At 27.0% G+C, this 57671-nt stretch carries 45 protein-coding genes (2 of these 45 cut by a window edge); 1 reads left to right on the forward strand and 44 read right to left on the reverse strand.

The genetic code is table 11. From position 1 onward, the window contains the following. The 12 genes from NSA50_RS12705 to NSA50_RS12760 form a co-directional block, all read right to left on the reverse strand. On the reverse strand, positions 1 to 2101 hold the 5' portion of the coding sequence (locus NSA50_RS12705) for a heparinase II/III domain-containing protein (protein ID WP_142418705.1). Its footprint begins 83 nt before the window's first position; the window shows 2101 of its 2184 coding nt (coding positions 1-2101); it begins with the start codon at positions 2099 to 2101; the stop codon falls past the left edge of the window. A 67-nt stretch (positions 2102 to 2168) separates the two neighbouring features. After that, positions 2169 to 3611 carry an oligosaccharide flippase family protein gene (locus tag NSA50_RS12710; RefSeq protein ID WP_142418704.1) on the reverse strand — a complete coding sequence of 481 codons (1443 nt, stop codon included), beginning with the start codon at positions 3609 to 3611 and terminating at the stop codon, positions 2169 to 2171. Then, on the reverse strand, positions 3604 to 4677 hold the full coding sequence (locus NSA50_RS12715; protein ID WP_142418703.1) for a glycosyltransferase: 1074 nt from the start codon (positions 4675 to 4677) through the stop codon (positions 3604 to 3606). Before NSA50_RS12715 ends, NSA50_RS12710 begins: the two co-directional genes overlap by 8 nt. 60 nt (positions 4678 to 4737) lie before the next feature. Continuing rightward, a complete protein-coding gene (locus NSA50_RS12720; protein WP_195959467.1) occupies positions 4738 to 6162 on the reverse strand; it encodes a hypothetical protein in 1425 nt (474 codons plus the stop codon). A gap of 50 nt (positions 6163 to 6212) precedes the next feature. Continuing rightward, complete coding sequence (locus NSA50_RS12725) at positions 6213 to 7367, reverse strand: glycosyltransferase (protein ID WP_257445573.1); 1155 nt, start codon at positions 7365 to 7367, stop codon at positions 6213 to 6215. Between the two features lies 1 nt (position 7368). After that, on the reverse strand, positions 7369 to 8181 hold the full coding sequence (locus NSA50_RS12730) for a glycosyltransferase family 2 protein (protein ID WP_142418700.1): 813 nt from the start codon (positions 8179 to 8181) through the stop codon (positions 7369 to 7371). A gap of 10 nt (positions 8182 to 8191) precedes the next feature. After that, positions 8192 to 9430 carry a glycosyltransferase family 4 protein gene (locus NSA50_RS12735; RefSeq protein WP_142418699.1) on the reverse strand — a complete coding sequence of 413 codons (1239 nt, stop codon included), beginning with the start codon at positions 9428 to 9430 and terminating at the stop codon, positions 8192 to 8194. A 29-nt stretch (positions 9431 to 9459) separates the two neighbouring features. Further along, positions 9460 to 10689, reverse strand: coding sequence for a nucleotide sugar dehydrogenase (locus NSA50_RS12740; RefSeq protein WP_195954319.1), 1230 nt, complete (start codon positions 10687 to 10689; stop codon positions 9460 to 9462). A 31-nt stretch (positions 10690 to 10720) separates the two neighbouring features. Then, on the reverse strand, positions 10721 to 11881 hold the full coding sequence (gene wecB / locus NSA50_RS12745; RefSeq protein WP_142418697.1) for a non-hydrolyzing UDP-N-acetylglucosamine 2-epimerase: 1161 nt from the start codon (positions 11879 to 11881) through the stop codon (positions 10721 to 10723). Positions 11882 to 11970: 89 nt separating this feature from the next. Further along, positions 11971 to 12975, reverse strand: a complete 1005-nt coding sequence (gene galE / locus NSA50_RS12750) for a UDP-glucose 4-epimerase GalE (RefSeq protein WP_257445578.1) — start codon at positions 12973 to 12975, stop codon at positions 11971 to 11973. A gap of 41 nt (positions 12976 to 13016) precedes the next feature. Beyond that, complete coding sequence (locus tag NSA50_RS12755; RefSeq protein ID WP_306813939.1) at positions 13017 to 13673, reverse strand: sugar transferase; 657 nt, start codon at positions 13671 to 13673, stop codon at positions 13017 to 13019. A gap of 408 nt (positions 13674 to 14081) precedes the next feature. Further along, positions 14082 to 16388 (reverse strand): cell wall-binding repeat-containing protein, encoded by a 2307-nt coding sequence (locus NSA50_RS12760; protein WP_257445579.1) that lies wholly within the window; start codon positions 16386 to 16388, stop codon positions 14082 to 14084. A 163-nt stretch (positions 16389 to 16551) separates the two neighbouring features. Here NSA50_RS12760 and NSA50_RS12765 point away from each other — a divergent pair, with 163 nt between their 5' ends. Beyond that, the gene (locus tag NSA50_RS12765; RefSeq protein WP_257445581.1) at positions 16552 to 17508 is read left to right on the forward strand and encodes an LCP family protein; all 957 of its coding nucleotides are present in this window, start codon (positions 16552 to 16554) and stop codon (positions 17506 to 17508) included. Positions 17509 to 17642: 134 nt separating this feature from the next. Here the strand turns inward: NSA50_RS12765 and NSA50_RS12770 are convergent, their stop codons facing one another. From NSA50_RS12770 to NSA50_RS12925, 32 genes are all read right to left on the reverse strand, one after another. Continuing rightward, positions 17643 to 19364, reverse strand: a complete 1722-nt coding sequence (locus NSA50_RS12770) for an alginate O-acetyltransferase (RefSeq protein WP_257445583.1) — start codon at positions 19362 to 19364, stop codon at positions 17643 to 17645. Between the two features lie 128 nt (positions 19365 to 19492). Beyond that, positions 19493 to 20896 carry an MBOAT family O-acyltransferase gene (locus NSA50_RS12775; protein ID WP_257445585.1) on the reverse strand — a complete coding sequence of 468 codons (1404 nt, stop codon included), beginning with the start codon at positions 20894 to 20896 and terminating at the stop codon, positions 19493 to 19495. A 305-nt stretch (positions 20897 to 21201) separates the two neighbouring features. Further along, positions 21202 to 22500 carry an amidase gene (locus NSA50_RS12780; protein ID WP_257445587.1) on the reverse strand — a complete coding sequence of 433 codons (1299 nt, stop codon included), beginning with the start codon at positions 22498 to 22500 and terminating at the stop codon, positions 21202 to 21204. Positions 22501 to 23050: 550 nt separating this feature from the next. Beyond that, positions 23051 to 24259: a phosphopentomutase gene (locus NSA50_RS12785; protein ID WP_257445589.1), complete on the reverse strand. Its 1209-nt coding sequence runs from the start codon at positions 24257 to 24259 to the stop codon at positions 23051 to 23053. 599 nt (positions 24260 to 24858) lie between these two features. Next, the gene (locus NSA50_RS12790; RefSeq protein ID WP_257445591.1) at positions 24859 to 26022 is read right to left on the reverse strand and encodes a YhfX family PLP-dependent enzyme; all 1164 of its coding nucleotides are present in this window, start codon (positions 26020 to 26022) and stop codon (positions 24859 to 24861) included. A 12-nt stretch (positions 26023 to 26034) separates the two neighbouring features. Next, the gene (locus NSA50_RS12795) at positions 26035 to 27144 is read right to left on the reverse strand and encodes an aminotransferase class V-fold PLP-dependent enzyme (protein WP_195429067.1); all 1110 of its coding nucleotides are present in this window, start codon (positions 27142 to 27144) and stop codon (positions 26035 to 26037) included. A gap of 11 nt (positions 27145 to 27155) precedes the next feature. Beyond that, positions 27156 to 28031 carry a phosphotriesterase family protein gene (locus tag NSA50_RS12800; RefSeq protein WP_257445594.1) on the reverse strand — a complete coding sequence of 292 codons (876 nt, stop codon included), beginning with the start codon at positions 28029 to 28031 and terminating at the stop codon, positions 27156 to 27158. A gap of 409 nt (positions 28032 to 28440) precedes the next feature. Beyond that, positions 28441 to 29727 (reverse strand): YhfT family protein, encoded by a 1287-nt coding sequence (locus NSA50_RS12805; RefSeq protein ID WP_257445596.1) that lies wholly within the window; start codon positions 29725 to 29727, stop codon positions 28441 to 28443. Between the two features lie 306 nt (positions 29728 to 30033). After that, complete coding sequence (locus NSA50_RS12810) at positions 30034 to 30390, reverse strand: DUF2620 domain-containing protein (RefSeq protein ID WP_195263742.1); 357 nt, start codon at positions 30388 to 30390, stop codon at positions 30034 to 30036. 376 nt (positions 30391 to 30766) lie between these two features. Further along, entirely contained in the window at positions 30767 to 31111 is a 345-nt protein-coding gene (locus NSA50_RS12815) for a PRD domain-containing protein (RefSeq protein ID WP_195263741.1), read from the reverse strand. Between the two features lie 50 nt (positions 31112 to 31161). Further along, entirely contained in the window at positions 31162 to 32088 is a 927-nt protein-coding gene (gene yhfZ, locus NSA50_RS12820) for a GntR family transcriptional regulator YhfZ (protein WP_257445598.1), read from the reverse strand. A 243-nt stretch (positions 32089 to 32331) separates the two neighbouring features. Next, complete coding sequence (locus NSA50_RS12825; RefSeq protein ID WP_257445600.1) at positions 32332 to 32712, reverse strand: nucleotidyltransferase substrate binding protein; 381 nt, start codon at positions 32710 to 32712, stop codon at positions 32332 to 32334. After that, a complete protein-coding gene (locus NSA50_RS12830) occupies positions 32699 to 33016 on the reverse strand; it encodes a nucleotidyltransferase domain-containing protein (protein ID WP_257445603.1) in 318 nt (105 codons plus the stop codon). Before NSA50_RS12830 ends, NSA50_RS12825 begins: the two co-directional genes overlap by 14 nt. A 354-nt stretch (positions 33017 to 33370) precedes the next feature. Continuing rightward, positions 33371 to 34360, reverse strand: coding sequence for a galactofuranose ABC transporter, permease protein YjfF (gene yjfF, locus NSA50_RS12835; RefSeq protein WP_374940973.1), 990 nt, complete (start codon positions 34358 to 34360; stop codon positions 33371 to 33373). Beyond that, on the reverse strand, positions 34317 to 35402 hold the full coding sequence (locus NSA50_RS12840) for an ABC transporter permease (protein WP_195263736.1): 1086 nt from the start codon (positions 35400 to 35402) through the stop codon (positions 34317 to 34319). The genes yjfF and NSA50_RS12840 overlap by 44 nt, the downstream gene beginning before the upstream one ends. Position 35403: 1 nt before the next feature. Further along, positions 35404 to 36912, reverse strand: a complete 1509-nt coding sequence (locus NSA50_RS12845) for a sugar ABC transporter ATP-binding protein (RefSeq protein ID WP_257445675.1) — start codon at positions 36910 to 36912, stop codon at positions 35404 to 35406. Between the two features lie 96 nt (positions 36913 to 37008). Further along, on the reverse strand, positions 37009 to 37998 hold the full coding sequence (locus NSA50_RS12850; RefSeq protein ID WP_195263734.1) for an ABC transporter substrate-binding protein: 990 nt from the start codon (positions 37996 to 37998) through the stop codon (positions 37009 to 37011). A gap of 347 nt (positions 37999 to 38345) precedes the next feature. After that, the gene (locus NSA50_RS12855; RefSeq protein WP_257445606.1) at positions 38346 to 40229 is read right to left on the reverse strand and encodes a substrate-binding domain-containing protein; all 1884 of its coding nucleotides are present in this window, start codon (positions 40227 to 40229) and stop codon (positions 38346 to 38348) included. Beyond that, positions 40219 to 41427, reverse strand: a complete 1209-nt coding sequence (locus tag NSA50_RS12860; RefSeq protein ID WP_257445608.1) for a response regulator — start codon at positions 41425 to 41427, stop codon at positions 40219 to 40221. Before NSA50_RS12860 ends, NSA50_RS12855 begins: the two co-directional genes overlap by 11 nt. Positions 41428 to 41441: 14 nt before the next feature. Further along, complete coding sequence (locus NSA50_RS12865; protein WP_257445610.1) at positions 41442 to 43223, reverse strand: sensor histidine kinase; 1782 nt, start codon at positions 43221 to 43223, stop codon at positions 41442 to 41444. Between the two features lie 221 nt (positions 43224 to 43444). Next, positions 43445 to 44602 (reverse strand): hypothetical protein, encoded by a 1158-nt coding sequence (locus NSA50_RS12870; protein WP_257445612.1) that lies wholly within the window; start codon positions 44600 to 44602, stop codon positions 43445 to 43447. 149 nt (positions 44603 to 44751) lie between these two features. Continuing rightward, positions 44752 to 45834 (reverse strand): glycosyltransferase, encoded by a 1083-nt coding sequence (locus NSA50_RS12875; protein ID WP_257445613.1) that lies wholly within the window; start codon positions 45832 to 45834, stop codon positions 44752 to 44754. Between the two features lie 68 nt (positions 45835 to 45902). Continuing rightward, positions 45903 to 46388, reverse strand: a complete 486-nt coding sequence (gene pssE, locus NSA50_RS12880) for a PssE/Cps14G family polysaccharide biosynthesis glycosyltransferase (protein WP_257445615.1) — start codon at positions 46386 to 46388, stop codon at positions 45903 to 45905. A gap of 36 nt (positions 46389 to 46424) precedes the next feature. After that, positions 46425 to 47882, reverse strand: a complete 1458-nt coding sequence (locus NSA50_RS12885; protein WP_257445617.1) for an oligosaccharide flippase family protein — start codon at positions 47880 to 47882, stop codon at positions 46425 to 46427. Positions 47883 to 48103: 221 nt separating this feature from the next. After that, positions 48104 to 49084: a glycosyltransferase gene (locus NSA50_RS12890; protein WP_257445619.1), complete on the reverse strand. Its 981-nt coding sequence runs from the start codon at positions 49082 to 49084 to the stop codon at positions 48104 to 48106. Positions 49085 to 49104: 20 nt separating this feature from the next. Further along, complete coding sequence (locus NSA50_RS12895; protein ID WP_257445621.1) at positions 49105 to 49806, reverse strand: glycosyltransferase family 32 protein; 702 nt, start codon at positions 49804 to 49806, stop codon at positions 49105 to 49107. Positions 49807 to 50065: 259 nt separating this feature from the next. Continuing rightward, a complete protein-coding gene (locus NSA50_RS12900; protein WP_257445623.1) occupies positions 50066 to 50911 on the reverse strand; it encodes an ATP-grasp fold amidoligase family protein in 846 nt (281 codons plus the stop codon). Next, the gene (pssD, locus tag NSA50_RS12905; RefSeq protein ID WP_257445625.1) at positions 50908 to 51366 is read right to left on the reverse strand and encodes a PssD/Cps14F family polysaccharide biosynthesis glycosyltransferase; all 459 of its coding nucleotides are present in this window, start codon (positions 51364 to 51366) and stop codon (positions 50908 to 50910) included. Before pssD ends, NSA50_RS12900 begins: the two co-directional genes overlap by 4 nt. A 46-nt stretch (positions 51367 to 51412) precedes the next feature. Further along, positions 51413 to 52735: a UDP-glucose dehydrogenase family protein gene (locus tag NSA50_RS12910; RefSeq protein ID WP_257445627.1), complete on the reverse strand. Its 1323-nt coding sequence runs from the start codon at positions 52733 to 52735 to the stop codon at positions 51413 to 51415. 13 nt (positions 52736 to 52748) lie between these two features. Continuing rightward, positions 52749 to 53360, reverse strand: a complete 612-nt coding sequence (locus tag NSA50_RS12915) for a sugar transferase (RefSeq protein WP_257445629.1) — start codon at positions 53358 to 53360, stop codon at positions 52749 to 52751. A gap of 64 nt (positions 53361 to 53424) precedes the next feature. Next, the gene (locus tag NSA50_RS12920) at positions 53425 to 54066 is read right to left on the reverse strand and encodes a YveK family protein (protein ID WP_257445631.1); all 642 of its coding nucleotides are present in this window, start codon (positions 54064 to 54066) and stop codon (positions 53425 to 53427) included. Positions 54067 to 54396: 330 nt separating this feature from the next. After that, a protein-coding gene (locus NSA50_RS12925; RefSeq protein WP_257445633.1) for a glycoside hydrolase family 2 TIM barrel-domain containing protein crosses the window boundary here: on the reverse strand, positions 54397 to 57671 show its 3' portion. 1192 nt of this gene lie beyond the right edge of the window; only the last 3275 of its 4467 coding nucleotides appear in the window; its start codon lies off the right edge, out of view; it ends in the stop codon at positions 54397 to 54399.

Raw genomic sequence — 57671 nt, forward strand, 5'->3', positions numbered from 1 at the left:
ACTTCTTATTACATTTATCAGAAATAATAATTCTATCTTCCAAAATATTAATTTTTCTCAAAACTATTATATTTCTATAATGTAAACTAACAGTCAAAGAATAATTCCCTATGTCTACTATACTACATTTAGTTTCATCCCTTAATGAAAATAAATTGTTAAATTTACATTGCTCCTCATTATCTACTAAAATATTATTATGGAATCTATTACTTCTAAAAATATTTCTTTTTTCTGGAAAAGCAGTATATAAATATGTACCTGGATCAGTTAAAATATCTATATTATTAATGACTAATTCAATACTTAATTTATCATTATGAGCATGACCACCATTTCCATTTTGTCCATTTTCTCCAAAATACATGGATAAATATATATCTTCAGATTTAAATATAACTAATCCAAAATTTTGATAAATATAGCTTTTAATTTTCTTTAAGTCTATCTTATCTAACTTATAGTCATTATAATAAAATGAATGCGTCTTCTCATACTTTAAATCTAAAAACTTTTTATTAGAAATCTCTATATCTTTATTTATGTTAAGTGAATGCAATAACTTTTTTTTATTACTTAACGTGTTTATAATTATATTCTCTAAGAAAAATTCTTTATTGTATTTATCAAACTCTTCATTTAAAAATAATCCACTAAATAAAGATATAAACGGCTTGTTATTCAATATATCTTCATCAAAATACATATCTTTTTCATAAATCCCATTATATTCTTTTAAGTTAGCATACATTTCTTTTATTTCATTTAATTTATACATATTTCCTACTGGAGTTAATTTAATAAATCTACCACTATCATTATCACCTATTTGAAGAATTCTACCATTTTGTTTAACTATATCACTCATAAATAATCCGATTTTAAAAAGCCTATCCAAATATAAATCTGGAAAGAAATCATTACTTTTTAAATTATACTTTTGTTTTGAAAAATTATTTAACCTTTTTATAATATGAGATTCATAATCCTTAAAGGCATTTTTCTTCTCAGTATTTAATACTCCATATAATAATGCTGTAGAGAAAATCATTATTTCACCACTTAGCCTATGATATGCTGTAGATCCCTCAAAATTCCCTCCATCTTCTAAAAATTGATAATCCATTTCATTTATTAATTCTTGTGTAGCAAATACTAGCCATGCATCAGTTTCTTTACTTCTATCTAAATATGCTGAAACAAATAGAAGACCTGCAATGTTTGCTAAATAATGATTTGCTCTATTTCCATAATCCCATTCTAAATTATTTATTATAAACTTTCCATGATCATATATACTTCTTGTAAATATTTTTTTAAATTCATCATTTAAAATATTATTTTTATCTATGCTTAGAATAATATCATATGCTAATAACCAATTGCTTACTCTAATAGCTACATCCATGGTACATGCCCAATTAACACCCATCCTCACTGGATTTGTTGCAATAAAATCTAATATTTGATTTTTAAATTCTAATATTAATCTTTCTCGCAAATCTATAAAGTTAACTGCTCCAATAGACATTTGAACTAAATGTTGCATTCTTGAAAGCTCCCAAGGTACTTTAATATCTGCACCTCTATCTTTTCCAATTTCTTGATCTTTGTACCATTTTCTCGAATCATATCTATATCCACTTTTAAAATCAAGTTGCCAGTCAATAAAAATATAGTCATCATCTATATTTTTCAGAATGCTTTTCGAATATTTCACATAAGGCTTTAAAATAATTTGCTTTAACCAATCACTATCATTAAAGTCAAGATTCAAATTCATGCGATATTTTTTACCTTCTACTCCTTGACATTTAGTATCATAGCTAACTTTGACAAGACCACTTCCTAGTAGATCAAATTCATGTTCTATAAAGTTTAAACATATTTCTCTCAAGTTATCGCATTTAATGTTCATATTAAAAATCTCTTCATTAATATATAACTTATTAATTAATACTTCTTTATTTCTAACTCTACTATCTTTCATCTTATCTATATTTCTATGAAAAAAATTACTTAATTCTCTATAAAGTTTATTAGTACCTCTAATGAATATTTCTTTAAAAGTAAAACTATTAAATTTGTCTACTATATACATTTTGACACCTTATATTTTCTTAATTTATTTTTAAATATTTTGATATTATTATCTAATTTCAATAATTTTAGCATTTTCTCTTTATAATTAACTTAATATCATCATAAGAAATTATTTTCATAACAGTAATAATTATAATATACAAAGCTAACATAATAATTCCTACAATACCATTCATTATAATATTATTGAATAAATTCGAAAGAGCTAGATATATAATATATATGCTTAAAGCTATACCGTCTATTATATAAGCAATCTTATAATTATACTTTACTTTATGAAACCTCTTTGAAATAATTGTATTAATTATATTTATTATCCAATATGAAATCAACGTTGCAACAGCAGCCCCATACATTCCGAACTTTGGTATAAATAAAATATTTAATACTATGTTTACTCCCCCACCTATTAACATAATAAAACTAGTTATATAAGTTTTATTTTTCAATTGAATTCCTAAAGAAAAAAATTCATTCTCTCCATATAAGAAATATGAATATAGTATCAATGGAACTAAATTAACTGCTATAAGATACTCATCAGATGATAATATTTTTATTAATATCTTACTATAAAATGATATACCTAAAATAATTAGGCATCCAATAACATGATAAGCTCTGAACATATTATTAAATTTTTCTTCAGAATTTTTCTCTTTCCATACTTGGAACTTAAATGTTGTAAATATAGACTTAAATGGATTTACAAAAATAGGATCTATTAGTGTTCCTATTTTATATCCCATAGAATAAATTCCTGTTTGCCCGAATCCCTTATAACCAGATAAAAAATACCTATCGGCTAAATCTAATATTGCTCCTGATAAATTGCATGGTATAAGGCCAAAACTAAACTTAAACATATTTTTAAACATACCTTTATCAAATTCAAATTTAAACCTACGTATTTGACTTAATATTAGATATATCAGTATAACTAAAGTTCCAAATATGTATCCTTTATACACTCCTATAATTCCCTCTTTTTTAACAACTACAAATACTATTACAAATACCATATTTAAAATCATCATTATTAACTCTATTATTACCATCTTCTGAGCTTCATAATTTAAGCTATAATCACACATTAATAAAGTAACAAATTGCGAAATTATTGATCTTAAAAATAATAATATTAATATCTCATAAGAATTACTAAAGTTAAATATAAATCCTGAAATATATTTACCGCCAAAAATAATGAAAACTAAATTAACTCCTGTAGCAATTAATGCAACTGTTATTGCTGTATTTCTAAGCCTATTTCGCTTATCATCTTCATATTCTCTATAGAATCTAATATATCCCGAATATATACTTAGAATTAGAAATGTACTTATAAAATTCATAGCAGTATCTACTAGAGATAACTGTCCAAATCCGCTTGTCCCCAATTCTCTTGTATAAATTGGTATCATTATAAACGAGACAGCCTTTGATAACAATTGACCAATTGTATATATAATTCCTACCTTCAAAAACTTTCCACTATTACTCATAGTAATATTCCCTATCCTTCAGTAATTTTTTATATAAATTTATAATTTTCACATCATTTTCTTCTTTCATTTTATAATCTTTTGAATTTTCATCTTGATTTTTTATAACTCTAATAAATTCTTCATATAAGCTTTTTATATTTCTATTTTCAAATATAAAAACATCTTTAGGTCTTATAACTGCATCACTTGCTAGACAAGGTATATTAAAATACAACGCCTCTCTAATAGAAACAGCATCCCCATCTGTATTGGTTGGTCTAATAAAAATATCGCTTCTTCTTAATATAGGATAAAACTCTGTATTTTCTACTTCGTACAGTAATATTCTTTCAGATAATTCATTATTAATGATGCTATTCTTTAAACCTTCATAATACTTTTTTTCTTTTTCAGTTTGCCTATCTTTTGCTAAAACACAAAATATTAAATTAATATTAGGATAATCGTACTTTATTAAACTCATCAATTCAATCAATATGTCTAACCCATAAAGATCTTCATTATTATTAAATGTTATTGCTCCATTTGCAGAAATTAAAAATTTACTTCTTTTCATAAAACTATACACATATTCAGGAATCTTATTTTCTTCATTTTCTTCTATAGTTGGATTTATATATGCAGGTATATGAAAAATAGGTTTTTTTACTCCCATTACTTTTAGATATTCACAATCATCTTTTTTAACACATATAATTGTATCAAAACTATTTAAAATATATTTCATAAAATATATTCTTTTCGCAAATAAATCTCTACTATTTCCATGAAGTGTTATAATGTTTATTTTTTTTCTTCCTACTGTATTATTTAATATGTAAACAAACTGCTTTCCCAAAATTCCACTTATATTATAATGTAGCACTCTAATATCTTTATTTTTTAAAATTTCTTTAAATAAAAATTTTATTTTTATTTGCTTAACTCCGTTACATGTAGAATCACTAAAAGTATTCCACACATAATTCTCTATTTTCAAATTATCTAATTTTAATTTTAGCCTTTTTATATAAATTGAAATACCTCCATAAGGTGGTGGATACGGTCCTATTTGTATAATCATTTATTTTCCTTTCTATATTTACTTCTTCATTATCTTTATTAGTAAATATGTTTTAATTACTTACTTAAGAATAAATAAAACGCATATTACAATATATATAGGATATAAAATTTTAAACCATTTATATAGTTTATTATATCCCTCTAAATTTTGCATTAATCCTAAAAATACAATAATTTGACTCCAGAACCAAGCAATATATAATCTCGGTATTATAGATGAGAATGTAAATACTACTATTCCGCTAGTTAATAGTGATAAAACTAATGTCATAACCACATATCTATAGTAATTAAAATTAACGCTATTTTTCTTTAAAAAAATAGCTATTAAACTTGGTAATGCAATTGCAATAATAAAAATATTTGATGTAGAATTCATAAAATTCCCTATATATCCTGAAAAATCAAAATTTCCTCTACCACCAAAAAATAAATGATAAAATAACCAAAATACAAATTTAAAAGGAGTTTCTAATTTTGACTCATCAAATCTAGGCAGCTCACTTCCAGCATTCATAATTAAATCTATTCCTAGAAATCCATATCCCATTTTTAAACATATAAAGCCTACTATTAATATTATTATACCTAGACTTAATATTATTTTTTTTAACCCTTTAATATCCTTATAACTTTTTATTTTTCCCCAATAGAAATAAACTACTAATGCTATGCTTAAAGCTATACCAATATAAACTCTCATATAAGTAAGCATAGCAATTATTAATATAAATTTAATTAATAACTTTCTAGTTAAAGAACACTCATACTCTATGATAATATATGTTGCATATAATATTAAAAATAACATTAAATTATCTCTCAATAACGACATATTTACCAATAAATACCCAGGGAAAATATTCATAATTAATACACTTAGTCTTGAATATTTTAAATTTAATATTCTTAAAGAGATTTTATATAGAAAAAATATACTTGCTATAGAGAACTGTAATTTTATTAATATCATGAAATTTAAACTATCGCCAAAAATTATCCTTAATATAGCATTCCAAATAACAAAAAAATTATAAAACCCATAGAAATACGCAGTTTTACTTGAATTTCCGGATATCCAATTTATGAATTCATTTTTCCATATATAAATCATACCTTCTGATCCATAATAGTAATTGCTAGTATCATTATAAACAAATTCACCTATTTTACCTGTTATTAACCCATCATCAAACCCTAGTTTAATTGAAGAAAAATATCCCCAGTATATTAATATAATATTTAATAGTAATATTAAATATGATAATACTTTAAATCTTTTATCATCAATTTTAAATTTATTAATAAGAATTAATATCAGTACGCAATTTAATATGATACCAATAATATTTTGTATTAAATCACTTCTTAATATAATCGCTGCTACTAATAAAATACTATATATAGATAGTAAGTTCTTATTGTTATTTATAATATTATTTAATTTCGTTTTTTGTTTTAAATGTAGTATCATATTATCCATCGTTAAGTATCTTATATCCTTTCTTAATAATATCATTCAAATTTGATTTATTATTTATCTTTTGATAATGAATCAATTAAATTAATTATAAAATCATATCTTGCATCCCATGAATTCTTTGATGCAAAGTTTATATAATCATTCTTATTAGATTTATTTGATTTAATAATATTTTTTATTTCATTAATAAAATCTTCTCCGTCTTTAGCAACATATGCAGGAGAATTTAACCTTCTAACTTCTTTCATATTTGTAGAAACTACTGGAATTCCACATGCTAAATATTCGAATAATTTAATTGGATTTATTCTATCTGTAAAATCATTGTTTATAAAAGGTATTATCGCTACATCTGCATTTTTAATATATTTAGTAATTTCAGAATATGGCTTAGCTCCTAATACTTTCACATTAACATTTTCTTTAATCTTAGATAAATCTTTTTGCTCCTTACCTATTATATAAATATTTATATTAACCTCTTTAGCTAATCTATCAATTAGATCTGTATCAAACCACTCTCCAATAGCCCCTACATAAATGGCTTTTTTGCTATGATCATTTAAATATTCTTCTGGAATGGAATCATCTCCATTCATAAAATGACTTAATTCACATCCATTAGGTAATAATATTGCTTCTTTTCCTCTGGCTTCTACTTTTTTCATTAAATTTTTTGCTGTTACGCAAATTATATCAGCTTTATCAATAAGTGAATTTTCTATATCTACTATACTATCTGGAAACACCCCAAATTCAGTAAAATCATCTGGTATTCTAAAAACTAATGTTTTATACTTTATTATATTAGTCAACCAATATTGCTTAGGGTTAGAAATCCAAAGAATGTCTACTTCTAAAAACCCAATCTTATTAAACCATGTATCTATATCTTTCGAAATATATTTTTGATTATTTAAAACAATATTTTTTGATTTACAAAAAGGATATTTTCCATACAACCTATTACTTTTTACAGCAAAACCATAAATATTTTCTTCAAACTTATGTCTTTTAGGTGTAGATATTCTTACTCTTTCTTGATAGACATCTTTATGTTTAAAGTACATAAGCTTATTATATAAACAAGACATCCATAATACTTCATAACCATTCCTTGAAAAGCATCTCGCATAATGATAGTTTCCTAACTTATTACATGGATCATTATATTCCATAAAATCTGCAAAAATAATTTTCTTCATATTATTTTTTACCTACCTTCATTAATATCCTTCTTATAAACTTCATAATAGAAAAAACACATAAAAATATCAGTTTAAATATAGAGATTTTATTTTTCTCTGATATTCTATTTTCTTTATATAAAGTCAAAAAATTTCTTAACTCATATTTTTCTGTTAATAGTAAATTTGCTGATAAGCCTGAGCTACTTATCTCAGGCTTATATAATATAACTAAAGGTTCTAAAATCTTTGCGCCTTTATTATCTCTTAATATCTTTAGATATAACAATGTATCTTCGGCATATTTTTGATCTTCATTAAAATAATAATTTCCTTTTTCAATTACATCTTTACGGATTATTACTGATGGAGTACAAAATTGATTTTTTACTAATTTTGAATTAAAAGTTATTTCTTTTACTCCACCCTTCATATCACCTTTTACTAAAGTATTACTATTTCCACATACATAATGTCCACTTCCAAGAATGGCTATCTCCTGATTATTATCCATAATTTCAACTTGTTTTTCTAACTTAAACTTTTCCCAACTATCATCAGAATCTAAAAAAGCTATATACTCCCCAGTTGAATTATCTATTCCTATATTTCTTGCAATAGATGGTCCTAAATTTTTTTGCCTTATATTTTTCATTCTAATTTTATTATTTCTTTTAAATTCTTCTACAATATTATAACTATTATCTTTTGAACCATCATCTATAGTAATTATCTCAAAATCACTATAAGTTTGTTCAACAACAGATTTTAATGCCCTTTTAATAGTATTCTCGCTATTATAATAAGGAATTATTACACTCACTTTACACATATATATCCCTCTAATTATTTGTATAGTTATTATATATTTTTATTGTTTCATCAGCTATACTATCCCAACTATAATTATTCCTAGCAAATACCCCTGCATTCTTTCCGATAAACTCAAAATCTGATATATTATTAATTATATACATTAATTTAGAAGATAATTCCTTTTCATTAGAATGAGGAATCATAAATCCATTTTCTCCATCATTTATAATTTGAGGAAATCCCCCAACATCAGTAGCGATAATTATCTTATTACATGCCATTGCTTCCAAAGCCGATAAACTTACCGCTTCCATTATTGAAGGTAAAACTACAATATCTGAGCAATTTATTAAATCTGCCATTTCATCCGCCTTTACATTTCCTAGAAGATTTATATAACTATGTAAATTTTCAAAATTTATAATATCATCTATTTCCTTTTTATATTCTGGATAATCATTATAATCATTACCAACAAAAATAAAACTAACATTTTTCATCTCTGCCTTTTTAAGTAATGCTATAGCTTTGATTAAATAAATAACTCCTTTAGTTGGAGCCCACCTTCTCGGACATAGTACTGATATTTTATCTTTATCAATATTATATTTAATCTTTATTTTATCAATTTCCCATTTATCTTTTTCCTTAAAAACATCAAGATCTACACCATTTGGTATAAATTTAAATGTATTAGGATGTCTTATGTCATTAAAACTTGCTAATTCATCACTTGGAGCTATAATATAGCTAAATTGTTTTGTCAAAAATTTTATTATTATTTTGTTAAATGGTATTTTTCTTAAAAATAAATATTCACCTGTATGATTTGTAAAAATAATCTTATACTTTTTAGATATTTTCTTAGATAGCTTCATACTTGATATGAAATCATGCTGGTGAAATATAAAATTTTTAATATTATTTTTTTCTATATCTACTTCAATATATTTGTAAATATCTTCAGCAAAGTTATTATACATATATTTCCTTAAGTATCCATAAATAAAACTTAATTTGCCTCCATTGCTTTTTAGCTTAAGGTTATGATACTTTTTCTTATCTTTTTCATTCCCTACTCCAATATTATGTATTTCTATTCCATCTAAAATTTCTATATTTGACTTTTCCCCTAACACAGGATGTATTATCTTTACATCAAAACCTTTTTTTACTAAATTTTTACTTATAAAATAGATATGATTTTCTACTCCTCCTATTGAGGGAAAAAACATGCTAGAAATCATATATACAGTTTTTTTCAACTAATTACCTCCCCTCAATAATACTATATTTATATTTTATAAATAATTTTCCCAAAATTGATTATATTTTTAGTATCATATATTATTTTATCTTTTAATAATTCTTGCTTTTCAATTATTTCACTATGCGATACTAAAACCACTATAAGTTCAGTTTCATTAATAAACTCATTTAAGCTTGAACATTGATTATTAAATTTTTTTTCTTTTATTAATGGATCATACATCTTTATATTATCAATATTATACTTTTCACATATATCTAATAACTGTAACGTAGGACTTTCTCTCATATCATCGACATTTTCCTTATAAGTAATACCATATAGCCCCACTTTTGAATAGTCTTTAATTTTATTTACCTTCATTATTTCATGTATTCTTTCAAAAACATATTGTGGCATTCCATCATTTACTTCTCTTGCCCCTAAAACAACATTTACTATATCTGGATAATCACCGACTAAAAACCATGGATCAACAGATATACAATGACCTCCTACTCCTGGTCCTGGTTGAAGTATATTTACTCTTGGATGTTTATTAGCAATTCTAATTAACTCATATACATCCATCCCTTCTCTATTACACATTTTTGCTAATTCATTTGCAAATGCTATATTTATGTCTCTAAAAGTATTTTCTACTACTTTGCTCATTTCAGCAGTTTTGATATCTGTTAATACAATTTCTCCATTACAAAATGATTCATACCAAGATTTCACTTCATTTGCAATCTCATACGAATCTGCTCCAATAGTTCTTGAATTATTTTTTAATTCAGATATCATTTTCCCTGGTATTATTCTCTCTGGAGCATGAACTATATGTATATCCTCTCCAATAATGAATCCTTTTTCCTCTATTATAGGTCTAATAAAACTATCTATAGTTCCAGGAGATATTGTTGATTCTATAACAAGTATTGTTCCCTCTTCACATACCTCTAAAACTTTTTTAGTAGCTGCAACAACATATCTAGCATCAATTTTCTTGTTATCTTTTATATATGGAGTTGGAACTGTTATAATATATTTATCTGTATGTTCATACTCTGTACTAAATTTCACATTATTTTTTAACGCTTCTTTGAAAACGCCTTCTAATCCTTCTTCATCAAATGTAAGTTCACCATTATTTAAAGTGTCTACCAAGTTTTCATTTAAATCAGTTCCTACAACTCTCATTCCACTTGCTGCAAATATAAGTGTAGTAGGTAAACCTATATATCCCAATCCTATTATGTTTAAAGCTTTCATAATTATCCTCCTTAATAAAACTATAGTATACCTATTTATTATTTACTATAAATTGCTCTACATTATTATTAGCCTTTCCGAAATAATTCTCTATTATCTTTACTATTCTTTGTGAAGCTAAACCATCGCCATATGGATTAATAGACTTACTCATTGATTCATAATAATCCTTATTTCTTATCAATTCATTAGCCTCATTTATAATAACATGCTTATTAGTTCCAACAAGCTTAACTGTTCCTGCTTCTACTGCTTCTGGTCTTTCAGTTACTTCTCTTAACACTAATACCGGTTTCCCTAAATGAGGAGCTTCTTCCTGTAGTCCCCCTGAATCAGTCATCACCATAAAACACTTATTCATTAAATTATGAGTATCTTTAGTATCTAGTGGTGGTAATAAATATACTCCTTTAACTCCATCTAGATGACTTTCAACTACACTTTTCACTATAGGGTTTAAGTGTACTAAATATACTACTTCTACATCTGTATTTTTTTCTACTATTTTCTTTAAAGCTAAACAAATATTTTCTATTCCTTCTCCCCAATTTTCTCTTCTATGTGCAGTAACCATGATAACTTTTTTTTCTGTAAAATTTATGTTATTTAATGTATTAAAATTAAATTTATAATTTTCTTCAACCGTATGTTTCATTGCATCTATAACTGTATTTCCAGTTATTATTATTTCATCTTCTTTTATACCCTCTTTTAATAAATTTCTCTTTGACATTTCAGTAGGCGAAAAATGCAAGTCAGCTATTGCTCCAGTAAGCTTTCTATTCATTTCTTCTGGAAACGGGAAATATTTATCAAACGTCCTAAGTCCAGCTTCTACATGTCCTACTTTTATTTTCTTATAAAAAGCCGCTAAAGCTCCAGCAAAAGTTGTTGTTGTATCACCATGCACTAAAATCATATCAGGTTTAGCTTCTTCAAATATGCCTTCTAACCCCTCTAAAACTCTATTAGTTATTCCAGTTAAACTTTGCTTGTCTTTCATTATATTCATATCATATTTAACATTTATATCAAATAAGTCTAATACCTGATCCAACATCTCTCTATGTTGAGCTGTAACACATACACTAGATTCTATATAAGGACTCTTCTCTAATTCTTTAACTAACGGAGCCATTTTTATTGCTTCTGGTCTTGTCCCGAATATACTCATAACCTTTACCTTACTCATATTTTTCCTCCTAAACTTGAATAATATCTATTTTTATATAATATTAATTATTAAAACCTTAAAATAACTCTTATATATTATAAACTATTCTATCCACTCGAATTATTTATCTGCCATCTCCATGAATCTTTACACATTTCTTCTAGTGACTTTTCTGCAACCCATCCCAACTCTCTATTTGATTTACTTGAATCAGCATAACATATTGCTATATCCCCTTCTCTTCTATCCACAATTCTATAAGGAATCTGTATATTATTTACTTTTTCAAAAGTCTTGACTATTTCTAATACACTATATCCATTCCCTGTTCCAAGATTATATGTAAATATTCCAGATTTATTTTTCAAGCTTTCTAATGCCTTTATATGGCCCCTTGCAATATCTACAACATGGATAAAATCTCTTACCCCTGTTCCATCTTTAGTTTTATAATCATCTCCAAAAATTTCAAGTTCTTTCAATTCTCCTGCAGCTACCTTTGTAATATATGGCATCAAATTATTAGGTATTCCGTTAGGATTTTCTCCTATTTCTCCACTTTCGTGAGCTCCTATCGGGTTAAAATATCTTAAAATAGTAATCCCCCAACTACTATCTGCTTTATATGTATCTCTAAGTATATCTTCAATCATTAGTTTTGTTCTTCCATATGGATTTGTTACTGATAATGGAAAATCTTCTTTGATAGGCATACTTTTAGCATCCCCATAGACAGTAGCTGATGAACTAAATACAAATTTTTTCACTTTATATTTTTTCATTGCTTTTAAAACCACTAATGTACTAGTTATATTATTATGATAATACTCGATTGGCATAGTACAAGATTCACCAACTGCCTTAAATGCTGCAAAATGTATAATTGCCTCAATATCATTCTCCTTGAATATGCTTTCAACCGCTTGTTCATCTAATAAATCTATTTTATAAAACTTTGGTATCTTATTTGTTATTTTTTTTATTTTATCTAAAACATCTAATTTACTATTGTATAAATTATCAGCTATAACAACTTCATACCCATTGTTCAACAATTCTATGACAGTATGACTTCCTATATAACCAAGTCCACCAGTAACTAAAATCGCCATTATATCCCCTCCATTAATTAAAATTCAAAGTTTCTCCTAATTTATGCCGCGTTCTTATCTCCAAATAAAACAAAAAAAGTTTTAAATATGAGCTTAATATCAAGCCAAAAACTTCTTTCATTTACATACTTTACATCAAGCTTCATCCAATCTTCAAAATCTATATTATTTCTCCCCATAACTTGCCAATAACAAGTAAGTCCTGGTTTGACATTAAGTCTTTTTAACATCCATGTTTCAAATTCTTTAACTTCATTTGGAAGGCTTGGCCTAGGTCCAACTAAACTCATATCACCTTTTAAGACATTTACCAATTGTGGTAATTCATCTATACTTGTCTTTCTTATAAACTTACCGATCCTAGTTATTCTTGGATCATCTTTTATCTTAAACATAGGACCCGACATCTCATTTTGTTCTTTTAATTTTTCTTTTATTTCTTCTGCATTTACTACCATAGATCTAAGTTTGTACATATCAAACTCTTTTCCATCTTTACCAACTCTTTTTTGAGTAAATACAATTGGTCCTTTTGATTCAAATTTTATTAATATCCCAACTATTATTAATATAGGACTTAATAATACTAATCCAGTAAATGAACCTATTATATCAATTACCCTTTTTGATAATCGATATATTAATCTACTTTCTTTCTTCCCAACTTCTACATTAATATCTAAATTAATATTACTCAAAGCGTATCCCCCTAATAAATCCTTATGAAGTCCAACTATTATTTCTGCATATTTATCAATAATATTACAGAGATAATCATATTCTTGCATAAAACATTATATCATATATATGTATTAAAACAAAGAACTGTAAATATACATCAATTTCGTATAATCCCCATTTTTATAAGTTATCTTTCTTATTATTTTAAAATTTAAATTAAAATTATCATATATAAATATTAAAACTTTATTAATATTTACATATATTGTTTTTTTATTTAATTAATCATCATTTACATTTTCAAATTTTATAGTTTTATTTATTAATATTTATATAGTTAAATATTAATTTTTATAGAATTCAACAAAATAAAAACACTTATAATACCCCTTTTATAGTAATATTATAAATGTTTCCATTTTATTCTATTTCAATACATCTTTTAAAGAATTTATGTAATTAATAGAAACTCCTCCACCTATTTGCATTATTTCCTTACTTTTTCTTTTCTTAATAGCTATTTTTTGATCTATATCTAAATTTGTATCACACAAAACTATAGCGCCATTATTAATTGCTACTATTGGTCCTACAGATAAAGCATCAATCAGTTCTAAACCTTTTGAAGCATAAATTTTTGTTATTTCATTACCATAGAATTTATCTATTACTGCAGCATTAGTCTTATATCTATCCTTACCGCCTAGTCTATTTCCTCTAATATCTAATGCTGTAATTGAATTAATATCATTTAATAGTTTATCTGATATAACTCCATTTCCTCCAATTATGTATGCATTATTTAAACTTTCATTTTTTAACCAATCATAACTATTAGAAGTTAAAGAATTTGCTTCCGTTAACATTATCGGAATTCTATCTCTTCCTGCCACAGCTGCTATTGACATTGCATCTGCTTCTGCATATCCATTTGCTAATAATATATTTTCAATATCATAACAATTTGAATCTATATATTTTGCTATTTCTAAAGATGTTTCATATCTATTTTTTCCGCCTAATCTAATTATATTATTTATACCCAGTTTATTTAATTGCTCTTGTATATTTTTTGAAACAACTCCTTCTCCACCAGCAATAATAACTTTCTTTGTTCCAAGTCTTGTTATTTCATTCATTGTTTCAGTTGGAATATTATTATTTTGTACTAATAATATTGGTATTTTCAAATATGTAGCTAAAGGGGTAACAGCTAATCCATCTGCCAACTCTAATCCATTAACTATTACTACAGTATCTGATGAAGTAAAATTTGAACTACTAAGCATTGCAGCTGTATCATATCTATCATGTCCTATGATGCTAGTAAATTTCACTTCATTATTTTCTTTAGGAAAAGTAACTTTAAAGTTTATTTCATCTCCATTTGCACTACCTACTTCTGAAATTACAATTCCACTATTTTGTCCGTTATTAAAATATAAACTATTTGAAACAAATCCACTTATTAAATCATTATTTCCAATGCTTATCCTTCCTGATTCTTGTGAAAAAAATGAAGTTCTAGTATTTCCTGAAGCATATGTGCTATTAATATCCCCATCTCTAAACACATAAATATGGTCTGGATACCCATTCCTATTTCCTAAATACGGATCAACATCTTCATTTATTCTGTAAACTATAAGCCCTGATCCTGGCAATGTGCTGTCCCAATTTCCTGATTGCTTTCTAAACTCTACCATAAAATACTCTTTTTCTGATAAAGGTGATTTGATCTTAAATGCAACTACATCATTTTTATTGGAGCTTTGAGAAGACTTAACTGTATATGTTCCATCACTCTTAATTTCTCCGATATTTAAATTTAAATTACTATAAAGATTCCTTGTATATACTAATGGTAATTGCCCATATCCATCTGTATTAGCCATAACATCCCATTCTCCAACAGGATTTCCTCTATAGTAATATCTATATAAGTCTGGATAGTTAAATACATGTAAGAATTCATGTATTGCTACTTTAAGTAAACTTTTATTAAAAATATTATTTTCATTAGTACCTATATTTATCAAGTTATAGTTTCCTAATTTCTTTCCATTTAATGATGAATCGCCTAAATATTTAGTTTCATGTGGCCATAGCATATTATTTGAAACTGTGGCTCCTGTACATAAAAAAGTTACTACATCAATTTCTCCATCACCATTTTTATCTAACTCATTTGCTGGTACATTTATATTATTTTTAACTGAATCAAAAGCCCATCTTATGAAGGCCTGTTCTTCTTTGCTTCCTGCAATATATTTTTCATAATACTCTCTTGTTTCTGGAGCTTCAATTGATAGATATGTACCTTCTCCTTTTGGATAAAAATCACTATTTATATTTATTTCTCCATAAGTTAAATCATTTATATATGAATTTAATGATATAGAACCTGGATCTGAAACTTTATCATTATTGCTATCAATAAAATTATTATACGAATCATTTAACTGATTTGATTTTTCGGCATTAATAAATTCGCCTTCACCTTTAAATCTTATAATTACAACTATATTCTTTATTGTTTTTGTTGAACCATTAGACATTAATGACGTGTTAGAACTATCCAAATCGTCATTAATATTATCCACTCCAAGGCTAGTACCATTTTCTATCATATAATTATATATATTGTCATTTTCAGCTTTACTATCTGCCAATGGTTTCATTGATGGTATCAAAAGTAGTAAAGCTATTATTGTAGAAATTATTTTTTTCATTTTTCTCCCCCTCATTAAAATGTTCAATACTAATAATCATTTTATCATTTTTTACATTTAATATCAAATATAGATATTTTTATATACACACTCTTTATTTTGTTTCCAAAATTATCTTTATTTTGCTATAATATACCTATATTTTGAATTTGGAGGCTTATAAATGAAAAAAACATCAAAAAGAAAAATTGGACTCATATCTATACTTATAATAATACTACTAATAATTGGTTCAATATCATTTTATACATATTCTCTTTCAAGCAAAGTTGAAAGAGTTGAAGTTGATAGAAATGATGTAACTAATACTGGAAAGGAAGCCCCTAAAGAAGCTGATGATGTCATAACTATTGCATTGTTTGGTAGCGATTATTCCGAATACTATGATGTTAGTTCCGCAGATGCAACTATGATTTTATCTATTGACACTAAAAATAATAATATAAAACTTTGTTCTTTAATGCGCGATATCTATTTAGATTTACCTCAGGGTGGAAAAATGAATTTAAACTATACAATATTGGATGGCGGGCCAAGCTCTATATTGAAAGCCATAAACTATAACTTTAATTTGAAGATAGATAAGTTTGTTCAAGTAGATTTAAAAAGACTTCCTAAAATAATAGATGCACTTGGTGGAGTAGAAATTGAAATAACTCCCGATGAGCTTGAATATATTAATGGATACATAGACCATATAGATAAAAATAACGAAACAACTACAGAACATATATATAGCTCTGGAAAACAACTTTTAAATGGTACACAAGCTTCTGCTTACTGTAGAATCAGATATACAGATGGAAGAGATTTTAAAAGAACTGAACGCCAAAGGGATGTATTAAATGCTTTATTTGTTAAGTTCAAAGATATTAACTTAACGGAAGTTCCTGGGCTTATAAATAATATACTACCTCTTGTAACAACTAACCTTTCAAACTCTGAAATTATATCAATTTCAACTAAAGCTTTGGGTATGGGCTTAAATAATATAGAACAAGGAAGATTTCCTTCAGATGAAAATATAATAAGTGCAGGTTTCACTGATATGTATCATACTAATATAGATATTGAAGGTACAACTAAAGAACTTCATAAATTTATATTTTCAATAGAGTAATTAATTAGAATATATAGAGCCTTAATTAGAAATTGAATATTATAAAATAAAAAATTAAATGCAAAAAGATTGAGCCTCAGGAAAATTTCCCTGGGGCTCAATCTTTTTTCTAATTAATTATAATAAGTTAATCTCTAATCTAATCCAAAGCTTACTTTCTGGTATCTTTCTTCATCTTTCGAAATAAAGTATAAATCAAATTCATTTAAGTCTTTTATTTCTGAAGTCATAATGGAAAACTCAACATATTTTTGATTATCTATTTCATTTATTTTGCAATCTAGTATTCTATTGTTTATATAAGCATAAGTAAATAAAACATCTTCACTATCTAGCGGAATGGAAAAATTCGTTAAGTTTGTTCCTGACTTTTCAAAAATGCTATCAGATAATGTACTATTCTTTATTAAATTACTATTATTTATTAAATTACTATCATCTAAATTTATTTCACTCGAATTTTTATTATTACTGTAGTTACTTAAGTTATTTGACTTAGTAACTACAAAATTATCTTCTTTTAAATTTCCTTCATTTAAATATTGTTTTAAATTCTTTATATGAACTTTATCTTCCATTTCATCATCTGGGAAGTAAAAATCAAAATGAGTATATTCAGTTGATTCAAATAACACTATATCTGGATTAAATATATTTATATAGTATTCATAATCTAAAACATTTCTGTAGTTATGAATTTTCATAAGCTCTGAAAAGCTTTCTGTTAAAAACTTTTCTTTATTATCAAAATAGCTTCCTGCAAATATTAATATTCTTGGTGCATTTGGATTTGCTTCATTTTTATAATGTGTAAAGTTTCTAAAGCTTTCATGCCTTTTTATTTCATCTTCTAAATCTTCTATGTATATAGAATTATCTTTTATTAAACTATAATGAGTTGTTATTTCGTTTAGTTCAAAATCTGATGCAACAAGAGTATCATTTATATAATTTTGTGCTTTATAATTGTCTATATTAAAAGCTCCAACTCTATTATCTAATAAATTAAGCCTATCTAATATTGCTGATATACCAATTATTGCTCCTGTTTCATTCCAATGCCTTGCATCATATTCTTTATCAAAAAGCAATCCTCTGCTATCTACAATTTCATCTTTTGAATTATTATCAAATTTATACTCTAAATATCTATTAAGTTCATCCGATTCAAATAATTCTTCTGCTTTACTTAACCTACTTTGCTCCCCTAATCCATCTGACTCTTCTACTTTAATTAATTCATCTGTTCTATCAAGAAGTCCTTCTGCTTTAAGAGCTTCAATCTTTTCTATGTATATAGAATTAACATAACCTTTTTTTAATATATCTTCAGCTAAGTTCTTTTCCTTTGCTTCTCTTAAGGTTTCTAAATTATTCAAGTAGTTTATATCCTTTTCTTCTAAAAGCTCTAAAAAGTATTCTATATCTTTATTTTCATAATTATATCCCTTTGTTATATACTCTGGGTATATAAGTTCTTTTCTTGGCTCTACTGCATATAAAAACTTTATACCTCTATCCTTGCAGTAGTTTTGAAATTCCTTTATGAAGTCTGAATATATCTCCATAAACTCTGGAGCGAATTCATTTTCTTCTGCCTTAGACATTATAAATCTATTTTTCCCATACTCATATTTTGGATGTGTTATTTCATTGAAATACTTGTCCATAACCTTAGCATAAATATCCACCATTTCTGTTCTAAAGCCAATTCTATCATCAACATAGCTTTTTATATTATTAAATACATCTTCATTTGAAAATATATCTTCAAAGTTTAAAAGCATTCTATTATCTATTTTAGATATCTGATCTTTTTCTAAATTCATAGACATTACTGGTATCAAAATTACCAAAAAGAAAGCTCCTATTTTAATTAAATTATTTATTTTTATAAACTTCGAATTTTTATTGTTTGAGCTTTTTAATTTTATGTTTTTATTGAACAAATTCATATTCATCACCTCACTTCTAACTATTCACTTTAAAATTGAAAGTAAATAAACGGACTATATGTTGAATTGACCATAAATATTATTGATATAATAAATAATAAAGTTATCAAAATTGTTTTGATTAATTCAAACACTTTTATGTCTCTGTATCTGTTGAAGATATCTTTTAATATTGGTGTTGAAGCTATTATGCCAATAATGATTAATACTATAAGCTTTCTGCTTATAAAGTAAGTGTATTCAAATGTTATATTACTAAAAGTAGATAATCCAAACATTATGGATAAATATTTTAAGCCTTCTTCTAAAGTAGTTGCCTTAAATAAAACCCAACCAATTACTACAATAAATAAAGTAATTGGTACTTTTATATATGATGGTATTTTTTTGTACCATTCTTTATCTCTTATGAATCTTTCTATTATCATAAATAATCCATGCCATAAGCCCCAAATTACAAAGTTCCATGAAGCACCATGCCATAAACCAGTTACTAAAAAGACAACAAATAAATTGAAATATACATTTCCTCTTCTATTTCCACCTAGTGGTATGTACAGATATTCCTTAAACCAAGTTGATAAGGATATATGCCATCTTCTCCAAAATTCTGTAATTGACTTTGATATATATGGATAATTAAAGTTTTCTGGAAACTTAAATCCAAAGAAATATCCAAGACCAATTGCCATATCTGAATATCCTGAAAAATCAAAGTATATTTGTAGAGTATAACAAATAGCTCCTATCCAAGCTGTTATCATATCAATTCCTGATGAACTAGCTAAAAGAAAAATATTATCAGATATAGCTCCAAGCATGTCTGAAATTATAATCTTCTTTCCAAGTCCTATTACGAACCTATTTATTCCATAGCTGAAATACTCAATAGATTCTTTTCTGTTCCTTATTTGCTCATCTATCGTTTTATATTTTATTATTGGTCCTGCAACTAATTGAGGAAAAAGTGATATGTATAAAGCAACTGAAAAAATATTTCTGTTTACTTTTCCATCATTTCTATAAATATCTATTATGTAAGACATTCCTTGGAAAGTAAAAAATGATATCCCTATAGGTAATACTATTCTTTTGAACTCTAAATTCATATTAAAAAGAGCATTAGTATTTGCTATAAAGAAATCGTAATATTTATAATAAAATAGCAAAGCTAGATTTAAAATTATCCCTAGTATTAAGAAAAACTTTCTTAAACCTTTTTTATCAACTGTCTTATCTATTAATAATCCAAAAATATAATTGATTAATATAGATACAATTAATATCTTTAAGTAGTTCATGCCCCCCCATGCATAAAATAACAAACTTGCAAGAAGTAAAATGTAATTTCTTAGTTTTTTACCAGAAATGTAGTATAAAAAAACTACTAATGGTAAAAACATAAAAATAAATACTGATGAACTAAATACCATATTTTCTCCTTTTCTAATTTAATATTTTCTTCTTTTGTTTCAGATTTAAAGCATATAGCACATAGTACTATAGCCATTTTAGTATTATATTATATTATATTAATTAAATATATTGTACTAATATATTACACTCTACAATCTAACTAGACTTATTTAACTAACCTATAGTATATTTTTTCTCTTTTTTTCTTAAGATAACCTTAAGTTTATATTAATTACCTTATATTTACTTGAATTCATTCTGATTTTATGCTATTTCGCTTGTAAAAAATAAGCCCCAGGAGAAATTCCCCTGAGGCTTATTTTTACAATATCTTTATTGGTTCCACAAACTTCTCTCTATCAATAAAATATCTATTAAATATTTCATTTTTTTCTATACTTTCTTCAATAATTTTCCCAAGTATAAAAGCATTAATTAATCCTTCCATCCCCTCATTTGCACAAATCACAAATCCACTTGCAAGCTTTTCTCCTGGAATTGTAATACCTGTACATTTACACATATTTATTGCTTTAACTATTCCTTTTCCCCCATTTGATGTGATTTCTTTTTCAGCCTTACCTTTAAAACTTCTTTGGATAGTTTCATCATAACCATATACATCTATTGGCCCTTCATAAGTTAAAATAATATCTGCAATATCATTATTAAATATATTCTTTATTTCTTTTATAGCAATATTTCTTTCATATATATTATCAAAAGAGTATTCTATGAATTCAAATTTTGCCTTAATATTTTCACTACTTGCTTTATCCTTAGCAGACTTATCTACTAAACTATCTTCTAATTTAGTCATCAATTTTTGCTCTGGATCATTCTTAAACTTGTCCTCCAGATTTTCTTCTAGCTTCTCTACTGCCTTGTCCACCAAATTTTCCCTATCTTCGTCCACTAAACTATCCCATTGATTATCTCTTAATTTGTCCATCATATTACTATTTTCATTTATATAATTAATTGCTTTGTCTATTTCTAATCTCATGTCCATTCCATCAGGTAAAACTATTGAATTATTCTTCGGTATCAATACTCTTATTTTATCTTCACTATATTTTATTTTCTTTTCTAATATTTCTTCAACTACATCTTTTAATATATGGAAGCTTTTCGATATTACTCCAATTCCTCCTGTAAAAGATATACTATCTATGGATAAACTTTCCTTTCCTGTGACTAATCCAACTCCTGATCCTATAAATGAATATAAATTAGTACTAAGTGCTGGTGCTAGTACTGATCCTCCACCATCTGTTCCTATTCCAAAGTCATTAATCCCTTTAAGGATATTAATAGCTGTTCCACTACTTGATCCTGTCATGCATCTATATGTTAATGGATTAATTAAATCTGTATCTATACTTCTACCAAGATGAGACATTTTATCTATAGTTGCAAATAAATATTTAGAATTTTTCCTTAATTTGTCCACCAAACTTATAGGAATATCCACAGTATTTTTAACTCCAAAAGTTAAATAATCATTATCTTTATCATTTACTTCTTCTCCTAAAGAATTATTTATAGAAATAACAGACCTACATAAATTTTGCTTTGCTAAAACTTTAGTCTTATGTAATTTTATTTTCTTCTCATCCATTGAACTAACCTCCTATTATATATACTAGAAAATTTTTAATCATCAAAATTTGATTAAAGTAAAAATATTAGATAGCAGTTAATTTATACTTATTAATAATAACTTTATAGTTGTACTAAATAAAAATAGATAAACTAAAATAAACTACCTTAAATTTGCATTAAATAAAATTAGAGAAATTAAAATGAGTTACAAATATTAAGCTTTCTTTAATATTCAATTTCCTTATTTTAACTTCTCCATTATATAAAATTATTTAGTTTTTATTTATTGTTTATTTCTTATGCTTCTTCTATGTTTATTTTTGTCTTTTGATATTTCAAATTACCTATAAACTCTATATCTAAATCTTAATTCACATAATCTTAATTCACATAATCTTTATTTAAATAATCTTATTCATATTATCTTTATTCACATTATCTTTATTCACATAATCGCAGTTTACATAATCTCTATTTGGAAATTTGTAAATTATTTATATAGCCTTTACAAAACAATCTCCTATATAATCTTTATATTAAAATCTTAAACTACTTATCTAAAAATTCTATAATAGTTTGCTTAAAAAACTTGTTCCATTTTCAGGTGCCTTTACTTTAAAGTAATCTGCAACTGTTGCTCCCACATCTGAAAGTGTTTCTCTTACACCTACGAATCCTTCTTTTATATTTTTTCCATAAATCATAAGCGGAACCATTTCTCTTGTGTGCTTGCTATGTCCTATTGTTGGATCATTTCCGTGATCTGCCATTACTAGTAATATATCATTATCTTTTACTGTCCCTATAAGCTCACCTATAAGCTTATCTGCAATTTGAAGTTTTTCTGCATATCTATCAACATTTTCAGCATGCCCTGATAAATCTGTTTCTTGTACATTACAGCATATGAAACCTTCTTTTACTTCTTTAGATATTTCTATTGTCCTCTTCAATACCTTTTCTGTATCTACCATAGGTATGCTTGTACCTTTTTCATTTATAACTACATCTGCTACTTTTCCTAATAAGTAAACTGGTACATTTTCTTCAGATAATATTGTTGATACTTGTGTATTTGGATTAACTCCATATCCTAAGTGTATACATTCATATCCTTCATTATAAACACCTGACTTAGGTGCATTTATTCCTATATATCCACCATCTTTTTCTTCTTCTGCATTTAATATATCTTCTAAAGTAATTCCTTTTCCTCCAAAAGTTATAACTCTAGGAACTGTTGCAATAGATCTAACTATATGACCAATTTCTAACACCTTACTAAAAGGTATTAAACCTAAGGCTGATGTTATATTAAAGGCTTGGCCTAAATCACATTCTATATTATCTGCAACAGTAAGAGCATCTTCAACTACTAAATACTTTTCTTTCTTACCTTCCTTATAATAAACTTTATATCCTGCTTCCTTTATTTCATTATATATAACTTCTATTTTATTTTTTATAGGTTCTCTAAATGTCATCTTTGGTTTTGTTCCCATTATTTCTTGATGTCCAAAGAAAGTATCTGCTCCAAAATGAGTTAACTTTCCCTTTCCAAACGTTGCATGAGGATTTTCCTTCATTCCATTTATTTCTGTTCCTAATATATTAATAAGACCTAACTTTTCAAGATTTGGTAAAGTTACATCTTTTCTTCTTTCCAAAATATGAAGACAAGTATTTGAATTTATATCCTGAGGTCTTGTTTCTTTAACATCATCCATTTCTCCAATGCCAAAACCATCAAGTACAATTACTACGAATTTTCCCATATTAATTTCCTCCTTTTTAAATTGTGAATACAATTTATTAATGAAAGAATGAAAAAATTTAAAAATAAAAGAATTAATGTTGTTTTGCTACGCAAAACTTAAACTATAGCTGTAAAGCACTTTCTATTCAAAGTTCATTAATGCCCTTTTACGAAACTCTTTCACTAGTAACTTTTCATTTTCTTCACTTATAATTAAAAGAAACTTCAGCACAAGGTTGTGGTATTATCCCATCCTCATCATCCATTTCTTTTTCTCTAATTATTTATTCAGTTTTATAATCAATAATTATAAATTGCGAATATAAAGGCCAATATAACTATGTATGTTTCATTTATCTTCGCCAACTTATATTTCTCACTTAAAATTATTAATTGAAGAATTAGCCTCATTAATGATATGTATTAAATTGGAGATTTTATTATAATGAGAAACTACAATTCTTATTTAAGATATCTAAGATGGCGTTAAGAATTTTTATTGTTTGAGCGCAGCGAGTTATAAAAATTTAGCCAGCTTAGATATCTTAAATTTAGAATTGTATTCGATATTATATAAAAATCGGAAAGTTAATACATATCATTATGTTTAATTCTCTATTATCCATTGATCCTTTTTCCTTGTGAGTCATAAATTCCAACTATTTCTGGATTTCCACTCTTTATTCCATTAACTATTGCCACATTGCTCCTTGTAACAAATATTTGAGTTCTAAAAGCCATGATTACTGTATCTGATACATTACAGTTTTCTGATAGTTCAAAATGATAATCTATACTTTCATCTGTTGGTGGAATTACTTTAATCATTTTTGAATCATCCATATCTGTTCCAACTAAAGCATTTTCCATATGAGATCTTCTATAATGACCTCCACCATAGCAATAAGCTCTATCTAATAAATTGTGTGATACTTCACTTACATAAACCATTGCTGGAAGTTCATCTCCATCATTAAATTTATGATATGGAGTACTTCCTGTTAGTCCATGTCCTGGTTCCCCGTGAGTTCCACCTTCTTCATATATTTTCTTTATGGAATTAACACAGGTAGCTGATGGCATATTTAATTGATCTATTTTTACATTGAATTCTTTTTCTAATATGTCTTTTGCTTCTTTAATTGTATCTATATTATTTGTTCTTTTAATTTCATTGCTTTCTTCATCAAACAAGAAACATGGAAATGAAGTTACACCAGCTAAATTTAAATTTTTAAGCTTAACTAATTCTGCTCCTACACTTTTAAGTTCATTTAATTTAAATCCACCATATTGTCCTGAATATAAATTATCATTTTCACCTAAGACTCTTAGCATTATATTTTGTTTTATATTAAGCTTTTCACAAACCTCATTAATTTCTTTTGCTTTTTCAATTGAGTAAACTGTAATATAATCTGGTTTAGACTTAATTACTTTTTCAATTAAAGCTTTAGGAATTTGAACTAAGTGTCCAACATGACCTATCTTTATTCCGTTATCTATCATGACTTCAGCTTCTTTGAAGTCTACCACTACTGCTCCATCATATCCAAGCTTCATAAATTCTTTGCAAATAAGAGGATTTCTACCTATTTGTTTTGTCATAAAATAAAGCTTTATACCATACTTATCTGCTTCATCTTTAAGCTTTTTTGCATTTTCTATTAAAGTATCTAAATCAATAACATAAGTATCTGGTATTATTACTCCTTCTTTATGGAGCTTAAATGCAGCTTGAACTAATTCCCTATTTCTTTCTATGGTCTTTTCAAGAAACATCCTTACTCCTCCTTACTTAATTTCTTTTTTAACATCCTCAATTGCACTTTTTAATATTCTTATTATTGTATCTGCCCCACTTCTCATTGGATTTACTCTTATCATTCTTTTTTCTAGAGTAGGATCAGCAGCTCTAAACGTTCCTGATACTCTATACATCATTGGAACAAATTCATATTTTGATTCTGATCCTACAGGATGTGATGCTGCTCCATATTTTGTAGCTAACTCTAAAACTTCTTCTGCTATATCTTCATTTAATTCAACTAGTAAAACTTTTGATTGAGCATTTGCAAGGAATGCATCTTTTACTCCTTCAACTTCACCACATTTTAATCTTGTTACAAGTTCCTCATTAACCTCTGATTGAATTGCTAATGAAACTGGTGCATATACAAGTCCTCTTAATGCCTCCATAGCTTCATGACCTTGAACTTGGCTTCCTCCTGAGTAATTTAGTGAATAAACTTTATCTACAAGTTCCTTATTTCCTATTAATACTCCAACGCCTTCTGGGCCTAATATCTTAAAGCAAGAAAAACTTCCAAGATCAGCTCCACATTGATTTCCTATTTTCTTTACCTTTAAAGCTGCATAATTATCATCAGTAATTATTTTTATATTAGAATTTGATTCTTTTATTGCAGTTATAACTTCTTCTAAGTCATAAGAATCATCAATCTTTTGTCTTGTATTTTGAACTAATGCCCCTTTTATATGTGGATTTTTTAATACTACATCTTTTACATCATTTAAATCATTAAAATTAGCTTTTATAATCTTAAGTCCCATAGTTTCAATAGTGACTTTTGAAGTTGGATATATTGGAGCATCATGAACTAATATTGTATCTCCACTTTCCATAAAGCTAATTAATCCCCATCTTATGGCACCTGTCCCTGCACCTCTTACTAATATTGCAGCTTCTGCATCAAAAACTTCTGCAAAAACATTTTCTACTTTCTTAGTATAAGTAGGTTTATTCAATCCTTTAACAACACCTAAGTCACCTAAAGATAGAACTTCTCTTCCATCAAAATGCTTTGTTATTGTATCTATTATTTTAAATTGTAGTTTTTTTGCTTCATCTAAACTTATTGAGTGTAATGGGTATGTTCTCATAAATCTTCCTCCTACTTAAGGTTATAAATATTTTTTATATTATTAACTAACATATTTTCTATATGCTTGCTAGAAATTTCATTTTCATATAATCTTGGCAGAAAGCTATCTATTAAATAACTATAACCAAGTCCACCATTTTCTCTAAAGTGAGATTTTCTTGTAATATCCATAGACATAACTATTTGATTGCTATATCCTCTTTCACAAAGAGCCTTTAACCATTCTGCTCTTTTTTCATCTGGCTGATAATTATTTTTCCCAATTGTATCAAATGCTATATTTACACCAGTATCTAATAATCTAAACATATATTCTAAGTCTCCACTTAAATCTATATGACTTAATGTAACCTTAGATAAATCTACATTGAAATTTTTTAATATCTCAATTTGTTCAAGTCCTAATTTCCCAAGTGTTGTATGTGTTATTATTGGAACTCCAGTTTCAAGATGTGCCATACATGAAGCTTCAAAAACCTTCTTTTCCATTTCTTCTATTTTATTTAAACTAGTTCCTATTTCTCCTATTACAGAAGCCTTTACCGATGTTTCATCTATACCATTTATTATTTCATCTACTAAAATATTTGCCATCTTCTTCTCATTTATTTTATAAACCTCTTCTGGAAGAAATGGTTCTTTATAATATCCAGTTGATTGAAGAATATTTAATCCAGTTTCATTAATAACTTCAGCTACATATTCAGTGCTTCTACCCATTCCTCTATTTGTAACATCTATAATAGTAGAAACTCCTTTAGCTTTTAAATCTTTAAATTCTTCAATAGTTTGCTTCTTATTATTTAAAAAACAATCTGCATCTTTTTTTACACCAGATAAATCTATAGTAATATGCTCATGTGCATAAATTATTTCCTTATTCATATAAACACCCCTTTGTTCAATTGATAATTGAAAATTGATAATTGACAATTAGATGGGATAATTCAGCTAGTTCTGAATTATTTAAAATTAAATTTTCTTAAACTCCTTAGATTTTATTCATTAATTATCCATTGTGCATTGTCAATTATCAATTGTTCCAACTCAGCTCGTCTGAGTTATTACCTTAATTATCAATTGTGCATTATCAATTATTAATTGTCCTCTTGCTCTTTCGAGTTATTATCTCAATTATCCATTTTTAATTATTTATTATTCATTGGATTCTTGCTTGTCCGAATCATTTCCATAACTCTTTTACTTTTTCATTCTTTAACTCCTCATTTTCATAACTCAGCTCGTCTGAGTTATTACATAAATTGTCCATTTTCCATTATCAATTATCCATTGATTAACTTGGTATTACATATAATCCAACTAAGTATAGTATGTTAATTAAAACTCCAACTCCAATTGCTCCAACTGGACCAACTGCCATATCTACTATTGGTTTCTTTGAAGTTTTGTTTAAACCGTATAAACCAACTACTACGAATAATCCAAGTCCTGGTGCCATAGCTTGTGCAGCCATCATACCACCTATTAATAAAGCTACTTCTAATACTTTACTCATAGCTGTTCTTATGTTATCTCCACATTTTCTAACTCCCGGGAACTTGTCCATCAACTTAGCTAATACATCTAAGAAATAGATTTCTAAAGCCATTACTGCAGCTCCTGCAACAAATGCTAATATTGGGTTTCCAATTAAAAATCCAGTAACAAATACAAATGTCATACCTGCTGGTGCATATACTCCAGTTGAAATTGCTGTAGTTGCAACTAGTGGTATAAATCCTATACCTCTTGCAAATGCTGTCATTGCAGCTTCAGTTGTTTTTCCTTCTGCTAAAAGATTTAGGCTTATTGGGTCTCCAGCTACTAAAGTAAGACTAGTTGCTGCTGATATTAATCCACCCATTAATGCTAATAAAGGTAAATTCTTTTTGATTTTCTTAACTCTTTCTGCAAAAATTGCTACTAAATCAATTTGTGGAGCATTTGGATCTGGTTTTTCTTGCATTGCAAAAGCAATCATTATTATCATACCTGCAAGTAATGCCATACCTTCTTGGTCTAACTTAACGCTAGCACCATTTACAGTGAAAGTTCCATATATTGCAGTTATTTGTCTAACTATTAAAGCAACTATTCCTGTAAGAAATCCTTTTTTAATTCCAAATTGATAAGAAACAACAAGTGCTGGGAATACTGCAAAAGCAACTGTTATCGGAGTTCCAACTTGCTTTAATGCGTCTAAGAAATTAACTGGTAACATTGCAAATAAATCAACTACAAATTGTAATCCATAAACTATACCTACTCCATAAAGAGCTCCTACTACTCCTGATATAGCTAATCCTTTTTTACCGCTTGGACAAAAAGATCCAATGATATCAGTACCTAGTAATATACTGTGAATCAAGATAATGGATGCAGCTATTGATACTGGAATACCAAAACCTATAACTAATCCAAAGCTGATTGCAAAAGATGTTGCTGCTAAAGCTTTCTTGTCCATTCTTCCTTCTAAGTATTCTGGAACTATGGCTCTAAATCCATCATTGAAAACAGCTATACCAGCATTTGATAATATTGCTGCTAATGCACCTAAAAGTGCTACAACTAAATATTGCATAAATAATACCTCCTAAAATTTTATAATATGATATTTATTGAATAACTAAATTTATATATGCTCTCAATTCTGATATTTTTTAAAACAAGCATGCTATCCTTTCATATGCTAATAGTTTTTATAGCATATTTTTTATGGCATATATTAAAAATATACAAATTACTAAATATATAGATTAATAGATATATATATTATTAAAGAAAGCATATAGTTATAACTTGCTAAAATATCTTTACTTAAATCACGTAAAATCTAATAAATTTTAGTGATTTAAGTAAAGGCTATTTTGCAAATTAATATTTATTTTTATAGTAGATATTTAAGAATTACTGGTATAACTTCTTCTGCGTGTTGTGCTGTAAATCCATAAGCTTTTTTTCCTGCTTCAACTTCTGCTTTTATTTCTGCTTCACTCTTAATATTTCCTGGCATTGATACTGTTGCGCATTGTCCCATTCCAAGTAGTGCTATTGCCATTGCAAGTGCTCCACCCCCACCAGTGTTACATGCTCCTAAGTAAAAGTCTGCTGTTCCTGTTTTTATTGCCATTGCTGCTTCTATATCACTTTTTATTTCTATAGTTGCTCTGTCTCCTGCTATTTTTGCTGTTATATCTGCTACTCTTTGCTTGTCTATTTGTCCACCTATTACTATTTTCTTCATTTTTTATTCCTCCAATACAAATTTAATTTTTAATATTGATATTAATTCCGTTTTAATAACTTTATTCCCAATTTTTATAAGTTACTTTAAACTTAAGCTTTTGTTCTCAAATTTCATACTGAGCTCTCGTACTCAAATATACTTTTAATCTTACTTAATAGTTTCAACTTACTTGTCCATATTTTTTCTCATATATTATCTGCAAATTATATTTTTTCACTTACATGGTCATTATCTGTAGTGACATACAATTTCTTTATCATAATGTTTATTATAAACCCATATTATACTCGTATTTTTAAATCGTATACAAGTCGGCTATATTTATTTATTACAATCTACCTCACTTATATAATTAGTCTTCAGATTACCCTAACTATATTAATGTACAAACATGCATAACTACAAAATCAAGTTCTGAATCTGGAATTTCACCTATGATACTTTCTAAATCTTTTACTACTTTAAGAGCTTCATCATAATTTTCATTTTCTTTTAAGGATTGTGCTACAACATCATCTAATTTATTTACTAAATTATTTTCATCAATTCTTCCTAAGGCAGAACATAAATGAGTTATAAACATTGATGCGTTTTCTTCTAAAAGCTTTACTCCTCTTTTTTCTTCAAAATAATTTATAACTTGTATTATTTTATTGTAATTTTCTTTTGATAATTGTCCTGAATCTCTTAATATATCTAATCTTAATGTTAATTCCATTTTAAAGCCTCCAACGTACATTTTTTTGTATTTTGATTTTAACAATACCTCTAATATTGAGGCATTATCTTCTTTTCCATAACCAATCTTTGATATTCTTTCACATCTTCTACATTTAATACCCTAGAAAATAGTGCTGGAACAATAGAGTTCTCCTTATTTGCAATTATTACTGCTTCCGTATCTTTAATATTTTTGCTCTCCCTATTTATAGGAATAAAATTCATATCATCTTTCCTATCTTCAATATCATCTAAATTCCATATAGCAGCATCTATTTTATTATCTTTTATAGCTGTAATGAATTGACTGTAGTTTAATGGAACATATTCAACTTCTATATCTTCAAAATATATTTTACTTAACATAAATTGATCTATAGATGAATTATCTATTCCTACCCTTGTCCCTCTTTTAAATTCACCGTTAAATTCTTTAGAAACCACTATTATATGTTCATTAACATAACTAAAATCTCCAAAGGTTTTAACTATTTGTATTGGCTTGTTGTTTTCTAAATAATAATCTGCTGTTAGTCTTGAAGTAACTGCAAAATCATATCTACCATCTTCTAAAGCTTTTAATCTATGATTAGACCCTCTCATGAAAGCTAGATTTGTATTAACTCCACTATCATTTAGGCATTTACAAAGTCCTGTTGCCAAACCTTCATACCTCTTAGAATAAGGTAATGGCATAACTCCTACTAAGGATTTTATTCCTGTAAGTTCTAGAAGTCTTATGTAATCTATATCTTTTACAAATGTTCCTAAGTGTCCTCTAGATTCTAAAGTTATTGCATTATGATCTTTTAAAAACTTTAAAGCAGATTGTATTGTTCCTCTAGCACTTTCATAACTTTCAGCAAGCTCTGCTACAGTTTTAATTCTATCACCTTCATTAAGAGATAAAAATTCAACTGCTAAAGAAGTAATTGCTATTCCAAGCTTTTGCATAAGCTTACTTTGAACGTCCAATTTACCACTCCCTTATATAAATGTACAATATTTTGTATATTTATAATATAACATCTTTTGTTTACATTTACAATAGTAATTTCAAACTTTCTGAAAACATTTTAATTTCTAATTTTCTAAGTCCTCAGATAATCACCCTAAATCACAGAAAACTCAAAAACTTTATCTTTATCTATTTAGCAAAAATATAACCAATTTACCAAAATAATAATCATTAAAGAGGATGTTTATAAAAATATTATTCTATATAATATAAAATTCACTTATAATATATATATGAAAGGGTGATTTAATAATGAAATTTTCATTAGACATATTTTCATTATAAATATGTAACGTGTAGTTCCTATCTTCTAATAAATTTATCCATACCTTATCATCAGAAATCAAATTATTCACATATGCCTTCTTAAAAATAGTACGTGGAAATGAATTCTCTAGGGTAACTCCTAAATACTTCATAAATTCCTTTAAGGTTTTATGAGTTAGCTCATAAGTAAATTCAAATCTTTGTATTAAACTATCTCTTATTATATCATTTTCCCCATCATATAAATCACTGACTTCTTTTAATCTTGAATAGGCTTTTTTTAAATTCATATATTTAAAATCAATGCTTCTCATATATAACTATCCCTTCTTTATTTACTTGTTCAATAAATAATTCATCCTTTATTGAATTCATATTTGAAAAATCAAATTCTAGCAAGGTAGTAGTATTATTTTCTATATCTTCTATAAAATCTAATAGATCTGAATAATCAACGGCTGAATATATTGCTAAATAAATGTCACTTCTAGGTGAATTATCTCTTCTTGCTCTTGAACCAAATAAAACTACTTTTTTAATATTATGATGTTTTCTAGATATTTCTTTTATTTCTTCTATAATATCTTCATCTAAATTATAGTCTATTTTATTAAGCAAACAATCACCTCTTTCACATTAAAAAATTATATTTATATTATATTTTATATAACGTTTTATAAATACTAACATTGTATAATTAATAATGATACTAATATTATATAATTAATTCAAGATTAATAAAATATCTATACTATTCACATTATCTTTATTTTAACTTTAATACTTAGCAATTACTAAAATAAAAAGTATTCTATTACTCATAAAACTATCTCTTAAATTATCTCTTAAATTATCTTTTAAATTATAAAAACAAGAACTCATATATAACTGCTTATTATGAGTTCTTGTTTAATTTGATAATCTATATTTCTTAATTCTTTCATTAAAAATTATCTATTCATTAAAAAGTATCTATGCTTTCCTATCCTTTATAATAATAAATACTCTTTGCAGTATTATAAATAAGCATAAAAGTGCCGCTACAACAATCTTTGTCCACCAAGAGCTTAATGTTCCTTCAAAGGTTATTATTGTTTGTATAACTCCTTGTGTTAGTACTCCAAGTAAAGTTCCAAATACATATCCAACTCCACCTGTTAGCATTATTCCACCTATTACAGCTGATGCAATTGCATCCATTTCTAGTCCAACCGTATGCTGTCCATAACCTGATAACATATAAAAGCTAAATACAACTCCAGCAAGTGCTGAACAAAATCCACTTAAGGTATAAACTAAAATTTTTGTTCTATCAACAGGTAGTCCCATAAGTCTTGCAGATTGCTCATTTCCACCTATAGCATATATTGTTCTTCCAAACTTTGTATATTGTAAAATATATATTGCTAATACTAAAACTATTAAAGCAATAACTACACTCCAGGAAATAAACCCATTACCAATTTTAATTCTAGCTTGACTTATTTTCGCATAAGTTTCATTAGTAATAGTTATAGTATCTATACTTACAAGGTAACATAATCCTCTAGCCAAAAACATTCCTGCTAATGTTGCTATGAATGGCTGAATTTTAAACTTTGTAACTAAGACTCCCATAATCGTTCCAAAAATACAGCCTATTATAAGCATAAGCATGATAACTACCCACGGATTCCACCCTTTATTTTCAAGGAGGTATGCAGATAACATACATACAAAAGCAATTACAGCTCCAACAGATATATCTATCCCTCCAGTAATAAGTACAAATGTAATACCAATGGCTGTTATAAGTAAAAATGAATTATCAATAAGTAGATTTAAAAATGTTTGTAATCTAAAGAACCCAGTGTACTTAAAAGCTCCAAAAGCACATAAAACTATAAATAAAACTACTGTCACAAATATAGGTAAGTATTTAGTTTGTAATATTTTGTTTTTCAATACTAGTAAGTTTTTCACTATTAACCCTCCTATTCTTATCAAAGAAATTCCTAAAGATAGCTCTAAATTCTTCAGATTGTAATAAACAAATAACTATTACAACTAAAGCTTTTACAACTAAAGTTACTTCAGGTGGAACTCCAAAAGAGTATATAGTAGTTGTTAAACTTTGAATTATCAATGCTCCAACTATACTACAAGGAATAGAAAACTTACCTCCAGACATAGAGTTTCCCCCAATAGCTACTGCTAAAATAGCATCAAGTTCTATATATAACCCTAAATTGTTTGCATCAGCACATTTAATATTTGAGCTTAATAATACTGCTGCAATACCTGCGCATAAACCTGATATTGTATAAACACAAACCTTAATCCAATCAACTTTAATTCCCACGTATCTACTTGCTTCTGAACTACATCCTGAAGATTCTACAAATAATCCAAATGCAGTTTTCTTAACAAGAAGCATTACAATTAAGAGACAAGCTGCTACTATATAAATAGAAAATGGTAATCCAAATAAATATCCTCCTCCAAAAAAGAAGTATGGTTTATAGTAGATTGTAATTATTTGAGCCTTTGTTATAAGCTGAGCTATTCCCCTACCAGCAACCATCAATATCATAGTTGCAATAATTGGTTGAATCTTTATTTTCCCTATCAATATACCATTCCAAAAACCAAGAAGTGATGCTAATAATAATCCAATAATAATTGCTAAAGGCATTGGAATTAAACTAACATATTCTTGAACTCCATCTACAAAACTCATTTGCCCTCCAATTAAACTAGCAACTACAGCTGCTGTAATTGCAATTACAGATCCAACTGAAATATCTGTACCTGAAGTTGCTATTACTAGAGTTAAACCTATTGATAAAATCATTAAAGGTGCTCCTCTATTAATGATATCTATAAGACTACCAAACAAATGACCATCCTTCATTTCTATTTTGAAAAAACCTGGGGTAAAAAATAAATTAAATAATAGAACTAAAAATAGTGCTACAAGAGGCCAAAATATTTGATGTTTTTTTATACTTTTTAATGCATTCATATTAATTACCTCCTGCTATAGTATTCATAATAATATTAGTTTCTAAGTCCTGATCCATAAGTTCCTTAATTTTAATCCTATCTCTTAAAACTATTAATCTACTACAAGTTCTTAGCATTTCATCTAATTCTGAAGAAATAAATATTACTGATATACCTTGTCTTGCTAAATCTAATACTAACTTTTGAATTTCAGCTTTTGTTCCAATATCTATTCCCCTTGTAGGTTCATCTAAAATTAAAAGCTTAGGTCTTGTTAATAACCATCTTGCCAAAATAACCTTTTGTTGATTTCCCCCACTTAATTCTTTTACAAGTTTTTCTGTAGATGGGGTCTTAATATCTAAAAGTTTAATATACTCTTTTGCAATTTTCTCTTGCTCTTTAATTGGAATATATTTAAACCAGCCTCTTTTTACTTGTAAAGCTAAAGTAATATTTTCTCTTATAGTTAAATTAGGTATTATACCTTCTTTTTTTCTATCCTCTGGGCAATATGCAATTCCATTTTTCATTGCTTCTAGAGGGTTATTTATTTTACTTTTCTTATCATTTATAATTATCTCACCTGTATCTGCCTTTTCTATTCCAAATAATAAATTAACAAGTTCAGTTCTACCAGAACCTAATAACCCAGCTAATCCAAGTACTTCTCCCTTATAAATAACAGTATCAAAAGGGTTTAAAACATTTTTTTTACCTAAGTTTACTGCCTCCAATAAAATTTCTCTTTCACTTTTTATATTCTCAACTGGCTTGATATTTGAATTTATCTCACCATAATCTTTTCCAATCATTTTTCCTACTAGCTGAACCTTTGATAATTCACTAGTTTTATACTCTCCAACTAGCTTTCCATTCCTTAAAACTGTAATTTTATCTGTAACTTCATATACTTGATCTAAAAAGTGAGTAACAAATATTATTCCTATACCTTGAGATTTCAAACTTCTCATTATTTCAAATAACTTTTCAACTTCTTTTTCATCTAGACTAGCTGTTGGCTCGTCCAAAATCAATATTTTAGCTTCAATATCAACTGCTCTTGCAATTGCCACCATTTGTTGAATAGCAATAGAATAACTATCTAAACTTTTTGTTACATCAATATCTATATTTAACTTTTTCATAGCTAAACTTGCTCTTCTATTCATCTCTTTCCAGTTAATTGTTCCAAACCTCATTGGTTCTCTTCCAATAAATATATTTTCTGCTACAGATATGTTACTGCATAAGTTTACTTCTTGATATACTGTGCTAATCCCCAGCACTTGAGCTTCATATGTTGATTTTGGGTTTATTTTATCTCCTAAGAAAATAATTTCTCCACTATCTAGCTTTTCAACTCCTGTTAATACCTTAATTAAAGTTGATTTACCTGCTCCATTTTCTCCCATTAATGCATGTATTTCTCCACTATTTAAAGTGAAATTAACTTTATCTAATGCCCTAACTCCTGGAAATTCTATGCTTATATTATTCATTTTAAGTAATATATCTTTTTCTTTCATAGCTACATCTCCTTTTTTCAGATTTAACATAAGCTGTTGCAAATATAAATTATTAGATGCAACAGCTCACATTAAATTAAAGAAAATTAATTAAAATTAATACTTTCTATTTGGAAGATCTTGTGCTGCTGTATCTTGTCTAAATACACCTTCTTCTGATGGTATATATTTAGTAACATCTTTACCTGCAACTATATCTTCACAAACATCAAAGAATTGTGGTCCAAGTAGTGGATTACATTCAACTGTAACATTTAACTTTCCAGCTATCATAGCTTCAAATGCACCCTTAACTGCATCAACTGAAACAATCTTTATATCTTCACCTGGCTTTTTACCATACTCTTCAATAGCTTGAATAGCTCCTATTGCCATATCATCATTATGTGCAAATAAAGCATCTATATTTTCACCATCTGATTTTAAGAAAGCTTCCATAACTTCTTTACCTTTAGCTCTTGTAAAATCACCAGTTTGAGACTTAATAATTTTTATATCTGGATATTTTTCTTTTAATCCCGCTAAAAATCCTTCTTGTCTTCCAACTGCTGCTGAAGATCCTACAGTTCCTTGAAGCTCAACTATATTTCCCTTTGAATTTATTAATTTAGCAAGTTCATCTACAGCTTTTTTTCCTTCTTCTACGAAATCAGAACCTAAATAACAAGTATAAAGATCTTCTGAAACATCTGCCTTTCTATCAACTAATACTAATGGAATACCTGCATCCTTAACTTCTTTAAAAACAGTTTCCCATCCAGATTCAACAACTGGAGATACACCTATAACATCTACCCCCTGTGCTATAAAAGAACGAATTGACTTAATTTGATTTTCTTGTTTTTGTTGTGCATCAGAAAATTTTAGTTCTATTCCCCTCTTTTCAGCTTCCTCCTTAATAGAATTAGTACATGCAGTTCTCCATTCACTTTCTGCGCCTAATTGTGCATAACCTACAACTATTTTCTTATCTCCTCCAGATTCTCCTTTTCCTTCTTCTTTTACCTTATCTCCTCCGCCAGAACATCCAATGGAAAGAGCCATTGCTCCAGCAAGTACTAAAGATAATAACTTTTTAAATTTCATTTTAAATCCCCCTCATAAACCTTTTTGATTACGGTTACAATTAAATTTTAATCCTATTCCCATAAAATGTATTTACAATAAAAAAGTATAATTTATAAATTTCTGCACAAAAAAGGACATGCACATCGCTTGTCCTTTAAATTTATTTTTCTTATTTATAATATTCTTTTGATTAAAACCATTAAAACCATTAAAGCCATTAAAACCTTACATAAGAAATTAAAATTAATCTATTTCATAATTTGGAACAAATTATATCTCTGATTCTTTCATTTTTTCATTATTTTATTCTTTCGCTCTTTTATTCTTTCGCTCTTTTATTCTTTCGCCCTTTCACTCTTTCGCTCCTAATAAGCTCTATTTAGCCATTCCCTATCAAAATTTTCTTCTTCAAATATCTTTTCATCTGTGATTATCATTCTTGTTGTATCTTTTCCACATAGTATATCCCTTGAAATCTTCATTATTTCTGGTCCAATAAGAGGATTACATTCTATTATGCAGTTTATTTTTCCTGATTTCATAGCTAAAATTCCTTGCTTTATTGCATCTATTGATACTATTTTTATATCTTTACCTGGCTTAATTCCATGTTCCTCAATAGCTTCTATTGCTCCAAGTGCCATATCATCATTGTGAGAAAAAACTAAAAGCTGTGAATTACTATATTTTTTATAGCTTTTATCAAGGAAATTTTTCATTGCTTTTTTGCCACCTTCAAATGTATAATTTCCACTATCAGATTCAACTATTTTTATATCATCTACTGCTGATACTACTTCTTCAAAGCCCCTTTTTCTTTCTGTAGTTGGTGTTGATCCTAAAATGCCTTGAATTTCGAAAACATTTATATTTTTGTCCAAATTTTCTATACACCATCTAGCTGCTCGCCTACCTTCTTCTTTGAAATCCGATCCTACAAATGTATTATATAAAGTCTTATCATCAATATTTATAGTTCTATCTGCTAATATGACTGGTATATTAGCTTCTTTTGCTCTTTTTAAAACTTCTTCAAAACCTTCTTCTTTAACAGGTGAAAAAGATATTATATCAACACCTATATCTATAAATCCATTTAATATATCTACTTGCTTTTCATAATTTAAATCTGCTTCTGCATAAATTAAATCAATACCAAAATCACTTGCTGCATTCTTTATGGATTTTTCATTAGCTTCTCTCCAACCACCTTCATTACCAACATTACAAAAACCCAAAGTTATTTTATCACTTTCCTTATTCGTTTCCTTTTTCAATTTATACTCATTAATATTCTCTTTAGTAATTAAACTACTTCTTAAAATAACTTTTTTAGGAATTCCCTTTTCTTTATTTAAAATATCAATTGCATATTGAATAGCTTCTTTTCCTCCGGTTGGACAAGTAAAAGTTCCATAAAATGTTCCTTGGTCAACTAGGTTTACTCCTCCCATTCCCCCTGTTAATCCATCTATTCCAATAAACTTTACCTCTTTCTTATAATTAGAATTTTTATATGCATTATATGCACCTAATGCCATTGCATCATTATGAGCAAAAACTAAATCAATATCATCATTATTCATAAAAATTTTTCTCATGTTATCTTCAGCTTCATCACGATTCCAATTTACACTAATATCACTTACTAAATTTATATTATTACATTGATTAATCCTACTTCTAAACCCATTGCTTCTTTCAATAGTTGCATTAGAAGTTAAATCACCTTTTATTTCAACAATATTCCCACCATTAACTTCAAGTAAATCTAAAACACAATCTCCAACTTGCTTTCCTAAAGTGTTATTGTCAGGCCCTATATATAAAGTATAATCATATCCCTCTACACCCCTATCTAAAACTATTACAGGTATATCCTTATAAACTTCAGAAACCTTTTTTGTAACACTGCTAGAATTTGATGGCGAAATGATTAGTAAATCTATATCAAAATTCATAAGCTTATCAATATCATCAATTTGCTTATTTGAATTTCCAACAGCATCTAAATATATAACTTGAATATTATTATAATTACTAGCTTCTTTTTTTATTTCCTCATTTATTTTAATTTGCCAGGGCTCCATCAATTGAGATTGAGAAACTCCTATAATATACGTTTTTTCTTCTCCACTATTATCAACTTTTACATTATTAAAAATTATTACTCCTACTGTTAATATAGAAAAAACTCCAAGTAGTATAATAGCTATAAAATAAACAAAATCTTCATATTTAATCTTCATTATTTATACACATCCTATAATCATTAGGAGACATACCCATATGTTTTTTGAAAACACTACTAAAATAATGTTGTGTACTATATCCTACAAGTCTTGATATCTCATATATCTTAATAGAAGGTTCCTTCATAAGCTCTATTGAATTTTGAATTCTAATATAAGTTAAATAATCTATAAAGTTCATTCCAAGCTCTTTCTTTAATAACCGTGTTAAATAAGTTTGACTAATTCCAAGTTTATTAGATAACTTCTCTATTGATAAATTCTCATCTCCATAGTTCTTTGCTATATATTTTTCAACTTCTAAAACAATAGGTGTTTTTTTACTTTTTTCTAAGATATTACTTTTTAATTTATCGAAAGTATCTTTAATTTCCATAGGATTATTACTTAGTAAAGATTTTTCAATTATAATGTCAATCTTAAATAAAGTACTTATTTTCTCTTCTAAGTTTATTAATACCTCTTTCCATACTCTTATAGATTCTACATCGCATAGTATTACTACTCTTGATGATGAATATTGAAAAACATATAAATTTTTAAAACTACTCATAAAATCCTTTGAAATATTAACAACACCATATGAAATTAACTCTCTCTCATTTTTGTTAACTATACCAACAAAATTCTTTTCTAATATTTTTATTAATGCAAGAGCCTTATTATTAGAATAATTTATATTAAAATTATCCATTCTTATTTTTAATTCATCAGCTTCTAATTTTCCATTTAACCAATCCTTGAAAAAGCTATCCTTTAAATAAGAAATATTATTTTCAAAAACCATGTTTTTAAAGCTTTCTTTTGCATTTTTCTTGCTTCTTAAAATAACCTCATCCTTTGCCTTTATAAAAACATTATTAAAATTCTCTCTATCAATTGGCTTTAAAATATAGTCAAAAGCTCTAAGTCTTAAAGCCGCTTGTGCATAATTAAATTCGTCATGTCCTGATATTATTACAACGGGATTGCATAGCACCTTATTTAACTCTTCTATTAATTGAATTCCATTTAAAAATGGCATGCAAATATCTAACAGTAATATATCTGGCTTCTTTTCTATAGCTAATTGTAGTGCTTCTTCTCCGTCCTCAGCTTCTCCTACTAGCTCCACTTCTTCTTCTTTCCAAGTTATTATACTTTTAATTCCTCTTCTTATCCTCGGCTCATCATCAGCAATTAAAACCTTAATCAAAGATAACTCCCCTCCTACCCTTTATAATCATTTTTAAATGGTAATCTTATTTCTACTTTTGTCCATTCTCCAAGCTTACTATAATAGTGTAGTCCGTAATTTTGTCCATAACTAAGCTTAATCCTAGTATTAACATTAGATATTCCATATCCAGAGCCACTTTCCGAATCTATACAAAAACTATTGCTTGTCTCTAACATAGAATTTATATTTAGTAACTTTTCCTCTGTTATGCCTGCTCCATTATCTTCCACAGTAATAATTATTTCATCTGCAACTTTTCGAAAATTAATATAAATTTTCCCCCTGCCTCTTTTTTCCTTTATTCCATGATAAATAGCATTTTCTACTATTGGTTGAGTTATAAGCTTTAAAATCAAAGTATCCAAAATTTCATTATGAAAGTTTATCTCATAGCTTAATTTATCTTCATATCTATATTTTTGTATAATTAAATAGCTATTAATATGTTCAATTTCATCTCTAAGTTTAATAACTTCCTTTCCTTTATTTAAGCCAATTCTAAATACTTTCGTTAATGCAGCCACTAACTTAACAATATCCTTTGCATTATAATCCTCTGCCATCCAGGCTATGGTATCTAAAGTATTGTATAGAAAGTGTGGCTTTATTTGAGCTTGCAATGTCTCCATTTCTGCCTTTCTTTTACTTCTTTGCTCTTCATATACCATATTTATAAGTTTTTTTATTTCACTTACCATATGATTGAAACTATGACCAAGTTCTCCAAATTCATTGCTATATTTATACTCTTCAAACTTTAAATCTAAATCACCTGATTCTACCCCCTTCATTAAAGTCCTTAATTCTCTAATAGGTGTTACAATACTATTTGTAAATAAAAGTGAGAAAAAAACAGCCAAAAAGGATGTAGCTATAGCTATTATTAAAGTAAACCTTTCCATAACTGTTATGTCTTTGGTTATATCCTCAAAAGAAAATACACCTATGCTTTTCCAACCCGTGACCTCACTTGTAGTGTACATTATCTTAAAAGTTTCATTATTTATAGAATGTATGAAACTATCGCTCTTATTATCAAAATTATTACTATTTATTCTATATATTATTGAATTAACTGGAGAATATACTATGTTATTATTATTATCTAAAAGATAAAAAAAACCTTTTTCTCCAATATAATTGTCTCTTATTATATCATCAAACTTTTTTAAATTAATATCAGCCATAACAACACCTATAGGTTTATTTGTCTCTTTATCTATAACGGCTTTGCTGATAGAAATTATATCCTCTGCACTATAACTTTTATATGACCTTAGATTTCTTCCAATAGGATTACTAAAAAAATATACTTTTCCACTTTCATTAATAGTCCCAGTGTACCATGTTTCTTTTATTAAAGAATCCCTTGTTTTTTTCTCTAATTCATTACTTATATATTTATTATAATTATTAACAATTAATAATCCAAAAATTTCAGAATTCACATCTGTATATACCTTTAAACTTTTCTTTATTCTATCCTCTAATATAGAAATTTCGCTAGAGCTAGAATCTTCTTCTGATTCTTTTAAAAAGTTTATTACATCCTCTGAATTAGATATATACATAAGAATATTTTCTACTGATTTTATATGGTTATCTATGTTCACTTCTATTTGTTTTATCATTTGCTCTGTATGCTGATTTACCTTCTTTTCTACAATCTTTGTGTAAATTAAATTTGCAAAGACTCCCAAAGTTGTTATAGGTAAAAAGGTAATAACCAAAAAGAATATCAAAAGCCTATTTCTTATCTTTCCTTTATACATAAATATCCAAATACCCCCTAGTAAAATTATATATTTAATATACACAAAATGGAAGATGGGTTGAAAAATTAAAAATACATAGTTTTCATATTTTTTATTTCATATTCTATAGTAATAAATTCATCAGTCTTACTAATTGTATTTCTTAGTAAATTTATAATAGTAAAATTAAAAAAATCTCAAGGATATAACTAAACGTTAGACCCTTGAGATTTATTCTTCTACAACTTATTAATCTTTTTAATTCCATCATTAATTACTAAAAATATATAAATAATGAATATCAACACTATAAATATACCTACTGTTTCTGCTAGTCCGTTATATGTGAATGGTATTATAAATATAGAAGTAAAATTAATAGCTAATAAAATATTTTTACTTCTTATAAAGTTTTGTACTGGACCGATAAATGAAACAATTAGTAACATTATTGCAGTTATAATTCCATAATCAAAAGAAAACATAATTATTGGGTTTTCAAAATTTACAACTTCAAATAAGTATTGACTTATATAATTTGAATAGCCTACACCTTTTCCAGTAAAAAACTTAGGATATACATTAAAGAATTTCATTTCCCTTATTCCAAGTAGCCTTCCATTAGTTATATCTCCCCAAGAAGCTGTATCTCTAAATTTTTCCCATATGTATTTATCCACTATTGAAGTTGATAAAAATGCAATAATTATTATCGGTACAATAACATATGGAATTATTTTATTTCTACAACAACTAACTGCATATAGTAAACTTAATATAAGCACTATTATAAGTGAAATTCTTCCTGATGCTAGAACAGTTCCTATTAAAGCAATCACTATATCCTTAATTATAAAAAAATCTTTTTTACCATCAAAATATTTGTAATAAATACAATTTAAACTTATAAATATTCCATAATACCATCCTGAAGTTAAAGGATGTCCTACTATTCCACCAGTTCTTCCATACTTTAGGCTCATAATTATTTGAATCAAAAAAGTAATACTAATAAATACATTAAACACCTTTACTATTTTTGGTAAAAGATAATTTGTGTCTACATCTTTATAATTAATTAATAACAATAATAATGGAAATATAAATCCAATTGTCGTTCTCATAAGCTGAGATATACTATATCTATTAGCTATAAATCCTATTCCTATAAAGCCAATTATTGAAAATATTAAGATAAAATTTTTCTTACTTACTTTATTACTTCTTTTAATGAGCATTAATATAATTAGTATTATTGGAATTAAATGATAGTTGAATATACTTGTATTTGTTATACTATTTAATCTTCCTCTTATCCCCTGACTTAATATTACTATCATAAAAAACAAACTAAATATTACTTTTTCTTTTTTATGTGCTATTAATTTGTACAGCAATATACTTGTCTCCCTTTATATTCATATAAGAATGCTTTAGACAATCATATTCAAAATATTTTATGAGTCATCTAATATTTATTAATTACAGCTATTTAATAATTTTCTACCATCATAAATATTATATTTAATACTTTCAAACCACTCATCTACTCAGAATATAATACTTTATTATATAAAGCTACATGTTCTGCTATATATCTATCTACATCAAATTTTTCTTTAAATATTTTATATGCATTTTCTTTTAATGAATTATATAATTCCTTATTGTTAAAAATATCATTTATCTTTTCTGTAAATACTTCTATGTTTTTTGGTTCAACTAAAAATCCATTTTCTCCATCTACTATTTCTTCCTTTGTACCTTCAATATTTGTAGCAATAACAGGTACTCGCTCTGAAAATGCTTCTAATGGAACCAATGGTAACCCCTCTATATGAGAACATAATAAAACTAAATCTATATATTTTAAATGTTCAATAACATTGTCCTTGCTTCCTAACACATATACATACTCTTCTAAATTACCTTGCTTTATATATTTCTTTAAATTTTCACTTTCTTCTCCTTCTCCAATTAATAAGAATCTTATATCTTTATTATTTTTAACAGTACTTTCTGCTACATCTACAAAATCGTATACTCCTTTATAATCAATAATTCTACTTACTTGAGCTACTAAAAAAAATCCTTTTTCTTTTAATTCCAATAATTTAAGATCTACTTCTTTATTTTTACATTCCAATTCTATAGTATTATATATAGTTGTTATATTTTTTTCATTTAGCTTACATTTTCTTTTTAAAATCTCCTTAGCTCCTTCACTAACAGTTATTGTCTTTATATTGTTTAATGTAAGTCTAGTTAAAAAGAATTTATTTTCAATACATAAATGCTGAGTATGAACTACTTTTACTTTTACAAACTTTGATGCTATCTTTGACATTAATGTAGTCATTCTATGATGACTATGTATAATATCTATGCTTTCTTTTTTAACTATTTTAATAATCAATATAATATTAAAAATCATGCTAAAAATATTAATGCTACTTACAGGCTTTATTTTATAATGTTTAATCCCCATTTTTTCAAATTCATTTATTAAGCTGCCACCATTACTTGCCATTATAACCTTATTACTATGCTTAAGCTCCTTGCAAAGCTTTAAAATACACTTAGTGTCCCCACCTAAATGTACAGAGTTATTTAAATATAGTATATTCAAATCAATAAACTCTCCTCTTAAATCGGCAAACTCCCTCTTTTTATATAAATATTTTAATCTTAATATCTTTAATTTTTTATTTTTCTTATAAATAATTCTATTTCTTTTATAATGTTGTCTGTATTTGATATATATTCTTTTAAATCTAATTTATCTATATTAGCAATAGCCTTACTTAGCACTTCAACATTTTGAACAGCTCCTATAAATCCAATACTTTCAAACTCTGAAACTATTTGAATTTGATGATTATCTACATGCTCACCAAATTCCTTTAACCTTGGAACTGCAACCACTTTTTTTCTTTGTTTTACCGCTCCAATAATAGATCCTGTCCCCCCATGAGTTATTATAATTTTACATTTTTTTATTATATCTTGAAATTCATCCCTATCTATAAAGTCTTTATACTTATAGTTTTTAGGCTTATAATCACTGTATCCAATTTGGGCAAATACCTCTTCTGTAATTTTATCTTCTTCTATTAGTCTATCAATTTCTTTAAGCAATCTATTAAATTGGAATTTTTGAGTTCCAACTGTTATAAATATCACTATAGTCCCCCTTCTACAAAATGCTACTTTATACCCTTAATAAAATATTTTTTTCTTATCTTTTCTTTTATTTTTTATTAAATTAAAAAAATCTCCCCTAATTGGATTTTTGAATATCAACATTAATGCCCCATAAACTAAGAAACATAATCCACACATAAATAATAAAGATATAAAATTAGTTCTAACAGCCAAACTACTTAAATAAACAATAATAAAATTAATGATCCCAAATAATAAGTAAATATATGTGTCTTTAAATAATTCTTTCATATTTAAATATTTTCTTATTAAAACTATTTTCAAAATAGTAGATGTTAATTCAGTTAATATCACTGTTATGATTGCTCCTATAATTCCTATAATGGGTATAAGAATTAAGTTAGAAATTACACTTACTATAGAGGCTAAAACTATTGGAATTACATATTCTCTATTTTTACTAGTTGGTATGGTAAATTGATTTGTGAAGACTAATCCTATAGGTATGATTATTGCTATCAAACTATTTATCATCATATATGGAATTATTATATTAAAATCTTCTCCAAAAAAGATTGGAACAAATTTGTTAGCTACTGCTGCCATAGAGCTTGCTCCAAATACACCAATACAAATTGTTATCTGCAATGAACTTTTTAAATACTTTTGAATATTTTTTATATCTGCTTTTTCATATAGATTTGCTATTGCTGGCATAAGTACCGTACTTAAAGATGTAATAAAGGCTAATGACATTTTAGGAATCCTTAAGCTTTGTGAATAGTATCCAACATCAGTAACACTTGCTAATGCTCCTACAATAATTTGATCTGCAACTGTATAAACTTGAATACATATTTGAGGAATAAAATATATAAATGATTCTCTTAAATATGGCTTTATATTTATATTAGAAAATTTAATTTTATTTACATATTTAAATATGGATTTCCAAAATATTATACATCCAAATAAAGCTGATAAAGAATTAATAAGAATATATTTGTTTAAATCACTATAGCTTTTAACTAGAGTAAATATTAGTATTACACTTATAGTCTTTATAACTGTATTTCTAACCACTATTTTCTTAAAATTTTCTAATCCTATATAAAACCAACTTATATCTATTAAGGAAGATATCACAACTGGTAATTGCAATATGAATAAAAGTTTTAACGAATCCCCTTGAATTGTAAAAAATATAATATACGCAATAATTGATATAAGACTAGTTATAACTTGCAAAAGCCATATATTCCAAAAAGTTTTACTTCTTTTTTCCTTATTATCTCTAGTATAAGCTATATGCTTACTTCCATATCTATCTATACCAAACTTTCCAAACACTGAAAATAATATTGCAAAAGAACTAGTATAATTACTTATTCCAATGCCATCTGCCCCTAAAACCCTTGCTATATATGGTGCTGTTATTATTGGTAAGATTAATATTAAAATTTCATATCCTATATTGTATAAATAATTTTTAACTATTCTCTTATTGCTCATATCTCTCCTTAACAATAAAGTAATCCGTATCATATTTTATAAAATTTATATTTTCCTGAATCCATAATTATTTTTACTTTAATTATTTTTTACTTTAATTATTTTTCTAGCTAACTAAATAATTGTCTTTTTACTTTAATTATTTTTCTATCTGAATCTATAATTGTCTTTTTGCTTTCATAATTTTTCTACAATGTATATAAACGAAATTATAAAAGAAACTAGTTATATTTAATTTTATTTTTTAGACTTTTTATTAAATTAAATATCCTTAATTTCCATAAAATCACCCTTAATTTATCTCTTTTATTTAAACTTTTTAAAAATATAAAATCCTTAATTTTAACATCTAAATCTGAATATTTAGATTCCTTAAAATCTCTATAGTTTCTATTAACATCTGTATTAGTATAATGATAAATAAAATATGATAATATGCTTGCTCTAAATACCTTAAAGCTATTGGAATTTACTTGAATATTATTATTAATAATATATTGAATTATACTAGTCATTGCATGATAGTAATCCTCTGCTAATTTAGTATTTTTTTTATGAATAGCTGAGGTATTTCTTTGCCTATAATAATATAAATCTTCATTTATAAATGCTATGTTATTACTATTATTAATTACTTTAAAAACTGGAAATATATCTTGAACATATCTCCCACTTTCAAATTCAAATTCATTTTCTAAAAGCAAACTTCTTTTAAATAGCTTGTTCCATAGCTGCCCTTGAATATTAAAATTTAAAATCATATCTATAACTTCACTTGAAGAATATATCTTATCCTCCAAAACATCATAACTAAACACTCTATTATTTTTATTATTAGCTCCATAGTAAAGATTGTAATTACACATAACTATATCAGCTTTAGTTTTATTAGCCTTATTAACCATTAGTTCTAACATATTAAACTTAATAAAATCATCTGAATCTATATATAAAACATATTCTCCACTAGCATGTTTTAAAGCTAAATTTCTTGCCTCTGAAACTCCCTTATTTTTTTGAGATAATATTTTTACTTGCTTAAATTTCTTTTCATATTCTCTAATTATCTCCATACTTTTATCAGTAGATCCATCATCAACAAGTATCACTTCATAATTACTAAAGCTTTGTTTTATAATACTTTCTAAACACTCTCTTAAATATTCTTCTACATTAAAAACTGGTATAATTAAGCTAATCATAAATTCACCTCTTTACCCATTTATCTAAAAGATCTAATAATATTCATTAATAGCTCCTTAGTTTTTGATCTAAATATTTGATGTGGCTTTCTCCAAGTTCCTTCATAATGATGAATTGTATATGTGTTTTTTGTAATTTTAGGCTCTTCCCATGCATGTCTTTTAGGATAAAAATAATCCTTAGGATATACAGCCACATCATCACCATAATAAGAAATACTATCTTGATTATTTATATATCCTAGTTTTTTTGCCATGTTTGTAATGTGTATTGGAATTGCTAATTCTTGTAACTTTTCCTTATATTTTGAGTAATTTATCAAATTATAATATTCTAGAATCTCTCCTAAAAACTTATCTTGCCTTCTGCATCCCCATATACCAAAAGCTATTTGATCTTCCTCTTCAACTCCTGTAAATGACTTATTATCTAATAAATCATCTAATGGCTTTAAGATTTCAATATCAGTATCTAAATATATACCTCCATAATTGTATAAGACCCAAATTCTACAGTAATCTGATACAAAAGCCCACTTTTTATCTTCATATGCTTCCTTAGCGAAACTACACATATCTATATTAAAGTTTTCTTCATTCCACTCTATTATCTCGTAATCCTTAAGATACCTTTTCCACGTTTCCATACATTTATTTATTAACTTAGTTTTTTCACTTCCTCCAAACCAACAGTAGTGTATAACTTTAGGTATTTTATCCATACACTTCACCTACTCTTTTAATCTATTTAAGCCCCCATTTACTGCTCCCCAATAATTCTTTACTTATTAATTTCTATTTTTTACTGATTAACCCCAACTTTTAATTCTCAATCCCCATTTTTTCCTTATCAATTTCTATTTTTCACTGCTAAATATTCATTTTTACTGCTCAATCCTCATTTTCCCGCTATTAATTACCCATTTTTTCCTATTCAATACCTATTTTTTATTAATCAATTTCTTTTTTTTACTTACTTATTTAATATTTACTAAGATCTATCATTTCAGCTATTTCTAAATCGCATTCAATAGGATAAAATCCCTCTGTACCACTAGATGGTGTAAATGTAAGCTCTCCAAAATATAATTTATCATCTACAGCATTGAAATCAACTCTTACATAAACAAAGTTACTTGCTAATATTTCAGAAAGCTCAATTAATTTTTCTAGATTTTTTGGTTTTTCTATATGCTTTGCACGATCTTTTAGCTTTCCTCTAAACTTAGCTTCTGACCAATCAGCATAATAATAATTTTCTTTATATACATTAAATCTATCTGTATGAACCTCAATAAATCCAACCTTTCCATTAAAACAATGCAAATTATACTCTATTAAAGCGCCATTATTATTTTCTAAATATTCTTCGCATAATATCATTGTTTTTATATTTTTATATTGCAGTTCTTTTGTATATTTGTAGTACTTTTCTTTCATTAACCTTCTAAGCTTTTTATTAGTTAGCCTTTTATCCAGTAATGACTTATCTCTACATATAATATTGCCACCAGATCCATTATTCAGCTTCAAAACAAATTTTTCTGGTAATTCATCATAATCAATTTCGTAAGCACTTCTATATATCTTATATAACACTGGTAAATATTCACTTCCTATTTTTTCTTTAACATAACCTCTAACTTGATATTTATCTACTAATGAAGTAAATCTTTCAACTTGTCCATATAGTTTTATCCATTGTATTTTTTCACCATAATACTTTGGTTCATTTAAATTTAATACCTTGCCATAAGCCCTAAAATTATCTATATATATAACAAGCTTAGTGGGTAGCAAAGCACAAATCTTTCTTAATTTTTTCAATATATCCCCCCCTTATAAATGGCTTTAGGATATATCTTCAGCATATCTTTCCATTGCACATAAAACTGATCTGCAAATTTATATAAGAATTTCCCCGTTAATGTAGGACTATTAATTTTTGCAAATGATTCAATAAATATAAGTTTTTTTCTAAATATCTTTGCTATTATACACATTGGTATAGTAACTAAAGCACCTGTTGATATAACTACATCCGGCTTTTCTTTTATAAATATTTTTAAGGCATTTATAGTATTTACTAACATTTTGAATATAAATGTTTTTTCATGCCTATTCACTTGTTTTAAATAATAAGTTTTTCTGTTATCTTTTATAGCTTGATAAGATGTTTTTTCAGTTATAATGAAGCTATCATACTTATCCATAATCGGCTTAAGCATCATTAGTTGATCAAAATGCCCTCCCGTGGAAGCTATAAAACAAATCTTTTTCATTTTAATCTACCATTTCACTTTCATATTTATATATAATATACACATTTTATTGTTCGATTTTTAAATTAAGAATTTCTCTTCTTCCTATTGAATAATAATCTACTTTAATTTCTTTAACTTCATCTAACCTAAAGCAGTTTCTGCCATCAAATATTATTGGTGTATTCATTAACTCCATATATTTTTTTAATTCTATTGCTTTTATTTCCTTCCATTCTGTAAATATAAATACCATATCTGAACCTCTTAAAGCATCTTCTGGATTAGATACATAACTTATTTCTGTAGGATATTTTCTCTTAAAGTTTTCTATCCCTACTGGGTCAAAGGCTACTATTTCTGCTCCTTCATCCAATAATCTTTTTATATTAGATATTGATGGAGCTTCCCTTAAATCATCTGTTTCAGGCTTAAATGTCAATCCAAGTACTGCAACTCTTTTTCCTCTTAAGCTTCCAAATCTTTGCTTTGCTTTTTTAAATAACCTAAGCTTTTGATTTTCATTTACTTCTATAGCTGCCTTTATAGTTTTTATCTCATATCCATGATCATTTGCTAACCAATGAAGAGCCTTAGTATCTTTAGGAAAGCATGATCCTCCATAACCTAGTCCTGCATTTAGGAACTTCTCCCCAATCCTTTTGTCATAACTCATTCCTTTTACTACATCCCCTACATCTGCATTGATAATTTCACAGACATTAGCTATTTCATTAATAAAACTTATTTTTAATGCTAAAAAATCATTTGAAGCGTATTTTATCATCTCTGCACTTTTTCTATCTGTACAAATTATAGGTTTATTAAATTTACAATATATTTCTCTTAATATATTTTCTGCTCTTTTTGATTCTACCCCTATAACTATTCTGCTTGCTCGCATGGTATCTACTATAGCCGTTCCTTGTGATAAAAACTCTGGATTAGATGCCACCTCAACATTTACATTGTTAACTGTATTTTCTTTTATGAATTCTTCAAGTCTATCATTAGTTCCTATTGGCACAGTAGATTTAACTACAACTAAACAATCATTTTCTACATTCTCAGCAATTTGCTTACATACATCAAAGACATAATCTAAATTAGCTGATCCATCTTCTCTCTCTGGAGTTCCAACTCCAATAAATACAACAGTTGCATTTTTATATACATTTTTATAATCAGTAGTAAAATCTAATCTACCAGCATCAAAATTCCTCTTAATTATTTCATCTAAGCCCGGTTCATATATTGGAGCCTTACCACTTTTCATTACTTCAACTTTCTTTTCATCAATATCTACGCATAATACATTGTGTCCGATTTCTGAAAGACATGCTCCTGTAACTAATCCAACATAACCAGTCCCAGCAATTACTATATCCATTCACTTCCTCCAATCAATATGCATTCTTATCTCCAAATAACAGAATAATTGTTTTTAATATTAACCTTATATCTCCCTGTATATTTCTATAATTCACATAATCAATATCTAGCTTCATCCAATCCTCAAAGCAAATATTATTTCTTCCAGATACTTGCCAGTAACAAGTAAGCCCTGGCTTTACTTCCAGTCTCTTTAGCATCCAAGGTTCAAATTTTTCTACTTCACTTGGAAGGCTTGGCCTTGGTCCGACCAAACTCATTTCACCTTTTAAAACATTTATTAACTGCGGTAATTCATCTATACTTGTTTTCCTTATAAATCTTCCTATTTTTGTAATCCTAGGATCATCCCTCACTTTAAACATAGGACCAGACATTTCATTTTTATGCTCTATGCTTTTTCTAAGAGCTTCTGCTCCATCTACCATTGATCTAAATTTATAAATTTTAAATTCCTTTCCATGTAAGCCAACCCTAGTTTGAGAAAAAAGTATTCGCCCTTTGGATTCCAATTTTATTAAAACTGCTGTGACTAATAATACTGGACTTACTAAAACAATACATATAATCGATCCAATAATATCTATCATTCTTTTAAGGATTAAGTAACTAATATTTTTCATACTTCCCCCTACTTTTATTAATAATATTGAATTCACTGTCCTCTCTTTATTAATAATCCTTAATTCATTGTGTTACTTTTACTAATTGATCCGTTGTTCTTATTGTTTTATCTAAAGATTCTAGTAAAAATGATAATCCAACACTCACTATTAATCCTACTAAAAATGCAATAGCAATATTAATTACTTTATTAGGACTTACTGGTTTCTCTGGAAGACTTACTTGTTGCAATACTTTTACATTCCCATTTGGAAATAATTCTTTTGATATTTTTATGAATTCCTTTGTAATTCCTTCAATTAAATCCCTTGCCTCTTTTGCATCTGTACTTTTAAACTTAATTTCTAAAATTTGCGTATCAGCAATTGTAATTACACTTAAGTTTTCTAGAACTTCATCTGCTTTTAAATTAACATTAGCGTCTTTTGTAGCACTTGAAATAAGATCCTTTGTTGTTATTACTTCGCAGTAAGTTTTCATTAATGTTTGATACATTATCACATCACTTTGACTATAACTTTCATTTGTTCCTGTAGATTCCTTTCCTATAAAAAGCTTTGTATTTGCTTCATACTCAGGCTCAATTACAAAAAAACTTAATACTGCTGAAGCCAATGTACATAATAATGTTATTATGACTATAATTCTTCTCCTTTTTTTTAGTATTCTTATAATTTCTTCAATACTTATTAACTGTTCTTCCAAATTACCTCCCCCATTCAGATTCATAAGTTATTTAAAATATCTACATAATAAAACTTATTCTTTTTCACAGATTTTCTATTAATAATGTCAAAACTTCTATATATGTACTTTTTTTCTATACATAATTTTTTATTAAAATTTATTATTTTCCTCATTTAATATCATTTTTTTCAATTTATTTAATTATATGATTACATTAAATATTTGTTACATCTAAGTATTTGGTAATACAAATTTATTTTTAGAAAGGTACTAGAAGATATATTTTTATTTTCTTTATTGTAAAAAAAGTACCCCAGGAGAAATTCCCCTGGGGCATAAAAGTTTAAATTATTTTAATTCATATTTTCTTTTTCTTAATATAACTATTCCTACTCCTACTAGTACTAAAGATATTACAAGTATTTGAGTACTTGATACCACTGAACCAGTTGAAGGCAATTTATCATTACTACTTCCATTTGAATCACTTGGCTCATTTACATTTCCTTGATTATTTGACCCACCTTGATTTCCAGGATCACTTGGATTTCCAGGCTTCTCTGGATTATTTGGATCACTTGGATCTGATGGTTCTGTTGGTTCTTCTGGGTTACTTGGATTCTCTGGGTTGCTTGGAGTTTCTGGATCTGTTGGATCACTTGGATCTACAGCTTCAGGAATTTTTTCGAATTTAGCATTCAATACTACATCGGAGCTAACTATAAATCTGTAAGTTGCATCTTTACTGACCTCTTTTCCATCTTCATCGAACCAACCTATGAAGTTGTATCCTTTATTTGCTGTTGCAACTAAAGTAGCTTCTTGACCTTCTACATATTTTCCTGTTCCAGCAATTGAACCACCTTCTGTTTTGTTTACTGTAACTGTATATTCCTTTGGTGCTGGTAATACATAATTTACAGTATAAATATTTTTAGATCCATCTTCTGCACGTACAACTATTGTTGATTTATTATTATGAATTGGTAATATAGTTAATGCTGCATTTTCTTCTGAAGTTGCTTCAACTAATTCTGGTAATTTTTCTAAATTAATTGAGTATTCATTTATAGTTGGATCAAAGTTTTCTAAAGCTTTACCATCTATTTTTATTTCTGTTAAAGTGTTTGTAGTTTTAGCATTTTCTTGCACTACATATTCATAAACTTTTACTTCTGTTAAGCCAATACAATTTCCAACTTGTGGTTGTTGTATATAAATTCTAATGCTATCAGTATTTATAACCTCATTTAAGAAATAAGTTGTTTCTCCTGCTGCATGTGATACTTCTGTTGTATTTGTATGTGGAGCAACAACATACTCTCCATTTTCATTTTTATAGCTAATTTCAACTTTCTTTGGAATTCTTGCACTTAAGTTATCTGTAAATAACCATAAATCTAGACGATCTATATCATATTTGTTATTCCAATCAAATTGGACATATGCTCCCTTAGGCTCACCATTTTCTCCAGTTAAATTACGCTCATTCCAGTTTGTCCAACGCTCATTAACATTTTCTCCACCATTTGTAATTCCATTATTGATAGAATTTAAGTTATCTGCTGTTACTACGCAACTTTGAGATAATGTTGGGATATCATCATTTTCACTTGAATTATTTATAGCAAGATTTCTAGCTGCTTTTAAAGCTGGAACTACACGTACATTTGCTATAACATTATAAGTTTCCTCTAATAACTCTACAGTACCAGGAACAGTAACATTTGTATTTTCAGTTGAAAAATCAAGACCATCAAGATTCCAATTAACAACAAACTCTTCTGATTCAGTACCATTTGCTAAATATCCTTTTACTGTCTTAGGAAGCGTAGGTATATTTCCTGAATATGTGAAAGTTGATACATTTTCCATTGAAACTACATCACCAATTACATGTACATTAACAACTACTGCAATATCTGTTCCTGATAATTTACCTGTAACTTTAAATATTTGAGGAGCACTTAATTGAGCTTCATCATATTCATTCCAATCAACTTTTAAAGTTTCAGTAGTACCATCACTATATCTAGCTGTAACTTCTTTTGGTAATAATGGCTTTTCTTCTAATGATACATAATAATCTTTAACTATATCATAAGATTCTATATATTTGTTATCACCTGCTGTATTTACAGTATTGATAGTTATAGATTTAGATTCTAATCCTTCACCTGAAACAGTTAAAGTCATTTCGCCTGCATCCTTAGTTGATTGAACTATAACTAAAGCCTTACCATTAAATGCACTTCTAGTTCCTGATTTATCAGTTGCTGGTTTATACCTATCTGTATCAGCTGCATTTCCATTATCTAAACCAACTATTTTACCATTTCCCTCAAGGGTATAAGTTAATCTATTATTTGCACCTGAAGCTATGTTTCCATTTGCGTCTACTAAGTCAACAGTAATATAAGATAAGTCATATCCATCTGCACTTATAGTAGTTTTATCAGCACTTAAATCTACAGTAGATACTTCTCCATAAGTTGTAACTGAAGATCTACCTTCTGTGTTAGTTAACAAATTACCTTCCTTATCATATCCCTTTGCTTCTATTGTTCCAGCTTCATATGGAACAGTAAAACTTGGATATAGTGAATCGTTTTCAAAAGTGTAATACTTATACCCTGCATCGGTTATATTCTCTGTTGCTGTTTTAGTTCCAATTAGTTTTCCATTTACATATAATTCAACTTTGTAAGCATCTGTAAATACATCAACTTGAACATTTCCATTTTCAACTGGGATATCTTCTTCATTCCATGTTGGTAATACATGTAAGGTGTTTACATCATCATTCCATTGACTTTGATATAAATAATAAACGTCTTTTTCAAATCCAGCTGTATCAACTATACCAAAGTAACTTGATTTTGGAGCTGCTCCAACTCCTCCACCAACAGTACCAGTTCCTGTACCATTCCAAGGTGTAGGTTCTCCAATATAATCAAAGCCTGTCCACACAAATTCCCCTGCATTATAGTCATGCTTTATTGTGTATTTCCATGCATCACTTGCAGAGTGTCCCCAACCTACTTTATTTGCATTATTATCAAACTCAGGTAATTGAAGATCCCTTCTACTTTCATTGTTATGATTTCTAACTTTGTAATATCCTCTACTATGAACTGCACTACTAGTTTCTGATCCATAAAGTATCCAATTACTTTTGCTATTTCTTAAACTGTTAAACTGATTTTCATTAGCATAGTTAAACCCTACTATACCACCATTATTAGCAATAACATCTGAAATAGCTATAGCTCTATTATCCAATCCCTTACTTTTGTTGTCTCCAATAGTAACAGGTCTAGTTGTATCTTCATCTTGAATCCAATTAACAATATTTTCTGCAATTGTAGCATAGTTAGATGAATCTCCTCCTATCCCTTCTAAAACTTCATTTCCTATTGACCACATAATTACTGATGGATTATTTATTGAAGTTTTAACCATTGCTCTAGCTTCAAATTCTCCCCAAGACATTCCTGGTTCCCCATTAATTATCTGGTTACCTTCTTCTATAGGAGTATTGAAGAATTTAGCAAAATCATTTACATTACCATTCTTAGAGTTTGTCCAAGTATCGAATGCTTCATTTATAACTAAAAGTCCTA

The sequence above is a fragment of the Clostridium mucosae genome (assembly GCF_024622765.1).
Lineage (GTDB): Bacteria > Bacillota > Clostridia > Clostridiales > Clostridiaceae > Clostridium.

Coding starts and splice junctions, on each gene's coding strand:
- NSA50_RS12710 (WP_142418704.1), bottom strand. CDS start 3,611: ATGAGTAATAGTGGAAAGTTTTTGAAGGTAGGAATTATATATACAATT.
- NSA50_RS12715 (WP_142418703.1), bottom strand. CDS start 4,677: ATGATTATACAAATAGGACCGTATCCACCACCTTATGGAGGTATTTCA.
- NSA50_RS12720 (WP_195959467.1), bottom strand. CDS start 6,162: ATGGATAATATGATACTACATTTAAAACAAAAAACGAAATTAAATAAT.
- NSA50_RS12725 (WP_257445573.1), bottom strand. CDS start 7,367: ATGAAGAAAATTATTTTTGCAGATTTTATGGAATATAATGATCCATGT.
- NSA50_RS12730 (WP_142418700.1), bottom strand. CDS start 8,181: ATGTGTAAAGTGAGTGTAATAATTCCTTATTATAATAGCGAGAATACT.
- NSA50_RS12740 (WP_195954319.1), bottom strand. CDS start 10,689: ATGAAAGCTTTAAACATAATAGGATTGGGATATATAGGTTTACCTACT.
- wecB (WP_142418697.1), bottom strand. CDS start 11,881: ATGAGTAAGGTAAAGGTTATGAGTATATTCGGGACAAGACCAGAAGCA.
- galE (WP_257445578.1), bottom strand. CDS start 12,975: ATGGCGATTTTAGTTACTGGTGGACTTGGTTATATAGGAAGTCATACT.
- NSA50_RS12760 (WP_257445579.1), bottom strand. CDS start 16,388: ATGAAAAAAATAATTTCTACAATAATAGCTTTACTACTTTTGATACCA.
- NSA50_RS12765 (WP_257445581.1), top strand. CDS start 16,552: ATGAAAAAAACATCAAAAAGAAAAATTGGACTCATATCTATACTTATA.
- NSA50_RS12775 (WP_257445585.1), bottom strand. CDS start 20,896: ATGGTATTTAGTTCATCAGTATTTATTTTTATGTTTTTACCATTAGTA.
- NSA50_RS12780 (WP_257445587.1), bottom strand. CDS start 22,500: ATGGATGAGAAGAAAATAAAATTACATAAGACTAAAGTTTTAGCAAAG.
- NSA50_RS12785 (WP_257445589.1), bottom strand. CDS start 24,259: ATGGGAAAATTCGTAGTAATTGTACTTGATGGTTTTGGCATTGGAGAA.
- NSA50_RS12790 (WP_257445591.1), bottom strand. CDS start 26,022: ATGTTTCTTGAAAAGACCATAGAAAGAAATAGGGAATTAGTTCAAGCT.
- NSA50_RS12795 (WP_195429067.1), bottom strand. CDS start 27,144: ATGAGAACATACCCATTACACTCAATAAGTTTAGATGAAGCAAAAAAA.
- NSA50_RS12800 (WP_257445594.1), bottom strand. CDS start 28,031: ATGAATAAGGAAATAATTTATGCACATGAGCATATTACTATAGATTTA.
- NSA50_RS12805 (WP_257445596.1), bottom strand. CDS start 29,727: ATGCAATATTTAGTTGTAGCACTTTTAGGTGCATTAGCAGCAATATTA.
- NSA50_RS12810 (WP_195263742.1), bottom strand. CDS start 30,390: ATGAAGAAAATAGTAATAGGTGGACAAATAGACAAGCAAAGAGTAGCA.
- NSA50_RS12815 (WP_195263741.1), bottom strand. CDS start 31,111: ATGGAATTAACATTAAGATTAGATATATTAAGAGATTCAGGACAATTA.
- NSA50_RS12825 (WP_257445600.1), bottom strand. CDS start 32,712: ATGAGAAGCATTGATTTTAAATATATGAATTTAAAAAAAGCCTATTCA.
- NSA50_RS12840 (WP_195263736.1), bottom strand. CDS start 35,402: ATGAATGCATTAAAAAGTATAAAAAAACATCAAATATTTTGGCCTCTT.
- NSA50_RS12845 (WP_257445675.1), bottom strand. CDS start 36,912: ATGAAAGAAAAAGATATATTACTTAAAATGAATAATATAAGCATAGAA.
- NSA50_RS12850 (WP_195263734.1), bottom strand. CDS start 37,998: ATGAAATTTAAAAAGTTATTATCTTTAGTACTTGCTGGAGCAATGGCT.
- NSA50_RS12855 (WP_257445606.1), bottom strand. CDS start 40,229: ATGAAGATTAAATATGAAGATTTTGTTTATTTTATAGCTATTATACTA.
- NSA50_RS12865 (WP_257445610.1), bottom strand. CDS start 43,223: ATGTATAAAGGAAAGATAAGAAATAGGCTTTTGATATTCTTTTTGGTT.
- NSA50_RS12885 (WP_257445617.1), bottom strand. CDS start 47,882: ATGAGCAATAAGAGAATAGTTAAAAATTATTTATACAATATAGGATAT.
- NSA50_RS12890 (WP_257445619.1), bottom strand. CDS start 49,084: ATGATTAGCTTAATTATACCAGTTTTTAATGTAGAAGAATATTTAAGA.
- NSA50_RS12895 (WP_257445621.1), bottom strand. CDS start 49,806: ATGGATAAAATACCTAAAGTTATACACTACTGTTGGTTTGGAGGAAGT.
- pssD (WP_257445625.1), bottom strand. CDS start 51,366: ATGAAAAAGATTTGTTTTATAGCTTCCACGGGAGGGCATTTTGATCAA.
- NSA50_RS12910 (WP_257445627.1), bottom strand. CDS start 52,735: ATGGATATAGTAATTGCTGGGACTGGTTATGTTGGATTAGTTACAGGA.
- NSA50_RS12915 (WP_257445629.1), bottom strand. CDS start 53,360: ATGAAAAATATTAGTTACTTAATCCTTAAAAGAATGATAGATATTATT.